This is a genomic window from Geitlerinema calcuttense NRMC-F 0142 (assembly GCF_030285425.1).
Genome location: NZ_JASVEJ010000019.1, coordinates 1 through 57,671, shown reverse-complemented (window position 1 = coordinate 57,671; position 57,671 = coordinate 1). Strand labels below are relative to the sequence as shown.

General features: G+C 51.5%; 36 protein-coding genes and 2 pseudogenes (1 of these 38 running past the window's edge). 17 read left to right on the top strand and 21 right to left on the bottom strand.

The features are described 5' to 3' along the window. The 3 genes from QQ055_RS05115 to QQ055_RS05105 form a co-directional block, all read right to left on the bottom strand. On the bottom strand, positions 1 to 852 hold the 5' portion of the coding sequence (locus QQ055_RS05115; protein WP_284476406.1) for a type I phosphomannose isomerase catalytic subunit. The gene continues 216 nt to the left of window position 1, outside the view; the window shows 852 of its 1,068 coding nt (coding positions 1-852); the start codon lies at positions 850 to 852; its stop codon lies beyond the left edge, outside the window. Between the two features lie 79 nt (positions 853 to 931). Continuing rightward, a complete protein-coding gene (locus QQ055_RS05110) occupies positions 932 to 3,238 on the bottom strand; it encodes a class I SAM-dependent methyltransferase (RefSeq protein ID WP_284476407.1) in 2,307 nt (768 codons plus the stop codon). Further along, a complete protein-coding gene (locus QQ055_RS05105) occupies positions 3,235 to 4,092 on the bottom strand; it encodes an alpha/beta fold hydrolase (RefSeq protein ID WP_284476408.1) in 858 nt (285 codons plus the stop codon). The genes QQ055_RS05110 and QQ055_RS05105 overlap by 4 nt, the downstream gene beginning before the upstream one ends. Before the next feature lie 156 nt (positions 4,093 to 4,248). On the opposite strand from QQ055_RS05105, the gene QQ055_RS10810 reads away from it, so the two are divergent. After that, a complete protein-coding gene (locus QQ055_RS10810) occupies positions 4,249 to 4,524 on the top strand; it encodes a Trm112 family protein (RefSeq protein WP_284476409.1) in 276 nt (91 codons plus the stop codon). Here the strand turns inward: QQ055_RS10810 and QQ055_RS05100 are convergent. The 7 genes from QQ055_RS05100 to QQ055_RS05070 form a co-directional block, all read right to left on the bottom strand. Continuing rightward, positions 4,493 to 5,668: an NF038122 family metalloprotease gene (locus tag QQ055_RS05100; protein WP_284476410.1), complete on the bottom strand. Its 1,176-nt coding sequence runs from the start codon at positions 5,666 to 5,668 to the stop codon at positions 4,493 to 4,495. The two genes, QQ055_RS10810 and QQ055_RS05100, sit on opposite strands and share 32 nt — an antisense overlap. A gap of 31 nt (positions 5,669 to 5,699) precedes the next feature. Further along, positions 5,700 to 8,429, bottom strand: a complete 2,730-nt coding sequence (locus QQ055_RS05095) for an SDR family NAD(P)-dependent oxidoreductase (RefSeq protein WP_286004294.1) — start codon at positions 8,427 to 8,429, stop codon at positions 5,700 to 5,702. Then, entirely contained in the window at positions 8,381 to 13,720 is a 5,340-nt protein-coding gene (locus tag QQ055_RS05090) for a type I polyketide synthase (RefSeq protein ID WP_286004293.1), read from the bottom strand. The genes QQ055_RS05095 and QQ055_RS05090 overlap by 49 nt, the downstream gene beginning before the upstream one ends. 493 nt (positions 13,721 to 14,213) lie before the next feature. Next, on the bottom strand, positions 14,214 to 15,047 hold the full coding sequence (locus QQ055_RS05085) for a TauD/TfdA dioxygenase family protein (RefSeq protein WP_286004292.1): 834 nt from the start codon (positions 15,045 to 15,047) through the stop codon (positions 14,214 to 14,216). Between the two features lie 90 nt (positions 15,048 to 15,137). Beyond that, positions 15,138 to 15,929, bottom strand: coding sequence for an SDR family NAD(P)-dependent oxidoreductase (locus QQ055_RS05080; protein WP_069966327.1), 792 nt, complete (start codon positions 15,927 to 15,929; stop codon positions 15,138 to 15,140). Between the two features lie 13 nt (positions 15,930 to 15,942). Continuing rightward, positions 15,943 to 20,649 (bottom strand): type I polyketide synthase, encoded by a 4,707-nt coding sequence (locus QQ055_RS05075; RefSeq protein WP_284476414.1) that lies wholly within the window; start codon positions 20,647 to 20,649, stop codon positions 15,943 to 15,945. A 54-nt stretch (positions 20,650 to 20,703) separates the two neighbouring features. Further along, complete coding sequence (locus QQ055_RS05070) at positions 20,704 to 23,220, bottom strand: HlyD family secretion protein (RefSeq protein WP_284476415.1); 2,517 nt, start codon at positions 23,218 to 23,220, stop codon at positions 20,704 to 20,706. Positions 23,221 to 23,379: 159 nt separating this feature from the next. On the opposite strand from QQ055_RS05070, the gene QQ055_RS05065 reads away from it, so the two are divergent. From QQ055_RS05065 to QQ055_RS05025, 9 genes are all read left to right on the top strand, one after another. Beyond that, entirely contained in the window at positions 23,380 to 25,092 is a 1,713-nt protein-coding gene (locus QQ055_RS05065) for a hypothetical protein (protein ID WP_284476416.1), read from the top strand. Positions 25,093 to 25,386: 294 nt separating this feature from the next. Continuing rightward, on the top strand, positions 25,387 to 26,778 hold the full coding sequence (locus tag QQ055_RS05060; RefSeq protein ID WP_284476417.1) for a cytochrome P450: 1,392 nt from the start codon (positions 25,387 to 25,389) through the stop codon (positions 26,776 to 26,778). A gap of 33 nt (positions 26,779 to 26,811) precedes the next feature. Next, a complete protein-coding gene (locus QQ055_RS05055; RefSeq protein ID WP_284476418.1) occupies positions 26,812 to 27,732 on the top strand; it encodes a class I SAM-dependent methyltransferase in 921 nt (306 codons plus the stop codon). 6 nt (positions 27,733 to 27,738) lie between these two features. Next, the gene (locus QQ055_RS05050; RefSeq protein ID WP_284476419.1) at positions 27,739 to 28,521 is read left to right on the top strand and encodes an SDR family oxidoreductase; all 783 of its coding nucleotides are present in this window, start codon (positions 27,739 to 27,741) and stop codon (positions 28,519 to 28,521) included. 26 nt (positions 28,522 to 28,547) lie between these two features. Next, positions 28,548 to 29,300: an SDR family oxidoreductase gene (locus QQ055_RS05045; RefSeq protein WP_284476420.1), complete on the top strand. Its 753-nt coding sequence runs from the start codon at positions 28,548 to 28,550 to the stop codon at positions 29,298 to 29,300. Between the two features lie 32 nt (positions 29,301 to 29,332). Continuing rightward, positions 29,333 to 31,684 (top strand): CaiB/BaiF CoA transferase family protein, encoded by a 2,352-nt coding sequence (locus QQ055_RS05040; RefSeq protein WP_284476421.1) that lies wholly within the window; start codon positions 29,333 to 29,335, stop codon positions 31,682 to 31,684. 84 nt (positions 31,685 to 31,768) lie between these two features. Beyond that, the gene (locus QQ055_RS05035; protein WP_284476422.1) at positions 31,769 to 32,548 is read left to right on the top strand and encodes a sterol desaturase family protein; all 780 of its coding nucleotides are present in this window, start codon (positions 31,769 to 31,771) and stop codon (positions 32,546 to 32,548) included. 297 nt (positions 32,549 to 32,845) lie between these two features. Beyond that, complete coding sequence (locus QQ055_RS05030; RefSeq protein WP_284476423.1) at positions 32,846 to 34,360, top strand: hypothetical protein; 1,515 nt, start codon at positions 32,846 to 32,848, stop codon at positions 34,358 to 34,360. A gap of 5 nt (positions 34,361 to 34,365) precedes the next feature. Continuing rightward, positions 34,366 to 35,961 (top strand): carboxylesterase/lipase family protein, encoded by a 1,596-nt coding sequence (locus QQ055_RS05025; RefSeq protein ID WP_284476424.1) that lies wholly within the window; start codon positions 34,366 to 34,368, stop codon positions 35,959 to 35,961. Here QQ055_RS05025 and QQ055_RS05020 read toward each other — a convergent pair. Together QQ055_RS05020 and QQ055_RS05015 are read right to left on the bottom strand one after the other, a co-directional pair. Then, positions 35,938 to 36,765 (bottom strand): sulfatase-like hydrolase/transferase, encoded by an 828-nt coding sequence (locus QQ055_RS05020; protein ID WP_284476425.1) that lies wholly within the window; start codon positions 36,763 to 36,765, stop codon positions 35,938 to 35,940. The two genes, QQ055_RS05025 and QQ055_RS05020, sit on opposite strands and share 24 nt — an antisense overlap. A gap of 225 nt (positions 36,766 to 36,990) precedes the next feature. After that, on the bottom strand, positions 36,991 to 37,992 hold the full coding sequence (locus tag QQ055_RS05015; protein ID WP_283362372.1) for a tetratricopeptide repeat protein: 1,002 nt from the start codon (positions 37,990 to 37,992) through the stop codon (positions 36,991 to 36,993). Positions 37,993 to 38,376: 384 nt separating this feature from the next. Between QQ055_RS05015 and QQ055_RS05010 the strand changes: the two genes are divergently transcribed. The 6 genes and pseudogenes from QQ055_RS05010 to cysC all read left to right on the top strand — a co-directional run. After that, the gene (locus QQ055_RS05010) at positions 38,377 to 39,204 is read left to right on the top strand and encodes a PEP-CTERM sorting domain-containing protein (protein WP_284476426.1); all 828 of its coding nucleotides are present in this window, start codon (positions 38,377 to 38,379) and stop codon (positions 39,202 to 39,204) included. Between the two features lie 73 nt (positions 39,205 to 39,277). Further along, positions 39,278 to 40,876, top strand: a complete 1,599-nt coding sequence (locus tag QQ055_RS05005; RefSeq protein ID WP_284476427.1) for an alkaline phosphatase family protein — start codon at positions 39,278 to 39,280, stop codon at positions 40,874 to 40,876. A gap of 7 nt (positions 40,877 to 40,883) precedes the next feature. After that, positions 40,884 to 41,156, top strand: coding sequence for a hypothetical protein (locus QQ055_RS05000; protein ID WP_283362375.1), 273 nt, complete (start codon positions 40,884 to 40,886; stop codon positions 41,154 to 41,156). Positions 41,157 to 41,189: 33 nt separating this feature from the next. Then, positions 41,190 to 42,308, top strand: coding sequence for an amidohydrolase family protein (locus QQ055_RS04995; RefSeq protein WP_284476428.1), 1,119 nt, complete (start codon positions 41,190 to 41,192; stop codon positions 42,306 to 42,308). Between the two features lie 33 nt (positions 42,309 to 42,341). Next, a complete protein-coding gene (locus QQ055_RS04990; protein WP_284476429.1) occupies positions 42,342 to 42,644 on the top strand; it encodes an acyl carrier protein in 303 nt (100 codons plus the stop codon). A 45-nt stretch (positions 42,645 to 42,689) separates the two neighbouring features. Continuing rightward, a pseudogene (gene cysC / locus QQ055_RS04985) lies at positions 42,690 to 43,259 on the top strand (adenylyl-sulfate kinase); the annotation flags it as partial. On the opposite strand, the gene QQ055_RS04980 reads toward cysC, so the two are convergent. The 5 genes and pseudogenes from QQ055_RS04980 to QQ055_RS04960 form a co-directional block, all read right to left on the bottom strand. Continuing rightward, on the bottom strand, positions 43,256 to 44,644 hold the full coding sequence (locus QQ055_RS04980) for a hypothetical protein (protein ID WP_284476430.1): 1,389 nt from the start codon (positions 44,642 to 44,644) through the stop codon (positions 43,256 to 43,258). The pseudogene cysC and the gene QQ055_RS04980 sit on opposite strands and share 4 nt — an antisense overlap. A gap of 14 nt (positions 44,645 to 44,658) precedes the next feature. Continuing rightward, positions 44,659 to 46,104 carry an Nramp family divalent metal transporter gene (locus QQ055_RS04975; RefSeq protein WP_286004290.1) on the bottom strand — a complete coding sequence of 482 codons (1,446 nt, stop codon included), beginning with the start codon at positions 46,102 to 46,104 and terminating at the stop codon, positions 44,659 to 44,661. A gap of 96 nt (positions 46,105 to 46,200) precedes the next feature. After that, positions 46,201 to 48,405, bottom strand: coding sequence for an amylo-alpha-1,6-glucosidase (locus QQ055_RS04970; RefSeq protein WP_284476433.1), 2,205 nt, complete (start codon positions 48,403 to 48,405; stop codon positions 46,201 to 46,203). A gap of 53 nt (positions 48,406 to 48,458) precedes the next feature. Then, entirely contained in the window at positions 48,459 to 49,421 is a 963-nt protein-coding gene (locus QQ055_RS04965) for a TIGR03885 family FMN-dependent LLM class oxidoreductase (RefSeq protein WP_284476434.1), read from the bottom strand. Positions 49,422 to 49,914: 493 nt separating this feature from the next. After that, positions 49,915 to 50,993 (bottom strand): annotated as a pseudogene (locus QQ055_RS04960) (PIN/TRAM domain-containing protein). A gap of 311 nt (positions 50,994 to 51,304) precedes the next feature. Between QQ055_RS04960 and hemW the strand changes: the two are divergent. Then, positions 51,305 to 52,528, top strand: a complete 1,224-nt coding sequence (gene hemW, locus QQ055_RS04955; RefSeq protein ID WP_284476461.1) for a radical SAM family heme chaperone HemW — start codon at positions 51,305 to 51,307, stop codon at positions 52,526 to 52,528. 2 nt (positions 52,529 to 52,530) lie between these two features. On the opposite strand, the gene QQ055_RS04950 is transcribed toward hemW, so the two are convergent. From QQ055_RS04950 to QQ055_RS04935, 4 genes are all read right to left on the bottom strand, one after another. Continuing rightward, positions 52,531 to 54,441, bottom strand: a complete 1,911-nt coding sequence (locus QQ055_RS04950) for an ABC transporter ATP-binding protein (RefSeq protein ID WP_284476435.1) — start codon at positions 54,439 to 54,441, stop codon at positions 52,531 to 52,533. A 168-nt stretch (positions 54,442 to 54,609) separates the two neighbouring features. After that, a complete protein-coding gene (locus QQ055_RS04945; protein ID WP_284476436.1) occupies positions 54,610 to 55,209 on the bottom strand; it encodes a universal stress protein in 600 nt (199 codons plus the stop codon). 53 nt (positions 55,210 to 55,262) lie between these two features. Next, complete coding sequence (locus tag QQ055_RS04940) at positions 55,263 to 56,102, bottom strand: ABC transporter ATP-binding protein (RefSeq protein ID WP_284476437.1); 840 nt, start codon at positions 56,100 to 56,102, stop codon at positions 55,263 to 55,265. 110 nt (positions 56,103 to 56,212) lie between these two features. After that, complete coding sequence (locus QQ055_RS04935; protein ID WP_284476438.1) at positions 56,213 to 57,655, bottom strand: ABC transporter substrate-binding protein; 1,443 nt, start codon at positions 57,653 to 57,655, stop codon at positions 56,213 to 56,215. Positions 57,656 to 57,671: the final 16 nt, after the last annotated feature.

The window sequence follows — 57,671 nt, the reverse complement described above, 5'->3', positions numbered from 1 at the left end:
CGGATCGCCCACATTAGACAGCGTGGTGCAGCGATGGGGATGTGCCGGATCGAGATAGTTTTCTTTTAACCTCCAGCGTTCTAAGGCAAAGTAAGGCCCCGCACAACCCACGATCCGGCTATTTTTACCCACCTTTAACTCCAGCCCCGCATGAGGACGAGGGCGATCGTGATTTTTCAACTCGTCTAAGGTGGCATTAATATTAGAATGCCATTTTTCCTCATCCAACGGTTCCCCGTATAGATTGGTTGGCGAGACGAATTGACCTAAATCTGAAGTCTGCTGAATCTCGAACACCAGCGCATCGGGCCCAAAGGCGTGGATAATGCCGCCAGGGACATAAATCGTATCCCCTGCTTGGATGGGATAGCGCAGCATCACCGCGTCGTAATCTTGTTGAACAAACGCTTCAAAGAGTTCTTCTCTGCTAAAGTCCGATTTAAGTCCAGCTAAGATCGTGGCATCGGGTGCAGCCCACAAAATATGCCATGCTTCCGTTTTACCATTGGGGGCATTATGCAGGCGTTGGGCGGTTTCATCATCCGCGTGGAGATGTACCGGTAACATGCCGGTAGCATCAATAAACTTTTGAAGTAACGGAAAATGCGGCCCGCGCCACCCCTCACCCACCAGTTCATCTGGATGCATTTCTGTCAATTGTTGCAGCGTTTGACCCGCTAAAGCGCCATTGGTTACGGTACCCATTGCTTCTTTGTACCCGCTAATTTCCCAGGTTTCGGCAATTTTTCCCGTTGGGGGTACATCCTTTTTCCCTAAACGATCGGCGATCGCTCTTTGGGCAAAAGCATATTCTCGAACCGCCGCCGTCAGTTTGATCGGATACCACTTCATCAACTTAACCTGAATGCTTGCTCTCTCCAGAAAACCGAGACATTCACAACTTGGCATCAACCCCTAGAATGACTTTAACTCAAACTGGCTTCTGGGCCGAGACAAACACGTAGTAGCGGATAATGATGGTTCGCGACAGAATAAAACTCATAAAATTATTGAACGTATCGCGATCGATCGCCTGAGTTGTAAACTTACGACAGATAAAATCAGAAAAGCGATCGGTATACCCGCCCAAACATTCCGGCGTTACATCATAGATTTGCACATTGTCAAACCCCGCCCGCTGGTAGAGCGTGTCATATTCTTTTAAATCTCGAACATAATTTTCCCAATTAATAGACCGCAGCCGCTTAACAGCCGCCTTAGAAATCAACCGATCCGACAAAATCAGCCGTCCCCCCGGTTTCAACACCCGAAACGCCTCGTGCAGAAAGCGTTCTCGCGTGTCAAATAACCCCGCCCCATCAACGCAGATCATATTGTCGCAAGAAGCATCGGCAAAATCCATCCGCGTAGCATCCATCACCACAAACTCACAACCGGGCGCATTCTGGCGGCAGGTATCCATCAACTTATCAGAAATATCAATCCCCGTAATCGCCGAGGGCGGATAATACTTCAGCAAGCACCGACTAGTGGCTCCCTTACCGCAAGCCACATCAATAATATTGCCTTGCTTTTCTGGAATCAGGGAAATTAACAACTCCATCATGTTTAAGCAGGCTTCCTTTTGCGTCTGGGTTTGAGCATCCCAGTACCCCCAGCTATAAAAGTCGCTGTAGTCGTAATACTCATCTACCAGCGGTTCGTACATCCGCACGTCATATTTTTCCTTGAGTTCCGTTACCGTTTGACTGGGTTCTTCGGCTTTAACCACCACCGGGGTTTGTTGGGGAGGAACGCCTAACCAAACCTCCGTACCGCTAGAGGGGTTCGGGGCGTAAGTCCACTCGCCAGAGGAAACCCGCAAACAGACTTCTGGGCCAAAGGTGTTGGCGGTGCCTAAAAATAAGCCGTGGGGAGTCGGAACCATCGTCCGAATGCCGTAGTTATAGGGATTATCTAAGCCATTGCGCGAGACAGGCAACCAGCGCACGCCATCTTGAGTCCGCCAGAGGTCGCAGCCGCCCCACTTTTGCACGATGTTGTGAATTCCGAGTTTTTGAATCCGCTTTTTGAAGGTGTTAGACCAATTTTGCTGGCTGAGATAGGGTAAAAAGATACTCCAGTTATAGGTAGAAAGATACAACCAGCCGTCATAAACGACGCTGCGCCAAAAGTGAGCGTTAAACAGCGAGTCAAAACCGGGGCCAATATCGCTGAGGGGATATTTGTAGCCGTGGGGAGTTAAGCGGGCTTCGCCGACAATGAGATCCCAGGTATCGTCTGGATAGATGCGAATCAGTTCGGCTCCGGCGGGCCCAATATGGTACACCTTGTCATACCCGCCATTTTGGATGCCGCTGCCAATATAGAGGGCGTTGTTAAAGACGGTCATGCTGACGGGCATTTCGTTGAGGTTGCCCCGGTAAGCCCCATTTGCTAAAACTTGCGTCCATTGGTAGGGCGGATCGCCTTCGGCTTTGGTTTTCCAGATTTGATAGCCGCTGGTAGCGTTCACCGTACCGACGTAGAGGTGGTCGTTAAATTCCACCATTTCAAAGGCGGTAAGGTTGGTGGGGTCGTTAAAGCTGGGGGGGCTGGCGGCTTGCCAAGGCTGGGTGAGGGGATCGCAGGTGACGTAGACGGTGGCCTCGGCCATGCAGTCATCGGCTTGTCCGTAGCCCTTGGTACGTCCAGTGGGGGCGGTGAACAGGCGTCCTTTGAAGGGGTAGAGGGTGCGGAAGGTGTTGAAGCTGCGATCGCCAGAACCTAAAGACCCCACGCGTTCAAAGTGGAGGCCATCTTCTGAACGCAGAAGTTGCGGGGCCGGCCCTTTGGAGGGGGACCAGGTGCAGACGTAAAGGGTGGGGGCGCTGTCGCTGGTGCCTTGAAAGATGGCTTGACCCCGATAGCCCATATCTTGGGGAACTTCGGTGCCGTCGCTACCCGTCACCCACGGGGCGGTGTAGGCGTTTGTCCAGCCTCCTGCGGGGTTGGTGGGGTCGTAGCACCAAATTTGCGCCCGACGATCGAGTTGATAGACGTTTTCCGGGCATTTTACGGGCCAGACGGCGGTGGAAGGGGGGTTATTGACGGCAATCATTTGCAGATTGCAGCGAGAGGTGCCGACATAGACTTTGCCCTGAAAGTAGGACATGGAGTGGGAGATGCCGTTGTAGCGATCGCCAAAGCCGTTTTTGGAAATTCGGGTAAAATTTTCTCTTCGCAAGCCAGAGGAGGATTCAAGGCGAGTGACTACTGGGCGCTCGTCGATTTTCATAACGGTTGCACTTCCGGATGGGTGAGGATGCGGGCAAAGGTGGCAGCTTGGGTGACGGGGTAAAAGTGGCTGCTATCGGGAATCAGGTGGGTTTGACAGGTGGGTAGAATTTGGGTTAGGGCTTTGCAGGTGGGCAGACAGCGCGATCGCGCTCCATAGACTGCCACAAGGGGGACGCTGAGGTGGCGAATCTTCTCGATGCTTAACCCCGCCGCATTTTGAAGGTCTTGGCGGGCGGTGGTGGTGTTGAGTAAGTTCAACCATTTTTGGGCCGCCCGCGTTCCGCCCCCGCTTCCGCCAAAGGGAATGTACCCGTAACGGCTATCCCGGCGTAAAGATTGCCAGCGTTCTTTAGCAATTTCTTCTAAAAATCGCAGACCAATTTGGGTTTCGTTTTCCCAATCAATATCGGGGGATGCGGCTAAAATGGCGGCTTCTAATTCGCTGAGGTAATCGGTATCTTTGAGGCGTTGTACGGGTTGCAAACAAGAGATGCGACTATCGGCGACGACTAAGCTAGAAACGCGTTCGGGATGCTGCAAGGCATACTGTAGGGCGATGACGCCCCCAAAGCTATGACCGACTAACAAGGCTTGGTGAATCTGGAGGTGATTGAGGAGTTCGTGAAGGTCTAATGCCATGTCTTGCGATGTATAGCCAGCCGCAGGCATCTCGCTATAGCCGTGACCTCGCAAATCGTAAAAGGTGACGCGAAATTTCTGTTCGAGTTGCTGGGCAATTAAGGGATACCAAAATGCTCGACTCGCAGCGAGTCCATGAATCATGACGAGATCCGATCCGTTGCCAGTTTGTTGATAAGAAAGGGTGACGCCGTTCGCAAGCACTTTGGGCATGAATTTTTCTGAATGGAGGAGCTGAATAATTTTGATAATTTTGCCTAAAATTTAATCAATTTATCAAGGGTGAATTAAGTTTTTTTAGAAAATTTAATACTTCGATTCTGGGGTTTGCTTTAGAATAAATAAGTCTAGCATAAACCCAGAAAGATAATGTCAAATTCAGCCCTTTTCATCAAGTTTCTTGTCTGTCCAGAAACTCACAATCAATTGTGCTGGGCAGATTCAAATTTAATTGCAAATTTGAATGCAAAAATTCAACACAATCAAGTGAAGAATAGAGGAGGGGACGCGATTATTCAGCCCTTAGAACAAGGCTTGCTGTGCGAAGCTCAAAATTATCTATATCCAGTTGAATCGGGTATCCCCGTACTTTTGAAAGAACGCGCGATCGCCCTTAACGATATCTCCTTCCTTTCAATCGATTAGCAATACTAAAGCCCAACCCCAAAGCCATCAACCCTAGTGCTAGACTCGGTTCTGGTACGGGTTCGGACTTGAAAGGACTTGCCGCTAAAGCCAGATTAACTGGCGAACGTCTGCTGGGATTATTCGCAACCAAATCCCAACCTATGACATCAAATACTTTCAGATCGTTTGCCGTAATTTGCAATAGTTCCCCATAGTCAATAGTGGGGTCCATCATCCCAATTCCTAAATTATCTTGCCAGTGACTTGCCTGTTCGCCATCGCCTAAATAAGTTCCGGTTGAAAAAGGAGAAAGCAGGGTTCTTCCGGCATCAATCGAAAAATACTTTGGCGTTGGGCTAGCCGTAAAATCGATAACTGGCGCGCCAATTTGCCGACTCCGTGCTGCACTTTCCTCGGAGAAGCGAAACAAATCCATAACAGTTGCCCGATAGAAGTTATCGGGTAAGATCGGTCCAAGGATTCCTGCAACACTATCTAGCAAATCAACACCGCTAACAAACCCCAAGGCATGACCAATTTCATGGGCAGCCACTCCAATAAAATCAAACGCCAACGGATCGATACCATTACTGCGATCGAAATCCCAATTAAACAGATTGCTAAATTGAATCGTTGCATCCACATGATTGACTGGCAAATAAGCCGCTAGCCCCAACGCCTTAGCATTAGCTCCGATTAAATGAACCTGCGTATTATTGTTACTGCCATTAATATCTAGATAAGGAATTTCTGGCGAACCCCCTCTACTATTAGAGGTTTGATTTATCAACAAATTGAAATAGGGTTCCGGCAACAGATTGCTAAAAGCAACCCAATCGTCAATGGAGGTGATATCGCCATACATCAATGCCCGTACCAAATTATAGGAAACCGGATAGCGACGCGCGACCGTTCCGCCTAAAATTCCATCTCCCAAATTCGTAAAACTGATATTAATATTGACCGTCACATCATCAGCCAATACCGCAGACCAGATATCCCCAGCAGCGGCGAAACCATTCACCACACTTGACGGCGTTCCCGGTGCAGCATTGAACGTAAAAGTGAGCGCCTCGGCAGCAGTGCCGCTGAGACTCAACCCCACCGCACACACCAGAGAAGTGAGGCGTTTCCAAATTGAACTTAAAGTCAGATGAGGCATAGATTTGCTCTCCCGTACGTGCGAAATTGCCTTAAACGGAGGAAGCCAAACGATTCAAACGAGGGTTGCAAGTGCCTTCCACATCTTGCAGCGAAAAGCGAATGTAGCCGTTGCTATCGAGAAAGTCCGCATCATAAATCAGGCCGTGGGGTTGATAGTCCTTCACCCGCAGGACAACTTTTAGCCTTTCCGGTAAGGGCGAAGAACCATAGCGCACCACTGCACCCAAGCGCGAGGGAAGCGGGGTCGTATTGTGTTGAACTCTAGCCCAGGCGATCGCCAATTGGGGGGCCGTATCTAGCAAACCCGGATCGAATAGCCAGTGCTGGGGGCTGGATTTCCACACCTGCGGCGAACTCGGCGTTACCCACGCTTCAATCCCTTCCGGCCCCACTCGGTCAATCGATTGAATCAGTTGAAAGCAGGAACCGTGAAACAGATAATCGCGGTAGACGGTCTGCGGATCGAGAGCAGTCGCCGCACTGCACTCAAACGCCGAACTCAAGGGGGCTGGTTGGAGAATCGGATGCAGCAACACAGAGGCTTGATAAAACGGACGTTGGGTGAGTTCGTCAACCAGGGCTACCGCCACTGACAGCGACTCCGCATCCGCATGACTAGAAGCTTTAGCTTGGAAGCGCACCCGCTGACCCACCGGCGAATGCAAGACTAGGCCGCGCAACACCTTGAGGTCGCGGATCTCGCTAACCGTCCATTCCAGCCAGGCCGCTTGTACCAGTTCGGCAAACCATTCAACCGCAGCAGTTGCCGGGAGAACCGGCTTGCCATCAAGTTGATGATCGACCAAATAGCGATCGCTCTCTAAACTGAACGTATGCTCTAGGACAAGACGATGGTTCGCTTGCAGTTGCGGCTTGGCCGGCAGCAAAACAAACGGATGGGGCACCGCAATGGCCTCCCAGTCCGACCAAGGGCCTTCACCCGCCACAATCTCCACCGCTTCGCGACTGCCAAAGCAGACCTCTTCTAAGAAAAATTGACAGCCCGCACTTAGGGAAATGGGGATAATTCCCCGTTCGCGAAACCGCTGTTTCACCGCTTCCGAAGCCATCCCCGTCGTATCCCAAGGCCCCCAGTTAATCGCCACCACCCGCGCGGTCGGCCAGCGATCGCTTAACTGCCAAGCCAAGCGATTCACCACCTCATTGGCGGCGGCATAATCCCCCTGACCGCGATTGCCATAGCGACCAGCTACAGACCCAAAGAAGACCAGGAGTTTCAACGATTCGGGCTGGAGATAGCGGCTGAGAAGAAAAGCGCTATCAGCCTTGGTATTAAACACGCGATCGAAGGAATCGGGATGCTTATCAACAATCAGCTTATCCTCAATAATTCCCGCCCCGTGGATTGCAGCATCAAGACGACCGTACTGGCGATAAATCTCTTGAATCAGTCCCCCAAACGCCTCCTCCTGGGTGACATCTACAGCGCGATAGTCCACTGGGGTGAATTGTCTCAATGCTTGCAGGTTTCGACGAATCGCGCGATCGCGCCAGACCTGTTGAATCTGGGTTTCAATCTGTACGGGGGTTGGAGAATGCCCCGCCTGACGCGCCTGGGTTAGGAGAATTTGGCGAAGTTGCTGAATATCCTCAATTCCCAGGGTAGCCGGTGATTCTGGGGGAGGTTCTGGCGATCGCCCCACCACAATCAGGCGCATACCCGGAACCAGAAACCGCTTGGCCACCTCTGCGGTAATTCCCCTCGCACCTCCAGTCAGCAACACCACCCAGTCTGCCGCTGGCAGCAAAGGATCGCAGACCGCAGAACGGGGGGCTAAAACCGTTTGAAAAATTGTCCGCTGTCCGCCGGGATAACCCACCTCTACCGTCTCCCCGTTGGTGAGGAACTCCTCAACCACAGCTTGGGCAATCTCTTCTACCGATAAGCGCGGATCGAAATCCACCGCCTTGACTTGAACCTCCGGCGATTCCGCCTTCAGGGTTTTCAACAGCCCCACATTTCCCCCCCCAGAGGCTAGACCTGCTTCCCCGCCGACTCGACCAAACGTTCCCCCTAACCGGGAAGCGGCGAGGAGGCGTTGCGGCGAGTGAGTTTGCAACAGGTGAAAGAGGCTTTTAACCTCAATTTGAGTGAATTGCTGCCACTCAGCGAGGGTTTGGGGTTGGGGGGACGCAGATAAGGCCGCCAGATGCACAATTCCGCAAATCGGGCCGTCTAATCCTTGTCGCAGTAGGTCGGGAGAGTCCAGCCAAGAGCGGGGCAAAATGACCGTTTGAGCGCCGTGCTGTTCTAAAAGGGCTGCCACTAAAGGCGCAACCCCTAGCGTATCTTCGGCGATCGCCAAGCGCCCCTCTAAGGAGGTCAGCCGATCGGGGGGCAGGGGTTGCGGTCGCGCTTGCATCCGGTAGCGCGGCAGAGATTCAACCCCTGCGGATGGCTTTCCCAGGCCATTGACCTCAGACTTTCCCAGGCAGGGTTCCTCCCCGGCCATTGCCAGTTCCAGCAGTCGGTCTAGGGTGCGGTTGAGCGATTTGACGCGGGTTAAGCTTTCCATCTCCCCTTGCAGGCGGGAGGCGATCGCATCGGGGAGTTGTTTTTGCAAAGCGCCGAGAATTTCTACCCGTTTAATTGAATCAATCCCCAGTTCGGCTTCAATATCGCGATCTAAGCCCAACATTTCCGTTGGGTAGCCCGTGCGATCGCTCACCAGTTGCACCAGCAGGCGCGTTAGGTTGGCGCGATCGATCGCTGCCTCCGGGGGGGGTGCTGCTGCCACGGGTAACGACTCCACAGGGGGAGGGGTGCCACTGCCACGGGTAACGACTCCACAGGGAGAGAGGTTTCAACTGGGGGCGAGTAATGCCCATTGCCGTTACCGTTACCGTTACTCAGTTGCAACAGCGAAATCGGTTCGCGTTCCTTGGGCAAGCGGGCGGGACTGCCCCCCAGAAACTGCTTCATCACCTGTTCTTGAACGGCGAGAAATTGCCGCATCGTTTCTTGGTACGACAGGTAAGCCGACAGAGCAACATCTCCAGAGACGGGAGGTTGGGCGCGAGTCCGAAACGGATCGCTTTTCGGTCTCATCTCTGGCGAGGAGTGGGGTACAACCATAGATTGAGTTCTCCGAGTAAAGACAGGAGGAGGCGGGGTTTGAGGTTGGGCGGTTCGCGGAGGCAGCTTTCCGGTATAACCAACCGTTTCCGAGGGCTGGCGAATGCTGCCCCCTTCGACTAGCCAGGTACTGGGGGAAAGCGGCGGTTTGCGAGTCAATTCCACCAGGCGCGAGAGTTCGAGAAATTGGACGTTGCGGTCTGCATATAAAGCAGTCAGTTGTAAATTGACTCCCGCCGTCATTAAGGTTCCCAGAGCCATCAGCAAGCCGCGCAATTCTCCGCCCCGCTGTCCGTCTACCGCTACGGCGACGTACTCTTTCTCCGCCAAAATTGAGCGGACGAGGTTGGTGAGGACGCTTTTCGGGCCGAGTTCTACAAAAACCCGCGCCCCGGCTTCGTACATGGCGTTGATTTGCCCAACAAAATTCACGGGTTGAACTAAATGTTCGGTTAAGCGATCGCCAATGGCGGGTGCATCAACGGGGTAGGGTTGGGCGGTGGCGTTGGCGTAAACGGGGACTTGCGGGGGGAGGAGGGTGACTTCGGCGATCGCGGCGGCGAGGGCGGTTTGGGCAGAAGCCACCAGCGCCGAGTGAAACGCCCCTGCCACGGGCAACATCCGCGCCAGAATGCCGGCCGCGTTTAAGCTGTCCACCACTTGCGTCACCCGCTGCTTGTCGCCGGAAATCACGCTTTGACAAGGGGCGTTATGATTGGCGATCGCCACTCCATCCACCCCATCCAGACGGGTGAGCAACTCCTCGCGGGTGGCTTGCACGGCGGCCATTGCCCCTTCGGAGGCTTCGCAGGCGGCAGCCATGACGCGACCCCGCGCCGCCGACAGCCGGATAAAATCCCTAGGCGATAGCACGCCCGCACAATGGAGGGCGGCATACTCGCCGTAGCTGTGACCGCAAATCATCGCGGGGGTTAATCCCAAGCGACGAACCAGGTTCATCAAGCCCATTTCCACTGCCCCGATCGCGGGTTGGGCGGTCTCGGTGTGGGTAAGTTGTTGCTTGTGTTCCTGTTCGGTCTCTGGGGTGTAGGCGCTGGGGGGATAAATGGATTGGCTGAGGGGGTGGGACTGTTGCTCTTGTAATTCAGCATCGGCCAGCTCAATCGCCTGCCGCATTTCCCGGAAGTAAAGGCTGATTTCGCGCAGCATATTGGGATACTGGGAACCTTGGCCGGGAAAGAGGAAGGCGAGGGTGGGGGAATGGGCGATCGCCGGACGGAGTTGGATTTCGTCGGGTAAGGTCGCCCCAGTTTGCCAATGCTCTAGCACTTGGGTTAGGGCTGCCTGCAATTGGGCAAGATCGGCAACCACCAAGCTGAGATTGACTGTCTGGGCATCGGGGGATGTTGAGCGGTCTTCGACGCGCTTGGCACAGGTGTAAGCCAGGTCTTGCAAGCGCGGTTCTGCCCCGGCAGCTAGGGCCGAGAGGAGTTGGCGGATCTCTTGGGCGATCGCGGTTTGCGGGCCTTGAAAGACGAGCAACTCGCACGGCCAAGTCTCGGCACCCAGGGGCGCAGGAGGAATGCTGGCGGGTGCGGCTTCCAGGAGGGCGTGGAAGTTGGTGCCGCCAAAGCCAAAGGCACTGACCCCCGCACGGCGCGGATCTCCACCGGAGTTGAACCAAGGGCGCGGTTGTTTGAGCAGGTAAACGGGGCTAGTCGGGTCAGCGATCGCGCTCAGGGGTTGTTCGACTCCGGCGTGGGGGGGCAAGACTTGGTGATAGAGGGCGAGGGCGGCTTTCACCAGTCCAGCGACCCCAGCGGTACATTTGGTATGGCCGATTAGGCTTTTGACAGAACCGATGGCACAGGTTTTGCTGGCGGCTTGGGCTTGCGTCAGGGCGGTGACAATCGTTTCGAGTTCGGCGCGATCGCCCGCAGCGGTGCCGGTGCCGTGGGCTTCGTACAAGCCCAGGGTGCGGGGCGAAAAGCCTGCTTTTTGGTAAGCCCGGTTTACAGCCCGCTGCTGTCCGGCACTCAAGGGGGCGGTCATGCCCAAGGCTTTGCCATCGCTCGATCCTTCCACGGCTTTGATCGTCGCGTAGATGCGATCGCCATCCCGTTGGGCATCGGCTAACCGTTTGAGGACGACGACTGCCAGACCTTCGCTAATCACGATCCCATCGGCGTTTTTGTCGAAGGGGCGGGCTTGACCTTGGGGGGAGAGGGCTTGGGTTTTGCTGAAACATAAGTAAGCAAAGGGGCTTTGCACGGTATCAATACCGCCCGCGATCGCCAGGTTGCTGCGCCCGCTTTCGAGTTCCTTCACCGCTAAGTTAATTGCGGCTAAAGAAGAGGCACAGGCAGCATCTACGGTAAAGTTAGACCCGCCCAGGTCGAAGCGGTTGGCAACCCGACCGGCCGCCACGTTGAGCAGCAAGCCGGGGAACGATTCTTCCGTCCATTCGGGGAGGCGATCCCAGATTTGCGCGTTCGGGGCATCGACAAAGCGGGGAATCTCTGAACGGATGGCATAGTGTTGGCCGAGTTCGGCAATGCCACCCCCGGCTCCCAAAATGACGGAGGTTTGCTCGCGATCGAAATCCCCGGACTCGTACCCAGCATCCGCTAGGGCGCGGCGGACGGTTTCTAGGGTCAGCAGTTGCAGGGGTTCGATGGATTTGAGCGATTTGGGGGGAATGCCGAATTTCAAGGGGTCGAAGGCGACCGCCTCCAGGAATCCGCCCCATTTGGAATAGACCTTATCGCGGGCAGCGCGATCGCGGTCGTAGTACAGTCGCCAGTCCCAGCGGGAAGCGGGAATTTCGGCGATCGCCTTCACTTGATTGAGCAGATTTTGCCAAAAGGTTTCGGGATATTGAGCTTGGGGCAAAAGCGTCCCGATGCCAATAATGGCAATATCGGCGGGCGCAGATTGGGGTTCTACAGGTTGCAGTCTGAGGGTTTGGGCTTGGGCGACTAAACGTTCTGTACTCTGTTGGGCAACCTCCTGATGTAAGGCACTAATGGTATTGGTGGTGTTTCGCAGGGTTGCCACCTGACCGATCATGTACATCCCTTGGGTTCGCTGTCCTTGAACTTCAACGGATACAATTTCTCGGTCTTGGCGAATTAACCCTTTGGCGGCCACGCGCAAGCGTCCCAGGGTTAAATCTTCCAGGGCGTTTTTGATTTCCTCTGGGGAACGGTTGGCGGCCATCATTTGCTGCCGCGTTTGGTAAAACTCCTGGGCAAAGGGCGTTACCGCACAGCGGCTGGCGTGTCCGGGGCCAGTTTCTAAGTTGATGGTTTGCCGACAGGCGAGGGAAATCTCCTGGAATTCTTTGACGATGGCACCGCAGGCGACGGCTTCTGAGGTAAACAGGTAGGCAGTTCCCATCAAGACGCCGATTTTCATTCCCCGTTGGGCAAGCGGGGCCGCCATTGCACCGACCATTGCGGCGCTGTTGGCGTCGTGAATGCCGCCCGCAAACAGGACGTGAATCTCTGAAGCCTGGGCGGCGGGAACTTCCCGCAATAGGGTCTCGATGGTGCTTTCCCACAGCGTAAAACTGCTCAAGGGCCCGACGTGACCGCCACATTCGCGTCCCTCAAAGACAAAGCGTTTGGCTCCTTGTTCCAAAAAGAGTTTGAGTAGGTTGGGCGTGGGAACGTGAATGTAGGTGGCAATGCCTTGGGCTTCGAGGCGGGCGGCTTGATCCGGTCGCCCTCCGGCAATCAGGGCGAAGGGGGGTTTCACCTCCAGGACGGCGGCGAGTTGTTCTTCCCGCAGGGCTTGGGGGACAAACCCTAAAATCCCAATGCCCCAAGATTGGCGACCGAGGAGGGCTTGAGTTTGTTGCAGCAGGGTGCGGACTTGGGTTCCTGGCATGAGGGCGAGTGCCAGCATGGGCAGTCCGCCGCTTTGGGCAACGGCTTGGGCAAAGGCCGCTGTATCGCTAACGCGGGTCATGGGCCCTTGGACAATGGGGTATTGGGTGTTGTGGGATTGGGCGAGGGAAGAATGGGCCTGGAGGGGACGCAGTTGGGCGGCGGTTTGCAGGTCGGCGGCGCTGGTACGAAGCAGGGCTTGGATGAAGCGTCCGGTGGACGGATAGCGATCGCGATATTCCGCAGCCAGTCCGATGGCTTGTCCCATCGGCCAGACGTGGGTATCGGGGGAACCCCAACCGATGCAGGGCGAGGCCTGTTGCCGCCAGGTTTGGGCTGCCAGGGTCGATCCGGACGCTTCGATGCGATCGCACAGGTGTTGCAAGGCCTCAACAGCCTGAAAGCCGGGACGAGACAGGAAGCGACAAGCGGCTCCCCATCGTTCTCCTAAGACTTTGGTTTCTTGACCGCTGAGGTGTTGCAGGTGGGCTTGCCAAGCGCGGGGTAAGGGCGATTCGGGCATGAGCCATAGTTGGTCGTCGAGGACGACACCCGCCGCCCCGACTGCCCGACAAGCTGCCGCCGCGTGCAAGCCGATACCGCCTTGCACGTAGATGGGCAGGGATAAGCCGCTTTTGAGTAATTTTTGCGTCAAAATGAAGGCGGAGTCTTCCCCGACCCATCCCCCGCTTTCATGACCGCGTGCAATGCAACCTTGGACGGGGAGATCTTGGGTTTTGAGATGGCGAATTTGCTCGATTTGGATAATTTCTAGCAGCAATTGACGCAGGGGGTCGGCGGGTAGTCCGGCTAAGGAGTGACCTTTCCAGCCCGCTAAGATTAGCCAGTGAGGACGACCTTGCAAGGCTTTGAGTAAGGTTGCATGGGAGGTGAGTTGGCTCATGTGCAGCCGCAGTCCGACTAGGGCTTGTTCGGGAATTGCGGCTAGCAATTGAACCCAATTGTGCAACGCACCGTCTAATTGTTCTAGACGGCAAAATTCCGCATCCAGCACGCCGACACCCCCGGCGCGGCTGGTGGCGATCGCAATGCCGGGATGAGTCAGCTCAATTGGGCTGATGGAAAAACAGGTAAAGTTCATGAAGGCTAGCTCCCCTACATCAATTCGGGCAAAAAATGGCCATCTTTAGGGTGGAAACATAGCATTGAAGTCTGAGCTGCCCAAAAGTTCGATATCTCCGTCTTTTCCTAGATCGATCTAGCGAAGGCGGAGAGGGTGTCACCAGTCTCAACAGGGCAAAACAACAAACGAGCGGCTCCGAACAAGGGCGTTTGATTCAACCTTGGCTTTAACCAGGAAATCAATTTTTGTATTTTAAGTTGCACAATGCCCAATCAGCAGGCATCAAAAACGCTCCCCAAACAGACAAGCTCTGGGGGTCTTTTTGGCGCTTTTTATGCGGGCAATCCCTGAACGCCGACTTGGCTTCAGAGAAATAATCTCAGTAAAATCAAGGTTTTGACAATTCAGTTGCCAGAAAGTGGCAACCGCATAATATAAGTTATTTCACGGAGGTGCAAATTGCCAACCCCTTTTCAGAAACTTTATATTACGTGAACTTACTGAAGCCCCTCTAGGCGGGAATAACGGGTTCGCCAGCAGTTTGGGTGCGGCGCATCATTCTGCGTTCGCACAGATCGAACGCCGTTCGACAATGGAGAGTGTGGCGATTATCCCACATCAGCAGATCGCCCGCTTGCCACACATGACGCCAGACAAAACGAGGGAGAGTGACATGGCGCATCAAATACCGCAGTAAAGATTTACTTTGACCGGGAGGCATATCGACAATCGAACGCGAACAAGTCGGACTGACATAAAGCGCCTTACGTCCAGAAACCGGATGAATTCGCACCAAAGGATGCACCACCGGCGGCATCGTTCGCAAAATCCAATTCACGCATTGCAAATGCTCAATTCTCTGCTTTAAAGATTCATCTAACGCCTCATAGGCAGCAACCAAATTAGAAAACAGCGTATCGCCCCCTTTAGACGGAATTTCAATCCCATACAACAAAGAATAGACCTGGGGTTCTGGCATATATTGCAAATCGGTATGCCACATCACTGCCCCTTTCAATTTATTTTTGCCAATATAGGTTAAATCGGGTTCATCTTTCAGGTAATAAACATCAGATTGAGAACCCTCTCCAAAACTCATATGTTCGGCCTTCGCCAGAGGATGTCCCATCGTATCGCCAAACGCTCTTGTAAAGGTTAATTGTTGTTCTTCGTTCAAAGATTGGCCGCGAAAAAAAATCGCCCCGTAATTCGCCAGGGCTTGAACAATTTGTTCTTGAACGTCTGGTGAAAGCGGTTCGAGCAAATTTACCCCCCGAATTTCGGCACCCGCAGCGCGATCCGACGGAATAATTTCTAAAGGAATTACAGAAGAAAAGTGTGTCATATAGATTTGCCAATTAATAGAGAAAAAGCAGATGAGTTTCTCAGCAAATCACCCTGAAAAACTCGATTTTGAACGCTATTTGAATTGTCGTTAAGCAGAAGTTTGTCCGCCACAAATAGAAAACGCTTGTCCGGTGACAGCCGCTGCTTCCTTTTGGCAGAGATACAACACTAATTGGGCCACTTCATTGGCCTGAACAAAACGTCCGATGGGGATGCGCTTCACCAACCCTCGTCGAACTGTGGCGGCAGATTGATGGGCCTCATCTGCAATCTGTTTGAGAATATCGGCGGCGCGGTCTGTTTCAACCCATCCCGGACAGACCGCATTGACCGTAATTTGGCGGGAACTGAGTTCAAGGGCTAGCGATCGCGTTAAGCCCAGCAGACCATGTTTTGAGGCACTGTAGGCACTATAGCCTGCCGCCCCCTGCTTGCCCAGAACCGAGGCAATATTAATCATCCGCCCCCCGTGCGGCATATAGCGCAGGGCCGCCCGCGTTACCCGCATCGGCCCATTGAGGTTGGTATCGACAATCTCCTCCCACAGCGTCTCTACCAAATTCGAGATCGGAGTATAGCCCGTTACGGCGGCATTATTCACCACAATATCAATTTTGGGAGACTCCCTAGAACCCAGTTCAATCGCCGCGCGACCGACCACAGTATCGACTTCATTGCGATTTTGCACATCCATACAATAGGCTTTCGCCGTCCAATTTTCGGCAACCAGTTCCTCAACGCAGCGGTCTAAAGTCTGCCGATGGCGACCGCAAACCGCCACCGCCGCGCCCTCCTGGGCGAGTCGTCGGACAATGGCGCGACCGATACCCGTGCCGCCACCCGTCACAATAGCCACCTGATTTGCAAGTATCCCAGACATCCGTTTGTCTCCATTAAGAGCGAACAGGGGATTGGCAGACTGCTAACAGATGCGTAGCGGTTTGCCACCATTGCACGATAAATTTGTACCCCTCAAACTCAATTTCCATCTGATTTTCGGTCGCAGAATAAGAGACCGCTTGCCAGCGACGCGGCACACCCATCAAACCCGTACCCGCCGCTTTAGCAGCGGCTTCCTTGGCACACCAAAAAGTCAACAGAGCGGTTGTTTGCTGCGCCGTGGAGAGGCTTTGCAGCAACATTTGTTCGGATTCGCTAAACGCTCCTTGCAGCAAACTCCAGTCGCGACGAGCATCCAATCGTTCTAGATCCACACCAATGCTTTCGGCATCAGCGGCTAAAATAGCGATCGCCTCTCCTTGAGTATGGGCAATCGAAAGATCTGGCAAAATCGTATCGAGCAAAGGAATTTCTGCAAAGGGCTTGCCTAAATCCGTGGTGCCAATTTCAATATCGATGGGGGCCAGGACAACGCCCCAATCTTCAGCCGCCCATTGACGAATGACATCTTTAGCGGCAATGCGACCTAGCAACCAGTCTTTGCGCCGCTTTCCCGGCGGGAAGCGATACCAAGTTTCCCGTTCTGTGGGCGTCAGCATTAGGTGAACCAGAACCCGCTGCCAGATAGCCCACGCCTCATCTAGAAAATGTTCGCCAAATGCCGGAATGCGCCGCAGGGTTAAACCCGTTTCGGCTTGCATCCAAGCTTCCGACAGATACGCTGTTTGCGGGTGCAGCCGACACTCAGAAAATGCCGTTGGCATGGTAAAGTAACGGTCTTGCCACTGTTCTAAGCGGGCGATAACCTGACCTGTAGCATCGAGTAACTCAAAATCGGCGGCAATTTGTTGCGGGCTAGTAAAGCGAATGGTCCCGCGACAGTCTACAAGACTTCCCGCAGGCAGGGGGGCAGCATATTGATAAAAGGCGTTGACTTGAAAGGGAAAACAATTAAAGTCCGGGCCGAATTGTTCGGTTAGCCAATATCCAACTAATTGACCGGCCGCATCGAGTAAGCCAGGATCGAGTTGAAACTGAGAACCCCTCACTTCGCTGAAAAACTCATCGACCGGAAGCACTTGTAAATCAGCTTCTATCCCTTCTTCCGACCATTGACGCAGGTGTTTGACCCCTTGCAATAGCGGACCGTGAAACATCCCGGTTTGGTATAAGTCGGCATCGGCGAGGCGGGGCCGTTTGGGGGCGTTTAAGCTAAACGGCTGCGGAGGTGGGGGGGAGAGGGCTTGCGGCGATAGGCGAACCTCCCCTTCAAAGACTAACAGTCCGGTTTCTGGGCCAACGGTTTGCTGTTGAAACAGGCGAACTAAGACGCTTTCGCCTTCTGGGGTAGGTTCTTGGCGTTGGGCGCGGATGCACAGATGCAAGTTTCCCTCATCTAAGGTTAGCCAGCGATAGCCCCGCAGATTGTGCAAGCTAACCACGGTATATTGACTGCCCAATAGATAATGGGCCGCCTCAGCAATGATTTCCATACTGAAGGTGAAGGGAATGACGGGTAAAGCCAAGAGGTCGGGTTGCCATTGGGAAGGCTGACCGCCGAGGGTATGGTGGGCGAGAAAGCAATCTGGGTCTAGGCTAAAGATGCGATCGCACTCTAAATAACTTTCATCTTGGCTGAGAATTTCGCCCAATAAGGGATAGGCACAACAGACAGTCGCAGGATGGGGCGAGAACTGACTGAAAACCTGTTCTTGACTTTTTAAAAAGTCTTGCATCAAGTCAAAATAAGCAGAAACGACCGCTGTTTGACCGCTACAGGCAACGGGTTCGCTAGGAAGTTCTTGGGGAGGGTGCAGCTTATCTTGCAGGTTTTGCACCAAGGTCTGCGATAAGTGCATCGCGGGCATATTCAGGCTAAGGGGGGTTGCTGCTGGGGGGGTCGCGCTAACCTGAGTCTCGGCGTTGCGATACCAGATATCGAGGTTGACGTTGATGCCGCTGGCAAATAACCGACCGAGTAAATGTTGCAATTGTTCTAACCCCGGTCGGCGGCGGTTGTTGCTGGCAACGGCTAAGGCGTCTTTCCCGCGCAGAATATCATTCGTAAACGCCGTGAGGTTGCTACTCGGCCCAACTTCCACGAAAATCCGAAAGCCTCTGCTATACAGGGTTTCAATGGTTTCTCGAAACCGGACGCGGCTGGACCACTGCTGCTGGGCGAGGGCGCGGATGGCGGCGGGTTCGCACGGAAAGATTTCGGCGGTGGCACAACTATACAGGGGAATTTTGCTAGGGCGAATATTCAACGCCTCGTAGAAAGTCCGAAATGCCTCAGCCACGCCAGCAAATAGGGGGGTATGGTAAGCCCGGTCAAAGGGCAGGCGCAAACAAATTCCCCCTTGGGCTTTTAAGGGGGGAGTGATGGCTTCAATTTCGGTTTCGCTGCCAAACAGCACCAATTGATTGTCGCAGTTATCCATTGCCCAATGCAGGCGACCTTCAGCAGCCGCTAGGGTTTGCGCCATTTGGTCGGGGGAAATGGCCCCGACGGCGAGTAAGGCCCCTTTGGGAATGCGATCGCCGGTTTCGAGTTCTTGATACAGTTGGTTGAGATAGCGCATTAACTCGCCTAGCTGCGCCCGACTTTCAATTTGGGCGGTTCCGGAGGCAAACAAGGCCGTATTTTCTCCGGTACTATGACCCACCATCGCCTCGCAGGGAACTTGGCATTGTTCAAGGAGTTCGTACAAGGCCATGCTGGCCGTAAACACGGTTTCCGAACCAATATCCATCGCAAATAATTGTCGGTCTGCAAACAGTTCTTCAGCGGTGGTGAGGCTGGTGGGAGGCGGGAAAATCACCTGACTGGGGCGATAGGGACGTTCTTGCCAAAAGGTTTGGTCGAGAAAATCAAACCATTCGCGGACTTGGGGAAAGGCTAAACAGAGGTCTGCCAGCATGTTGGTGTATTGCGCCCCTTCGCCGGGAAACAGAAAGGCAACTTTGCCCGGTGGTTTGCCTTGGCCGTAATAAATGCCGTTGCGGGTTTGGAAGCGTTGGGGCTGGCTATCGAGTTTGTCTAAGGCTAGCGTAAGTTTGGCGGCCAGGTCTGCGGGGTCGCTGGCAATAATGGCGAGGCGATGGAAACCGCTGGGGGTTTGCGATAGTTGATAGCCCAGGGGGGTGAGGGTTGGGGGGGGAGAAGTTTGTAGATGAGAGAGGGTCGTTTTTAGAAGTTCGATGAATTCGGCGCGTTCGTCACCGGAAAAAATCAGCAGTTCGTTCGGCGGTCGCAGTGCCAGGGGGCTGGCTGTCGGGGAAGATTCGCGATATTCTTCTAAAACAGCATGGGCGTTAATTCCCCCAAAGCCAAAGGCGTTGACTCCGGCGCGGCGCGGGAGGTGGGGGTTGCCATGAACCCAAGGTCGGGCGCGTGTATTGATGTAGAAGGGCGTTTGTTCTAGCCCCAAAGCGGGGTTGACTTGTTCGCATAGGGTGGGGGGTAAGACTTTGTGGTACAGCGCCAGGGCGGTTTTAATCAGTCCGGCGACGCCCGCCGCCGGGATGCAATGCCCAATGCTAGATTTGACGGAACCGAGGGCAATGGGGGGCATTTGTCCCTGGCGCGGCCCAAACAGTTGCGAGAGGGCTTGAATCTCGGTGCGATCGCCTAAAGGAATGCTGGTACCATGTGCTTCAATTAGACCAACGCTGCTAGGGTCTACACCGCTGCTTTGGTAGGCGCGTTCTAAGGCTAAGACTTCTCCTTCTAAACGCGGGGCTAACAAGCCCAAAGCTTTGCCATCGCTGGCACTGCCAACCCCTTTGAGAACAGCATAGATGCGATCGCGATCGCGTTGGGCATCGGCTAGCCGTTTTAAGACTAAAATTCCTAAACCTTCCCCCAACAAGGTGCCATTCGCCGACGCATCAAAAGGTCGAATCTCGGAATGCGATAGCCCCCCCAGTTGGCAGAAAATCATATAAATCTGGGGAGGCGTGGAGGCGTGAATTCCTCCCGCCAATACCATGTCGCAGCGATGCGTTAATAACTCTTGCATTGCCAATTTCACGGCAATTAACGAAGAGGCACAAGCTGCATCAATAATAAAGTTGGGCCCCATTAAGTCTAAACGATTGGCAATCCGTCCCGTTACGTTGTTGGGGACTAAGCCGGGTAGCATTTCCGGACTAAACGGCGGTAGCGACTCTTTTAGCCCCTGACGCACAGAACTCAAGGTTTGCCTATCGAGGTGGGGACAAAGCTGTTGCAAAAGTTCTAGGGTCTGATCCACAATCATCCCATGCTGGAGCAGGGTGGTATAACCCCGATTGATGTAAGTGCCGCGCCCTAAAATGATTCCTGTCTTTTGTCGATTAAAGGGTTTTTGGTCGTAACCGGCATCTTGAAGGGCATCCCGCGCTAACTTTAAGGCTAAGAATTGGTCGGGTTCTCCCCCGTCAACCGCCGTGGGCATAATTCCAAATTCTAAGGGGTTGAATTGGGCTAAATCTCCCAGAAAGCCCCCTTTGCGCGTGTAAATTCGGTTGTTTTCAGTTGAATTGGGGTCAAAGTAAGGATACGCCCAACTATCGGGGGCTTCGGTGACTCCATCTACTTGATGCAGAATGTTATGCCAGTAAGCCTGTAAGTTCGCAGCTTTGGCGAATAATGCAGACATGCCAACAATGGCAATATCTGAAGGCGAACTGGAAGAACTGAGGTGAGAAACGTTCATCGGCGGTTAACCTCAATAAAACACTTGAACGATGGGTCATAAAAGATTGGCAACTTAGGGAAACCACGACCATACTTCAACCAAAACAAAGCGCAGTAAGGCACGAGAAAACGCCATAATGACGGGCATGGTTCTACCTTGAATTTTGGCGTAGCCCGTCATCCCAGATTTCAAAATATTCTCGGAGTTTGGCAGTTCAACCACAACTTTAACCACTTGTCCGTAAGTCGTTGTCACGGCACTGGGTTCAATGGAAATCACTGAACCAGTTAGGGTTTGCTTGGGATAAGCTAAAAGCTTGACAAAAACTTGACCGTTGAGAGAAATTTCATCCACTTGAAACTCAGGGACTGAAACTTCTCCTCGGATGAAATCTCCGGATTCGGCAATGGCAAAGGTATCTCCTTTTTCTAAATAAGTTCCAATCTTTCGATCCAAGTAAGCAGTGGTCAATTGTCCCCTAAACGGCATAAAAAGCTGACTGCTTTGAATCTGCGTGCCTAAATAGCTCAGTTCTTGTTCTAAACGGCTAATATTTGCTCGCGTGACTTCAATTTCTTGGCGGGCAGCTTCAATATCTTTTGGATTTGTGCCGCTTAAAACTAAATTTAAATTTGCCTGCGCTTCATTCAGTCTTTGACGGGCAGTACCAATGGCTTCTTCGGTTGTAATTTGATTGGCAAGGTCGATATCAGCTTGTCGTTGTTCATCTTCCCATTGTTGTTGAGAAACTACCCCCTCTTGCCATAATTCTCTAAATCTTGTTGCCCGCCTTGCACTGGCTTCGGCTTGAACTTTTTGCGTTTCTAATTGCTTGAGGCTGACATTGAGTTGTTTTTGAGCCACTGCTAATTGTTCCTGCGCGACTTCTACAACTTCTGGTCGGGGTTCGGCGATCAATTTAGCTAAGTTTGCCTGTTGTTTAAGTAAGAGGGCTTGCTGACCTTTAATAGCTTCTTGGGTTGTGTTAAAGCTATTTTGAATATCGGCCGCTTCCATGACGGCAATTACGCTTCCCTTTTCTATCCAAGTTCCATCGCCTCCCCGAAATTTGACTTGACGAATATAACCTTCAATTTCGGCTTGAATTTCTTGTTTTTGCGGCGCGATCAGTTGAATTTCTCCGCCGGTGTGGTATTGGTAAGGCAGAAACAGAAGGGCAATACATCCAGCTATCAAAAATAGGATTAAAAATGATTTGAGGGGGCGAATCCATCGAGTTTTTGATCGCGCTAAATATTGGGGTTCTTGCCGAAAGGGAATGTAAGTTGTTTGTGGCGAGGGTGAAGGGGGGCGAAGTTCGCGAACGGAAGGGGGATTGGAGAGGATTTCTTCTGCGGTGAAGTTCTGTTCGCTAGCGGGTTGTGGCTTGACGCCGAACTTAGCAGTCATCCACACGCACCAAAGGCAAAATAAGGGTAAAATGCTGAGGAATAAAATAACGCCACTACCCCTAAAGTTACGTTGCAGCGAAGCCGCCAGCAGGGTAGCAGAATAGCCGAAAAACACAGTCCAAAATAAAACTGCGATCGCCGCATACACGACTAAACCAATTCTGCCTTTTAAGGTGAGCAAGGGGGGCAATCTTCGCCGATTTAGCATCATTCCCCAGATCCGAAATGCCCGCTGAAGCGAAGTGGCAGGAAGATGAAAAAAGTTAATCATCCAGCCATAACCATCGGATGGCCAAAAGGGGTTTCCAACAATTAACAAGCTGGTAAATGCTGCATGGGCGAGAGTAAGGGAACTTGCGGCTAATTGGGTGCCAGTTCCGCGCGTTGCGTGCCAAATTAATATCCCGCTAGCAATCAGAAAGAGGCGATAGATTAAGGGGGTACCAAAGATCCACACTTGTTTGTAGCGTTGCAGTTTCCAAAACTCAGCTTTGTTAATATAAAAGAAGGGCAAAAAGCCAAATCCTAATGTAATTCCAAATTCTTGGACGGTGGCTCCTTGATAATAGCCAACGGTTCCTTGAAGCAATTTTGTGGTAAAATTGAGAATGAGTAGATTTTTGATAAATTGAAGAATAAAGGGCTTAGGCTCTAATAATAAGACGGTATCTTGCCACAGCAACAAGCGATTGCTCCAGAGGGTAAAGAGCGCGATCGCCAGAAGCGGAAATAGCATCCAAACTCCGACTTTTAGGGCATAATTCCAAGGTCTAAAAAGCCGAGAAGAGAGGTTAAATAAGCGGGCAGGATTAAATAAAGACCAATTTAACTCAAACGAGCGATCGGGAGGCGGCGACTGAACTTGAGAGGCTGACAAGTTCGGGCCGTGCTGGTCTAAGGTTTCCACCAGTCCTAAACTCGAAATTTGCCTCACAAATTGTTGAAAATCCTCTGGGGATAGTGCGGTTGAAAATCGGGCTTGAAAGTCCTCGATGATTTGCGTGGGTGGCGTTATCCCATCGACCGCACAACAGAGAAAATACTCCTCTTCGCCGAATTCAAATGTTTCTCCTGAAGCCGGATTTTTGATTAAATAGCGTTTTGTGGTTTTTCCCTTTTCCGAAATTGGGATAATGACCAAATCTTGACGAAAACGAGCTTGTAATTGCGGGTTCATGGCTCTGAAAACTTAATGTTTTGCAAAGAATCAATCGCCGAATGATGAAGGATTGCAAAATTGGGGGGTGGACAACTTCAGCACTACCCAAAAATCGAATTAAAGCTGTTATAACAGACTCTATTAGGCAAGCACTATCTCGGTGAAGGATGCCCTGAAATGAAGATTGTGAAAATTGCCGCGACCGCCCTATTATCAACTCTGATTGCCTTAGCCTGCGGGCCGGTCGAATCGCAACTGCAAACAGAACCCGGAATAGCACAGCAGCAGACTATGGAAAATCCCACCGTTCCCGGCATGTGGGGAACCACCTCAACCAGCGACCCCACTTCTATCCAATGGCCTCCGCATTGGTATGGGGTGCGAGATTTACGCGCCCAATGGTGGAAAATTCTAGCCGACAGTCCCGACACCTGGCAGTTTGAAAACCATGCCAAAGGCGAACCCCCAGGAAACACCTACTTTCTGTGGCGCTACCACAAACCCGTCCCCTCCGGAACCAAAATCTTAATCGAAGGCGACTTTCCCCACGCCCGCATGATGAACTTTCAAGTTTGCGCCCCTTGGAGTCCCGAACTGCCCTCTATCGGCGACGGAACCGGAATTCCCGAAATCGCTCTCCTCGATGAAGATATCGTACCCGATCCAGGCCATACCAATCCCTTTTTACCTGGAGCCGATCGCAATGCCAGCAAACGCCACTACCATATTACCTTTGAACTGCGCGATGGCAATCCCGTTGCTTTGAATGGAGCGGCAGCCATTCCCCCCTATCGCGCCCCCGGCAATCTGCGTTACGGCTGCACCCAAAGCGGCAAAAACGGCGACCGAGGTCCGTTCATCTGGATGCGAATCTTTTTGCCCGACCATTACGAACCCTACGGTCAAGTTGCCACGCCCGTCATCCGGATTCAGTTTCCCGGTCAACAACCCCAACTCGCCCCCATTACCCGCGAGGTGGAACTCAACATGACCCAAGTCCCTCAACGGTATTCTATCCGAGAAAACCCCGCGATAGAAGAGGGGCGATCGCGCAAAGAGCAAGAATCCTTAGACGCCCTCAAACAATGGGCCCGCGCCAGCCTCGCCCAAGCCGGGAAACCCGGAGATTTTGTCCCCAAAGTCGCCCAAGTCTTTACCCATAGCGACGGAACGCTCAAACTGATTAAATCCTTTGGCACGCCCCTATTCATCGGTTGGTTAAGAAACGCTGACGATCCCGACCACTGTCGCACCACCCTGTTGCAAGCCTATCGCCATCTCTATGGCATGAGTCCAAAACTGCCACCCCCCGCCAACGACGAACACACCAGCGGCCATAACGTCCACATCACCTACCTGTATAGCGCCGCCACCCTCAAACCCGGACGCGTCCTTGTCTTTCGGGGCAAAGCCCCCAAAACCCCGCGCACCTTAGCCGGAAACCCAATTATGGAATCCTCCGAACAACTGCGCTATTGGGGCATTACCTTGCAAACCGGATCGCCCATTAAACTCATTCCCGTGATTGATATCATCGATGAAAATATCGTCATTGATGCCCAAGGCAACTACACCATCGCGATTGGAGCCGAGAGCGATCGCCCCGCCAACGCTTATCCTGAAAATGGCATCACCTGGTTCCCTTGGCCCATTGGCGACTCCCTCGCCGTCAATGTCCGCGTCATGTCCACCAGCACCCAAACCTGGCAACATGCCCCGCAACGAATAACTTGGGAAGATAGCGACTATTGCGACCTCAATAAATTTCCCTACGCCGTCAAACACCGCATGGGCGACTACCACTTTGAAGGGCGCTATCTCCTCAAAGAGCAAGTCGAACGCTGGACTCAAGCCGGTTCGCCTCCCTACCAATTACCTGCCCAATGGTAAACCCACCCCTCAGCACTTAACAAATTGTCAAGAACTATCCCCTTGACTAAACTCAAGCTTGCGTTCATCTTAGAAATGAAGTTGGGCCCTTCTATCTCCCAACCCAACTGTTAGCGCCATCCTGAATTGCTGTCCTAGGTCAAACGCTAACTCAGATTCAGAAATTCCCAAAACCGAGCGAACGCATTGAGTCGTACAATCCCCTTTCATCTGACAATGGGCAGTCAGAGATGAACGGTTGCTTGGACTATTAATACACGCACCCTTATCCCCATCATGCCTTGGAGGGCAAGGATGTTAAGCATACCGCAAACGAGCGATTTGCAGTTGCCGAATTTGCCACCCGGCACGTTTGGTACCCCGATAATTGGTGAAATTCGCGAATTTGCCGCCGATCCGATTGCTTATATGTGGGATCGTTACCGTCGTTATGGCCCCATCTTTAAAACTCACCTTGGGGGTCCCCTAGTCTTTGTCATTGGCCCAGAAGCCAATAAATTTGTGCTGCACGACCGCCCCGACTGCTTTAGCTTTAGCCAAGGGGTAGCCCCATACGTGCGAATTATGTTCGGAGACGAACCCTATTCCCTCAAAGATGGCGAACCCTGGCGACGCTTGCGCCAACTCACCTCTCCGGCCTTTAGTCCAGAAACCCTTGCCTTCACTTTAAACACCATCCGGGTAGCGGGCGAACAGCGCTTGCAAGAGTGGGCAGAACAACCCACCGTCACCTGCTTTCCAGCCATTAAAGCCTTGCTGTTTGAAACCATTTGGGTGTGGTTAACCGGGCAAGCAGAGGACGCCGACCGCAAACAATTGTTGCACAACCTGTATGAGGCCTTTGTCGCCGTTCCCGAAGTCCGCTCTGGCAACTTGGGGGCCGCCAGAGACAGTTCGGTCAAGCGTCTGAGACGGGCTAAACTTGAAGCGGGCGTGCAATTGCAACGACAAATTAACGATCTGATTGCCACCCGCCGCAACCATCTTGGTCAAGATGTTTTAAGCCAGTGGATACAGGTGCGAGATAAAACCGGAGAAGGTCTAAGCGATAAAGAAATTGCCGCCCATACCCTCCTGTTTACCGTTGCCGGATCGGATGCAACGGCGGCGACCTTAACTTGGTTTCTGTATGCCCTTAACCGCCACCCAACGGTGAAAGCCAAAGCCCAAGCCGAGATTGATGCCGTCATTGGCAATCAGCCTTTTACTTGGGAACACCACAGCAAACTCCCTTATTTAAGTTCCGTGTTTAAAGAGGTGGAACGCGTCCATTCGCCCGCCTTTGGAGGAACGCGCAAAATTGTGAAATCCTTTGAATTTAACGGCTATACGGTGCCAGCGGGTTGGAGTTTGCGGATGTGTACCTTTGTCAGCCATCACCTACCGGAGGTGTTTGAACATCCAGAACGGTTTGACCCCGAACGGTTTGCCCCCCCGCGCGAGGAAGATAAACGGACGCAGTTTAGCCTGATTGGATTTGGGGGCGGACAGCGAATTTGTGCGGGTAAGCCTTACGCTATGTTGTTTTTAATGGCACTGGCGGTGAATATCCTCCGGGACTACAACTGGACGGTGCTAGAGGGGCAAGATGTATCGCCGATGCTGCACAACCGCGCCACATTTATTCCGAAAAGCAAGCTGAAGGTGATGTTTTTCCCGCGCGTCAAAACCCAGACGGCTGCTTGAATGCTTGCAGGTTTTTAGAGACTGAGGATTGTAATGAGTTATTCCCCCTCCCTGGCGTTCGATGAAATCGATATTGATACCTCCTATGAGCCGTTTTCCCGCGAACCCGAATATATTGAGGCCAATCGTTTATTGATTGAAGAGTTGCCCCTCCAATCAGTGCAAGGCGTTCTTGACTTGGCCTGCGGTACGGGAACGATGACGGAACTGTTGCTGAAGCGCTGTCTGGCGGAGAACCGTGGGGAACTCCCGCAAGTGGTGGGCGTAGATCTCTCTAGGGAGTCGCTATTGTGGGGTCAAGCCGATTTAGCGGAGATGGGTTTTTTTCAACCCTTAACCCCTCATCAAAGCGGTAGCGTTATTTTGGTGGAGGGAACGGCGGATTGTTTGCCGATTGCAACCCACAGCATTGATTTAGCGATGATGGGCAATGCCATTCATATGGTCGCCAATCGGGAAGCACTCTTTAGCGAAATTGCTCGCGTTTTGCGACCGGGGGGCTATTTTGCCTTTAATACCTCCTTTTATGCCGGGACTTACGTTCCGGGGACCGAACCCATTTATCTGCGTTGGGTGCAAGAAGCGATCGCCTATTTGCAACGTCGCAACGCCGAACTTAAAGCCGCCGGACTCCCCGGTATCGCGCGCCAGCGCGGCCAAGCGGCCCCGGCTTTTTCCACCCATTGGCTCTCAACGCTGGAGTATACCCAAGAGATGGCCGCCCACAACCTCAATGTGCAATGGCAAAACGAGCGGACGGTGATGCTGACACAGCGCAGCTTTGAAACGATTGGTTCCTATGCGGGTTTGGGCAAAGTGCTGTTGAGTGGCTATCCCGTGAAGCTGGCGTGCGAAGCCCTATTTTATGCGGCTGCGCCCACCCTAGCGGCTGAGGGTCTGAGGGAAGTCCCGCGCTACTGGCTGGAAATGGTGGCTCAAAAATCATTGGACTAGTCTGCAATGGACAATACCTGGCTCCGAGGTCATGTCAGTATTATTACCGGGGGTAGCGCCGGGATTGGTCGTGCCACTGCCGAGCAATTGGTGCAAGCTGGGGCAACGGTAGCGATCGTGGGTCGCGATCGCGATCGCCTACAACAAACCGCAGATAGCCTGCAAGCCACGGTACGCGGCTGCACGGTGATGACCTGGGCAGCCGATATTGGTCAAGCCGCAGACATGACCCAAATGGCAGACCAAATCCTGGCGCGTTACGGTCGTATTGACAGCCTGATTGCCGCAGCGGGGATTCTCCGACCGTCAGGGGGGGTTGTGCGGACCCTGCAACAGACGAGCGTTCGGGAATGGGATGAGGTGGTCGATACTAATCTTAAAGGCGTTTTTCTGAGCAATCGCGCCGTTTTGCCCGCGATGATTCGCCAGGGTTCGGGACAGATTATCAATATTTCCTCAACATCCGGTCGTCGCGGTTATGCGTTTGATGCGGCTTACTGTGCCTCCAAGTTTGGCACGATTGGTCTGTCGGAAGCCCTGGCTGAGGAAGTTCGCGACGCGGGGGTGCGCGTGCAGGTGCTTTTACCGGGCGCGATCGCTACTCCCATTTGGCAGCAAAACGGCCCGATTCCGCGACCGGAAAACCTCGTCTCGGTCGAAGAGGTGGCTCGCCTGATTCTGTATTTGGTGATGCTGCCACCCGATACCGTCTGTCTGGAAACCACAATCGAACCGCTACGCAGTCAAAGTCGCCCCAGTTGGATGCAAGCGATCCGGGGTAGCGCCTAAAGATTTACGGTGATGGAGTTTAAACCATGAGACAACCCTTGCACGAAAAAGTCGCAATTGTCACGGGAGGAACGGGCGGTATCGGTCAAGCCACCTGTCGCGCCTTGGCCGCAGCAGGGGCAAACGCGGTGATTGTCGATCGCTGTCTCGACCGGATTGAAGCCTTGCAGGCCGAATTGCTGGGTGCAGAAACCCTAGGCTTGGCCTTGGATGTCGCCCAAGAATCCGATATGGAAGCAATGGCGGCTAAGACGCTAGAACGCTTTGGGCAGATTGATTTTTTAATAACCTGTGCGGGCATTTTACGCGCCCCCGGCACCTCCCCGAAACCTCTATTGCAAGTCTCTGAGGCGGAATGGGATTGCGTGCTTGATATTAACCTCAAAGGCGTGTTTCTCAGCAATCGGGCAGTTCTCCCGGCGATGATCCAACGGCGTAGCGGCACAATTATCAATCTGTCTTCAACGTCAGGCCGCCAAGGCAAAGCCCACGATGCTCCCTACTGTGCCTCAAAATTTGGCGTCATTGGTTTATCGGAATCCTTAGCCGAAGAAGTTCGCCTCCACGGGATTAAGGTGCAGGCGATCCTCCCCGATGCGGTGGATACGCCCCTGTGGGAGCAAAATGGCCCGATTAAACCCGAATACGCCTTACCCGCGACCCAAGTTGCCGATTTGATTGTTTATATGCTAACCCTGCCCACCGATACGATGCTGGTGGCCCCGGTGATTGCCCCTTTCCGCACCCGCAAGCGCCGGACTCAGGCAAATGCAGATTAGCGTTTTCCAACCTTACTCTTTGTTCAGTTGCCATGCACAATCAAGCTAATGCTCTCTCGCATCTTCGCGTCTTGGATCTGAGCCAACGCCTAGCTGGGTCTTACTGTACCAAACTGATGGCGGGTTTTGGGGCAGAGACGATTAAAGTGGAACCGCCCGGTGGCGAACCGATGCGCCATTGTCCGCCCTTTGTTGAGGGTCAACCGGGGACGGAACGGAGTTTACCGTTTCTGTGGTTCAATACGGGGAAAAAAAGCGTTGTTCTTGACCTGAGTGCGGCGGAGGGGAAAGCCCAGTTACAGGACTGGGTGCGACAGGTGGATGTGCTGGTCGAAGATGGGCTGCTCCAAGATTTGGACTTGAATTTAGCACAATTGAATCCGCAACTGATTGTTACTTCCATTTCCAACTTCGGGCAGTCTGGCCCTTACCGAGATTATCAGGCTGAAGAGATTACCCTCTACGCGATGAGCGGGTTGATGTATGGGACGGGCGATCCGCATCAAGCCCCTTTGGCAGGAGGCCCCGCGATCGCTCATTTGAGTGCGGGGATGAAAGCCTATATTGCCACGCTGATGGCCGATTATCGTCGGGAAATTACCGGAGAAGGCGATCGCATTGAGGTGTCGATTCAAGAAGCGGCGATGGATAATATTGAAATTGCGATCGCTGAATATCTTCACCTCGGCAAAGTTGCCAAGCGCAGCAACGACGAACACGCCCTCGTCCCTTGGCGCACGTTTCCCTGCAAAGACGGTCATGCAGCAATTATGGGCGGGCCGATCCGTCATTGGCTTAAAGGGGCAGAAATTTTTGAATCACCCGAACTGGTTGGCCCCCAATATGCCCACATGGAGGGGCGCATTCGCTACCGCGAGGAGGTGCGCCAATTGATGGCCCCCTGGTTGTTACAGCACGGGAAACAGGAGATTTTCCACGCCGGACAAGCCCGCAAACTCGCTTGGGGCTATCTGGCAACCCTACAGGAGGTTTTGGAGTCTCCCCAACTCCAGGCCCGCCAGTTCTTTCTCGATACCGAACATCCCGAACTGGGCAAATATCCAATGGTGGGCGCGCCGTTTCGCCCCAGTAAAACCCCGTGGCAGCAAGTTCGCGCCCCTTTGTTGGGAGAAAACACTTTCACTGCGGCCCAACCGCGCCAGCGCCCCCAAACCTCTGCCGCAGTTAGGCCGCAACCCCTGCAAGGGATTCGGATTGTTGATTTTACCCACGACTGGGCGGGTCCCCATGCGACGCGCTTGCTCGCTGACTATGGCGCGCAGACGATTAAAATTGAGTATCCTCCTCGCCTTGATGGAATGCGCGGCGCTTATTTAGACCGTAAAAATCGGCACCCGCGCTGGTGGCAGATGAATCGCAATAAGGCTTCTATTACTTTGGATTTGCACCAACCCGAACAGGTGGAGGCAGCCAAGGAGTTAATCCGCCAATCGGATATTGTGGTAGATAATTCGCGTCCGGGGGTGATGGCAGGTTGGGGGTTAGGCTATGAGGTGCTTAAAGAGTTGCGCCCGGATATTATTTTGGTGTCGATGTCGGCGTTTGGCGCAACGGGGCCGGAGTCGCAATACGCTGGCTATGGCGGCTGTATTGAGGCGCTGAGTGGTTTGCAGGGCTTAACGGCCTATAGTCGTCAAGGCGATGCCATGCGCGTCCGCGAAATGGATGTCACCAATGGGATTATGGGCGCTTGTGCGGCGATGACGGCGCTGATTTATCGCCAGCAGACGGGGGAAGGTCAATGGGTGGATTTGTCTCAGCGCGAAGCTTGTACTTGGTTGATGGGGGAGCATTTACTGGAATTTATCCTCAATGGTACGCAGACGCTCCCTATCGGCAACCGCCACCCGGTCTATAATCAGGGGTGTTACCGGGCGCTGGGCGAAGACCGCTGGCTGGTGCTGACCTTGCGTTCGGATGAGGAGTGGCAGCGGTTTTGTCAGGTTTGCGGACATCCGGAATGGTCGGACGATTCTCGGTTTCAGAGTCGGCGCGATCGCCATCAGCATCACGACGAACTCGATCTGCTGATTGAATCTTGGACGAGTACCCAAACGGCCCAAGCGGCGATGCAACAGTTGCAGGCGGCCCGGTTGGCGGCGGGTATGGTGCAAGATGTTAGCACGCTGGCTCAAGATGAGCATTTACAGCAGCGCCAATGGTTCCAAACGGCGATCGCAGAAGGCGGAACCTATCCGGGGTTTCCTTTCCGCTTTGCCAAGGGGGGCGGAATTTTGCACCGTCGAGGCCCGGATTTGGGGGCAGATAATCAGGCTATTCTTTGCGATTTGCTGGGCAAACCGGCTTCTTTTTTACCCGCTCTTGATGATGAGTATTTAGGAACGGCTTTTGATTTGGAATAAGGATAAAAAGGGAGGGAATGATTGTAAGTTCAACCTCAAAATCTTCTAATTTCCCTGTTGCTGTATTTCCTAGGCAGAAAAATCGTGTTAACTAGATTAATCTACGCTTTTGTTATTTTTTTTGTCATCTTCACTCCGCTAGAACTCCTGTTTCCCTTGCATTCGCAAAAGTTCTTCCGACGGGGCTGGTGGGCGGATTTTCTTCACTTTTTTGTGACGCGAATTTTTGTCAATCTCTGTTTGGCGATCGCTATCTTTTTTCTGCTCCCAGTTTTAGATCAATTAATTAATCCCAATATCCAAAATCTGATTGCCGCTCAACCCTTTGTTTTGCAATTAACAATTGCCGTTTTTGTACAAGAACTTGGCGCTTATTTTGCCCATCGTCTTTTACATACTGTACCTTTTTTATGGAAATTTCACGCCATTCATCACAGTAGTGAAGAAATTGATTGGCTTTCAGCCGCCCGCTTGCATCCTTTAGATCAAACTTTTACTCGAATTTGTGGTTTTATCCCCTTATATATTCTTGGATTTACAAAAGAAATTTTGGGTTTATATATCATTGTCGTCACCTTTAACGCGATCTTCATTCATGCCAATGTTCGCTTCAAATTTGGTCCGTTAAAGTGGATAATCGCCACCCCTGAATTTCATCGCTGGCATCATGTTAACGATCCAACCGTTTATACCAAAAATCTGGCTGGTACCTTTCCCGTCATTGATTTAATCTTCGGGACGCTTTATTTACCTAAAGATAAATTCCCTACTCAATATGGAATTGGCGAACCTATATCCGACCAGTATCTGCCTCAGTTGATTCATCCTTTCTGGAAAAACGAAAATCTTCAGATCGATCGATAATGAATCCTCTTATTTTATCGAATTTATAGCAACTGCCAAGGCAATTAGAACATCGATTGATAAACAGATGTTCTACTGGAACGTCTTCCCCCAAATCCGCTTTTTCTAATCGATATGTCCGCTGCCTGATTGACTGACAAAACTACTGTCAGTTGGGTTAGTGTTAGCACAATCTAACAGCAGCCAAAGCTGGGTTGAGATCCAAAACTCAACCCAACCCAATTATCCTTTTGTCAGTCAACCAAATTCGCTGCTATAAGACGCAAATAATCAATTATTATCTAGGTAAAACCTTCAATGAAACTCGTCAAGAATAGCCTAAAATTCTGCGTATTAACCCTTTCCCTTAGTCTTGCCAGTCTAGTCTTTCAGGGAGTAGCAAAAGCCGCCTCTCCCTATCGTCTTGGCTATACCTTTTTGAACCCAAACCCGGCAGCCAATGACTTTTTTGGAATTTCCGTAGCTGGCGTTGGCAATAACGTCCTAATTGGAGCCTTTCAAGACGACACAAACGCCCTAGATGCTGGGGCGGCTTACCTATTTGATGGCAATCCCACAAGTCCTACCTTTGGACAATTATTAATGACCTTTCAAAGTCCGAATCCCGCAGTTTCTGGAAACTTTGGAGGGTCAGTTGCCAGCGTGGGGAATAACATCCTGATTGGCGAATCCTTCCGCCATGCGACCTTAGCACAGGGACAACCAGGACGCGCCTATTTATTCGATGGCACCCCTCAGAGTTCCACCTTCGGCGATCTCTTAATGACCTTCCAAGCGCCCATCCCCAGACCTTTTGATTTTACAGGCTTTTCCGTGGCGGGTATGGGCAATAACGTCTTGATTGGAGCCTTTGGTAACAACATAGGAGCGCCCCTGGCTGGGGCAGCCTACCTGTTTGATGGCGATCGCGCTAGTCCCACCTTTGGCGAGCTACTAACCACCTTTAACAACCCAAATCCCGGCGCTGGGGATAGGTTTGGCGTCGCTGTTGCCAGCGTCGGCAAAAACGTGCTGATTGGCTCTTTTCGCGATGATGTTGGGGGAGTCGATGCAGGAGCAGCTTACTTGTTTGATGGCGATCGCACCAGTCCCACCTTCGGTCAACTGCTGCTCTCCCTATCTAACCCTCATCCGTCGCCTACCGATGCTTGGGGGCAAAATGACGAATTTGGTCATTCAGTGGCGAGCGTGGGCAACAATTGCTTAGTAGGAGCGTTTCGCGAAGATATTGGAGCCTTAAACGTCGGGCGAGCCTACCTGTATGATTGCAACCCCAGCAGCCCCACCTTTGGCAGTCTGCTGACCCAGTTTCAGAACTTTTACCCCTATGACTATGGTTGGGGCGACTTGGGCGAAAACTTCGGCTTTTCCCTAGCGAGTATCGGTCACTACGCCTTAATTGGCGCTTGGCGAGAGCTAGCAGGCGCAGCATTAGCAGGTGCTGTCTATGTCTACGATGCTAACCCCACCAGTCCCCAATTCGGGCAACTTGTGGGGGCCTTTTTTAATCCCAACCCCACCGCCTTTGGCTCCTTTGGCACCTCCATTGCCGTAATGGGGCAAAACATTGTCATCGGTGCCATTGGCGAACAGGGGGGCAGCGGCGCGGCGTTTTTATTTGCACCAACAGCAAATTTCACGTCCTTAAGACTCGCTTCCCAACCGCCATCATCAGTGCCCGAACCCGCGCCCGCTCTAGCAACATTGCTCCTAGGGAGTGCAGTTTTGGGAAACAAAGCTCGACAGCGCCGGAACCAAACCCCAGAAAAGGGGTCAACATCTGACCAGGGCCACAGTCAAGCTAGAGTGTAGCTAAGATGAAGCGAGCAATGGCGATCGCCACCATCAGTTTCTGGCTGCTTGCGGGTGGGAGTGCAGCCCCAATGAACCCTCCCGTATCCACCCCGTCTGGCCCGATTGTGGGCGAAGTGCAGAACGGCGTCAAGCGCTATCTCGGCATTCCCTACGCCATGCCTCCCGTCGGCGAGAGACGCTGGCGCGAACCCATTCCGGCTCAACCTTGGCAAGAACCCCGCCTCGCCACAACGTTTGGCCCGGCTTGTCCCCAACCCCAGCGCGATTTTGTCCGCCTGACGGGGCGCATGGACGAAGACTGTTTAACCCTGAATATTTGGACGCCCGCCCTCGAAAAAACCGATTCCCTCCCGGTGATGGTGTGGTTGCATGGTGGCGGGTTTCTGGTGGGTTCGAGTTCAGAGGCCCTGTATGACGGAAGTTCGCTAGCGCAAAAGGGCGTAGTGGTGGTGACACTCAATTATCGCCTAGGCGCTTTGGGATTTCTGGCGCATCCAGCCCTCACGGCTGAGTCTCCCCATGCCAGTTCGGGCAATTATGGCTTGATGGATCAGATTTTAGCCCTGAAGTGGGTGCGCGACCATATTCGGGAATTTGGGGGCAATCCGAAAAATGTGACGATTTTCGGTCAGTCGGCGGGTGCAGTCAGCGTGACGACGTTGATGACATCGCCGTTGGCTGAAGGATTATTTCAACGCGCGATCGCCCAAAGTGGTAGCGTCCCCAATCGCCTCAGATGTTTGTCTGCTTCTCGTCCCAATTTACCCAGTTTGGAATCCGTTGGCGAAGCCTTTGCCCAAAGGTTGGGGGGTTCCCCGGAACTGCGCCGCCAACCCTGGCAAAAGGTAGTGAAGGTTTGGGAAACCACCCTAGAAGAGACGCCCTTTGATAGCGATATGGCGGGTTCGGGGACGCTGAACCATCTGAGTATAGATGGCTATCTCATCCCCGAATTGCCGGGAACTGCGTTCGCCCTCGGTCGCCAGCAGCGCGTTCCGTTCCTGACGGGGACGGTTGCCGATGAGGGGGCGGTGTTTGCCTATAATCTGAGAATTAATACCCTGAGCGCCTATACTCGGTTTTTGAATCAAGTCTTTGGCTCAACCTTAGCCCAGCAATATTGGGCGCTGTATCCCGCACGCGATCATCCTTCGGCCCGTCAAGCAATCCGAACTTTAATTAGCGACCTGTTTGTGCTGGATATGAAAACAATGGCGATGCAAATGGCCGCCGTTCAGCCGCAAACCTATGTCTATCAGTTTGACCGGGTAAGTCGGGGCAATGCCAGAAGCGGTTTAGGGAGTTTTCACGGGATTGAGTTGCGCTATGTCTTTGGGACATTGCCGGAAAACCAGGGATTTGAACGCGAGGATGAGTGGCTGTCTCAACGGATGGCAGAGTATTGGACGCAATTTGCCCGCACGGGAAACCCGAACGGGAGTGGCGCATCGTGGCCGCCGTTTAATGCTAAGAGCGATCGCTATCAGCTTTTAAGCAGCCGCATTCAAACCGATCGAAACCTGCGACGACAGTCCGTAGAGCGTTTGGCAGCTTTGCGTCAGGCTTCTACGCCCTCATTGTGCGATCCGGCCCTCTAAAAAAGGGACTTCAAAGCACTTTTCATGCATCACCGGGCCATGTCCAAAAAAGCCATCTTCGCCAAATAGCTCCCCGTGATCTGCGGTGACAATAATATGGGTGTTATCCGGGCATTTGTCAAAGAGCTTGCCCAATAAACCATCGACATATTCCACGCAAGCAATTTGCTGTTTGTGCAAGCGTTGCATTTCCTGGGGGTCGAAAAATTCTGGGTTTGATGCGGGTGCGCCAGCCAGTAAATATTCATCCATGTGCTTAAATACCCCATGCACCCCAGAAATATGCGGTAAATTTTCTCCCGATAGCATATAGGGATAATGGGTTTCTCCCAAATTGAAGAAATAACAGCGCGGCTCGTCCTCCTCAAATTCGACTTCTTCCACCATTGAGGCAAAGTCATTATGATTGGCCATCAATTTGTAGTCGTCAAAATATTGGTTGATGTTGGTAAATTGATTGAGGACGGGCATGGAAACCCTGGCAATCGTTTCATAACCCAATTCTTGGAGAACTTTGGGCAGGGATAGCTGAGGCACAAAGGTTTTAAACGATAAGTCGGGAATCCCCAGACGTTCTACCCATTTGCTAAATTCTTGCTTGTAGACTTCTGAGGCAAACACCCCGCGCGGGTTGGTATGAGGAATCATACCCATTAATAGCGCGTAATGGGATGGTGATGTCCAAGACGCGTAGCTATAGCGGCGCATTCCTAAACCCAGTCGATCCATATTGGGGGTTAAAGCGGCTTGATAGCTATCGTAGCGACAGCTATCCATGACGATGTACACCAGATGATTTGGCATGACAATAAGGGCAAACCTTGCTTGCAGCATGAGGTGTAGAGATGCGAGCAAACCTCTCTACTTGATTGACTGACACTCACTACTGAAAGTCCTATGCTGTTGTAGGTTAGCGTTAGCCTAACCCAACCGCAGCCAGGGTTGGGTTTCGGACCTCAACCTACGCGACTATCTGGATTGTCAGTCAACTCGCATCTCTACAGCAATATCTCGAATGAATCAATCTTGTTAAAACTTAGGCTGCTCTAATACAGCGTTCGCGGAGGAGCGATAGCTTTCTAATAACTCTTCCCAGCGGTCTTGTTCTTCTAAGGCTTGTAAGTCGGCAATATCTTCGTCGGGAATTAGACCATCTGAAGACCCCAGGAGCGTTGCAGCGCGGTATTCCTCGGCAGCTTCTTTGACTAAGCCTTGGCGAGTGTAAACATCTCCAAATAATTTGTGTTTTCGGGGAGCGTAAAGTTTATTTTCGGGGAGTTGGCGCAAAAGGGCGATCGCCTCTTGCAATTCGTTTTCTTCAATTAAGGATTCTGCCAAGCCAAATTTAACGGCAAACTTAATAGCCGGAATTTTGGGATCGAGTTGATCGGCGGTTTCAAAGGCGTTTCTGGCTTTGGTGTAATTCTTTTGTTCGAGATAAATGCTGCCAAGCTGGAGATAGCTAACGGGTACCTCAGAGCTAATATTAATGGCGGCTTTTAATTCTGAGATGGCGGCTTGCAAGTTCCCTTGTTTTTTCAAGGCGCTGGCTAACATTAAGCGAGCCATCATCATCTGCGGGTTGAGGCGCAAGGCTTGACGGAATTGCTGAATGGCCGTGTCATATTTCTGTTGCTTGATATAAACTTGGCCGAGTCCGACTGCTGCTACAGTCGCCATTGTTGATTGCGGATCGAGGTTGAGTGCGGTTTCAAAGCATTCTATGGCTTTTTCATAATTTTCTTGTCGGGTATAAGCACCTCCCGCTCTTAACGGTGCCATTGGCAAGAGCGGATCGAGCTGCATCACCGCTTCAAAGTGAGTTAAGGCTTCGGGATAACGCTGTTGGCGAAATAATAAGTTACCGACGGCGAGGTGAGCCACAACGGATTCTGGATTGACTTGAATGGCTGTTTCAAAGGCGCTCAAGGCTTCATCGAAACGTCCTTCTTTGGCTAGGGTCATGCCTAGCTTCAATTGGTCTTGCTCGCTCGTCCCTAAGCGCTTAATGCTTGGCGTGAAAGTGTTCACAGCAAGTCTCCCTATAGAGTTATGGGTTGAAGATTTAATGACTCATTCGTTGCACAACAATCGGGCTAACCCACGCATCGCTCAAAAAAATGAGTAGCCCTCAGATCGAACGGCTCTTGATACAGTGCAACCTTGTCTCTGCATACTGGCACACAGAATCGGACTCGTCAACTTCACGTAAAATTTATATATAAATTTATTAAAACTGCTAAGTTGCTCAGTAGAAACGCTGGATTTTCAGTATACTGATGAAAACTGCGATGGGGCCGCAGTGCAAGTCAGCCACAACTTGCGGGCGAAATTGGGCAGAAATCGGCAATTTCGGCAAAGAACTCACAACAATTTAATCTAGCTTTACAGCCGAAGGGCTGAGAAGGAGCTGTTATGCAATTCAGACCCATCGCGATCGCGCTTGGAACGGCCTTAACAGTTCTGGGCAGTGCGATCGAGCCGTCTGCGGCTGCAATTCTCGTTCGGGGTGGAGTGACGCAAATTATTGGACCCGGACTGGGAGCCGTTGAGTTTACTCCCGAATCTGGCGATCCGTCTCAGCCGGGGGTAGACCCGGTTCGAGATATTGGCAATAATGATTTTTCAGGCCCCGATGAAAATCAAAATCAAGTGGGTCTAGAACTCGTTAGATTTGATGCCGTTGCGCCCATTGATATTGAATTTGTGGCCTTTAACGTCTGGCAAGGCGGTACAGAATATCTGTTCAAAGAAACCGTTCTGAATAATACAGGATTGAACTGGGGCAAATTTAGCATTCAACTTGGGTTCGGGACGGGACGAAATTTTATTCAATCCAGTTTGCGCGATCGCCTCGACTTTGATGTCGTCAATGCTGTTGGTCAGGTGTTTCCCTTCGGCTTAGAACTCGCAGATCTTCCCCTAGAAAAAACACCTACCCCAACTTCAACCGCCTTTGCTCAACTCGATCGTCAGGCCAATCTTCTGCAATGGCAAAATGGCAAAGTCCGTCAGGGCCAAAGCGTTGATTTTAGTTTCTCCCTTGACCTTCCTAACCTGAGTGCGCTAAACCAGAATGAAATCCCGCAAGCAAATTGGTTGCTCGACGACCAGGGGCAAATTGTCGGCTACAAATTTACCTTGCGGCAATCCCCCCATGCAGTGCCAGAACCCTCTGCTGTCTTGAGTCTGATCGGCATTGGTCTTCTCAGCGTGGGGCGTATTAGGAAGCAGAAACACTAATCTTCTCAATCGGCGAATCGATTTGGAGCATTTGTAGCAACGCTTAACTTAATATTGCGTTAATCCAATCATCATGACCCGAACTTTATTTATCGGCTTAGATGGTGCAACCTTTACGGTGTTAGATGAAATGGTGCGCGACCAACCGGGCGTTGGCGTCACCATGCCCTTTCTCAAGCACTTTATGGAAACGGGAGTGCGATCGCCATTGCGCTCAACCCCCAATCCCCTGACGCCGCCTGCTTGGGTTTCAATTATGACCGGAAGAACGCCGGGAAATCACGGGGTTTTTGACTTTATTCGCGCCGAAGAGCAAGGAGAAGAGGTCTACTTTACCCTCTACGATGCTCGCGACATCCAAACCGAAACCGTTTGGTCAATGGCAAGTCGGCAAAATCGCACCGTGGTGGCGCTCAATTTTCCAATTACAGCTCCCCCGCGTCCGATTGCAGGCTCCTTGGTTCCGGGGTTTGTTCCGTGGAAACATCTGCGTCGCAATGTCACGCCGCCAGAGTTGTTTAATCGTCTCAAAAATATTCCCCAATTTGACCCCAAGGAATTAGCCTGGGATTTTGAGCGAGAAAAGCAAGCCCTAGAGTTCATGAGCGAGGACGAGACTGAAGAGTGGGTGCGCTACCACCTTCCGCGCGAGGAACAGTGGTTTCGGATTGCTCAGACCCTATTGCAAGAAGACCGTCCCGATTTGATGGCCGTGATGTTTGATGGCGTCGATAAGATTCAGCATCAGGCTTGGCGCTTTCTCGATCCGAAGTTGCTGTCAGAGAACCCTTCAGCCTGGGAACGGCGAATGTGTAACTTATGTTTGGAATATTTCCGACAGTTGGACGGTTACATAAGAGCGTTGGTGACATTAGCCGGCCCGGATGTTCAGGTGTTTATGGCCTCGGATCATGGCTTTACCCAGACGATAGAGGTCGTGCGAATTAACACCTTTTTGCATGAAAAAGGCTATTTGACTTGGAAAGCCTCGGAACGCAGCGAGGCCGCTAAACGCCGGGAGGCGAGCAACTTTGCGGATGTGGATTGGGAAAAAACCCTCGCCTACTGTCGCACGCCTTCGAGCAATGGGATTACGATTCGGGTGGCGCATCAACCGGGGGAACCGGGAATTGCTCCCGATGAGTACGATCGGTTTCGCGATCGCCTGATTCAAGATTTAGAAAGTCTGCGAGATGAAGCGACGGGGGAACGCATCATTCAACAGATTCTCAAGCGCGAAGATTGTTTTCCCGGTACTTGCATGAAAGATGCACCGGATTTAACCCTCGTTTTACGAGACTACGGGTTTGTGTCTATTCGCAATCTTCAGCCTGTGGTGGTTCCGCGCGAGGTGCCGGCCGGAACGCATCACCCCGATGGGATCTTTTTGGCCAATGGGCCGGGAATTCAACGCGGTTTGCAGGTCGAACGGCGCAATATCGTAGATGTGGCCGCGACTTGGTTATATAGCTTAGGTTTGCCCATTCCAGAAGATTTAGAAGGACAAGTCCCGGAAAGCTTCTTTACTCCAGAGTACCTGCAAGCTCACCCCATTCGCCGAGGCCCGCCCACCCAAGGCGCGAGCGATCGCCCCGACGCTATCCCGGAAATGTGCGATCGCGATAAGGAACTGATTCTCGCTCAACTCCAAATGCTGGGCTATATGGAGTAACTAGACTGTGGATCGCCGACTTCAGCCGTTAAATATTCACTCCAAAATTCACTTAGAAGCCCATGAAGAACAGCTCGAACGGTTTCGCAGTATTAAGGTGCTTAAACTCAAAATTAAGTGGATGGAAGCTCTGACGCAACAGGCACAGACGCAACTGCAAGAACTCGAGCAAGATCCTTCCCCAGACGTTGGTTTGATGGACGGCGAACTCGATGCGATTCTTCCCCACTCGGATTTGCACCCCCTAGAAGAACCTACACCTGACGATTTGGGATTGTGAATGCTCTAGCAATAACTTTCTGGAGAGAGTCCGATGTCAAAAAAATATAAGGTGATTGATTGTGACGGTCATGTTGCAGAACCTTTTGAACTGTATCGCGAGTATATTGCACCGGAATTTAGAGAACGGGTTCCGCAGCGCCTTGAAGTCAACGGTCAGCGCGTCGTGATTGTGGATGGTCGAGAATATCCTAACTTTGTGAAATATGGAGGAAGACCGTTAGGGATGGATCGGGATGCTCAAATTGCTCGTCCGGTACAGCGTTCGGCGATCGCAACTGGCGGGGTCGATCCGCACGTCCGCGTTCGGGATATGGATCGAGAAGGGATTGATATTGCCGTTCTCTATCCAAGCGGGACGACAAGTATGTGTGCCGTGCAAGAACCCTATCTTGAATCTGCACTTTATCAAGCGTATAATCGCTGGCTGGCCGATTATTGTTCGCCCTATCCCCACCGTTTAAAAGGATTGGTGATGGTTTCCATGCGTCACCCGCAATTGGGCGTTGCGGAAATTTTGCGCGTGGCTCAGGAACCCTGGGTTGTGGGCATTTTGATTTCTCCGCACATGGATGATTTTAACTTGGACGATCCGCGCTTGCACCCCATTTGGCAAACGGCTCAAGAGCTGGATTTACCGATTGGCATTCATGCGGGAAGCGGACGACCTCCCTACGCGATTGGTACAGAAGAAAGCAGCCAAAATTTGTTTTTAATGCACGCGATGGCGCATCCGTTTGAACAGATGAGAGCGATCGCGTCTTTAATTGGGGGTGGGGTTTTTGACCGCTATCCCCAACTGCGAATCACGTTTACTGAGGCAGGGATTGGTTGGGTTCCTTGGTGGCTCGATCGTTTAGAACAACACGCTCAAACATTTCCCAATCATGTTCCTTTGATGAAAAAAAGTCCCAAGGAACACCTCGCTAGCGGTCAATGTTTCTTCTGTTGTTTGCCCGAAGAAGGAACTCTAGAAGCGGTGGTGGCTCAAATTGGTGAAGATTATGTGGTCTATGGTTCCGACTATCCTCACCATGACTGCGGTTTTCCCACAACTGTAACCCAAATTGAACAGCGCCAAAATCTTTCGGATACGGCTAAGTCTAAAATTTTTTGGGATAACCCCCTCAAGTTGTATCCTCGCCTGCAATAGAAAGACTTTTGATTGTTTAAAGGAAAATTAACGATGGAAGACAGGGTTTTAACTTCAAGCCGCACTCGCGAATCGATCGCTGAATCTTTGGTTGCCATTATTGAAGATATGACTAGCGATTGGGATCTGACTTCGACAGCAGAAATTAATGACAATACTCAGTTGATTTCCGATCTAGCGTTTGAGTCGATTGATATCGTGCAGTTAGTGGTTGCGATTGAGGAGAATTTTCACAAGCGAGGGCTTCCCTTTGAAAAAGTTTTGATGAATGAGGGGCGTTATGTAGATGACCTCAAAGTAGGAGAATTATCAGACTTTCTCTACCAAAATTTATGAGTTTTCACCCGCTGAAGTTCTACGCGCTCGCAATACTTAAGGGAAGAAACCATGCATCAACAGGGCGTTACGTTATGGTTTACGGGTTTGAGTGGGGCGGGAAAAACTACCCTTTGCCAAGCCGTCGCAGAGGTATTGCGATCGCAAGGCTATCAATTAGAAGTGCTAGACGGCGATACCGTTCGTCAAAACCTTTGCAAAGATTTGGGGTTTAGTAAAGCCGATCGCGATGAAAATATTCGTCGGATCGGTTGGCTTTCCCAGCTTCTGACTCGGAATGGAGCTATTGTTTTAGTATCAGCAATCTCTCCCTATCGAGAAATTCGCAATGAGGTTCGTCAATCCATCGAGCAGTTTATCGAAATTTATGTCAATGCCCCCTTAGAGGTTTGCGAATCGCGGGATGTTAAAGGTTTATATCAAAAAGCAAGAGCCGGAATCATTAAAGACTTCACCGGAATTGACGACCCCTATGAGCCTCCCTTAAATCCCGATGTTGAATGTCAAACGCATCTCGAAAGTATCTCCCATTGCGTGGTAAAGATCCTCAATAAACTGAACGATTTTCTACCACTGCAATCAACCATTCATAACAACGCCAAAGTAGGCAATTAGCCTCGAACTTGCTTATGCAATTCTTCTGCTCTTTCAATCAGTTGCCGACCTTCCATTTCTGTGAGATTTTTAACATAGTTAAATTTAATGTCCTCCAAAAACTCAATTAAACTCGATTGTACCTCCTGAATATTTTGGCGTTTCAGGAGTTCTCGTTCTAAGGCGTCTCGGAAGTTGCGGCGCAGTCGGGTTGTAATTTGCGCGCCCACTGGATCTTGCAATGCATCGCCGAGGTTGTGATAGAAAATGCGGAATAATGCCTGGGCTAATTTTGGGGTCAGATAGCTAGAGAGGCGTTGCAAACCAGGGAGTCGGCGCAATTGACGATAGCCGGGGAATTGGTTGAGGCTGCTGGTAATGCTGTATTGAACTAAATTTTCGAGATCGGCTTGAACTTGGGGAACGGCTTGGCGCAGGCTATCCCCGACAAGACGGGTGGCAATTGTGGTCAGCTCTGGGCGATCGCGCTGACTCAGTTCGGGATGAAATAGCGTGCGAATAAACTCGCCACGCTCAATCGAAGCTTGCATTTGATCGATAATTTGAATCCCGATCATCTGTGCGGTTTCGGTAGCAAAACTTGCAATTAAATCTCGTTGCAGTTCTGCCCGCACGGGTTCTAGCGTCACCACTTCCGAATGATTGAGGCGCACCGCCACCGGAAGCACGCGCAACCATCGCCAAAAGGGGATTAACAATAGGAAGTCGTACCAACGTCTCAGGGCGATATCTAGCCAACTTAAGTTAGGGTGGCGGCGATGATGTCCCCAAAGACGGGCGGCGATATCGAGTGCAAAGATAATAACAAAAGGGAGATCCAGCAACCAGAAGCGGTTGGTTGGAAGCCCCCATTGATTCACCCCTCGGTAATAGTTAGTTTGCATTAAAGGACGGATTTCAGCCTGCCAAAAGGCGAACTCAGATTGCCATCCCCGTTGTTGCAGGTAGTCTGCACTCCAGAAGGTTTCAAAGGCATCTAGGGCAAAGGTTTCCCCCGTGCGCTGGCGCATTTGCTGTTTAATCGTTTCTAAGCTGCTATTTTGATTAGCTCCCGCAAACGGATTTTCAGCTAAGATCCTTTGGCTGAGGGGGCGCAGTTGTGCAAGCGATTGTTCGACCTGCGGCGCATCCCATCCGCCTGTTGCCAGTTGGGTTTCTAGGGCTTCGACCTGTTGTAAATAATATTGGGTTTCCGGGTGGGGTCGAATCCCTTTGATGGGGTCATAGTAGCGAGTGAGGGCAGGAAATACGCTGAAATAGAAATTGCGCCCATACAAATAACTGAGATCGAAGAAGACTAAAGCCAGATTGAGTAAGGCAAGTAACGCAATGCAGCGTTCTATCCAAGGATAGCGGCGTTCAAAGTACGGTTTGTAATGCACCATGTTCGGGGTTTGGATTAAAATTCAAAGCCAAAGAACTCTATGGCAAAGTAGAGAATCGCGACGATGGTAAAAAATAGACCTGACAGTACCATGAGGGTAGAGGAGAACCATCCGGGTTTGAGTTCTTCTGGGAGTTTGGTCTGGTTTAGGTAAAGGGTGAGAAAGGCGACGACGGGTTGGTGTGCGGCAGCCACAATTCCCCCAACTTCCAGGATATCGACGGGATCGCGGACGAGGAAAAAGACAATGAGGGGGAGGAGCGTAACGGTGATAACCACGTAAATATTTTTGAGACGATCGCGATCGCCCAAAGCTGACTTTAACCACCCCTTCACGCCTGATTCTGTAGACTCATCCTCGCTATTTCTAGACCCCCCTTTGAGGATGAGGGTAGCATCGGCGAACATTCTCGGCCAGCCATCTTGGTTGGCAACAATTGTACCGCCGAGGGCGATCGCAATACTACCCAGTAATAACCAATAACCAAACTCGCCCCAAACCTCCGATAACAGGGTGGTCAGATCCTCAGCCACTCGAATCCCTTCTGGGATAATTCCCTCTGGACGCAGTAACTCGGCCCCCAGAATTAAAAAGGCAATAATCACCAAACCGCCACCCACAACCCCAATAGCGGCAGTCGTACTCATCACGCGCAACCATTTTTTGAGGCGATCGCGGCGTCGTTGTTGCAAGTCTTCATCCTCCCAATCCTGAGAACCGTTGCGGTTGGAGGTTTCATCGTTTTCTAAGTCGCCCTCAACGGGTCCCCCATATTCGCGGGCTGCAACCCAATAGGAAAACCACATAATTCCAGCCGCCCCAGCTAAGATAAAGCCTAACCAAGGCAGGAGAAATTCTAAGTCAAAATCATCGCCAATTCCTGGCACTAATCCCCCGGTAAACTCGCCCCATTCTGGGAAAACCTGAATGGCCGCAACGATAACTGCAACGATCAGAAGTCCAGCCATTACAGAAGCGGCTTGTTCAACTCGCTGATACTGTCCAGAAATGACCAGAATGGCAGACAAGACTATTAAAGCGGTGGCATAGATGGCTTGATTTCCGGGAAAAGCGAGCATTAACGCACTTCCCGCTAAGGCACCAATTCCGGCAATCGTGACTACTGCTGCTACGATTTGGGGAACAAAGATTAACCAAATGGCCCAATTTTTGGGCCCAGGAAGATCGCGGTAGCCGTCGAGGATGGTTTTACCCGTCACGACGGTATAGCGTCCTACTTCGCGAATCATCACCCACATGAATAAGATAACAATGAGTAATGCCCAAAGGTATTCGTAACCGTAGCGCGAACCCACTCTGGGCGTAAACAGCACCGATCCGGAACCGACGGAGGAAATCATCCACATTAAGCCGGGGCCATACCATTTCAGTTGTTTCCAGCCTTGAGGCGGTTTGGGGGTACTAGAACGGATTTCTTTGCGTTCTTGGGTTTGTGTCATGCTTTCATCTCCTGACTTGACGAGAGGGATGGGGGATAGATGGGCAGGTTAATTTAGGCGCAAGGATGATTGCGCCTTAAGGAAGGAGAGGGTTTGTTAGAAAGTAGAGGCTAATGTTGTACTGGCCCAGGGTTGCCAAGCTTTGGCGCGAACTTCAATTTCGCCTTGTTGCACCTCAGCATCCCAACAGGTGCGATTCCCGTAGGGATCGCTTCGCGAATCGCCTTCTCGCCAGAATTGTAGATCGACTACTGCATTCCCAATTTCCACGTTGCACAGTTTTAGCTCGCCTAACCATTCTGGTAAAACAGGATCGACGTATAGGCAATGATTGGGGGCGTCGGCTTGCAAACCGGCGATCGCCTGTATGAGTTGGAAGACTGAACCGGCGGCCCAAGCTTGGGGAATGTTGGCTTCTCGGTAAGGAACGGGAAATGTCCCTAAATGTCGCTGAGTTCCGGCATAGACTTCGGGGATGCGATAGCAGGCAAAATGGTTGGCGGCTTCAAAAATATCATGGGCGATCGCGATCGCTTCTTGAGCAAAGCCATAGCGCTTGAACCCTAACGCAATCAGAGCATTATCATTGGGCCAAATGCTGCCTAAATGGTAAGAATGGGGATTGAAAGCGGGATTTTGGGCAGAAAGGGTACGAATTCCCCAACCACTCCACATATCGGGTTCTAGGAGGCGCTGGACGACTTTTTGCGCGCGTTCTGGACTAACGATGCCACTCCACAGGCAATGACCGGGATTTGAGGCAATGGTGGGGACGGGCTTTTTATCGGGATCGAGGGTAAACGCATAAAAGCCAACGGCTTCGCACCAAAACTTCTCCTCAAATTGCTGGCGCAGTTTTTCAGCTTTGTGTCTTAATTGGGTCGCGCGATCGCGATCGCCCCAAGCCTGGAAGACTTCCGCCATCCGCATCCAGGCATCAAAGGCATAGCCTTGCAACTCGCAGACCGTTTTCGGGGCCTTCACTTGGCTGCCATCAGGATAGACAATTGAATCGCCGGAGTCTTTCCAGCATTGGTTTTCAATCCCATCTTCAGAACGGGCGTTAAATTCTTGAAATCCGTCTCCGTCTAAATCGCCATATTGGTCAATCCAGTTTAAGCAATTCTCGGCAATCTCTCGATAGTCTGCAATTTTGAACTTATCGCCCAACCATTTCCAGGTTTCGTGCAAAACAATCAGGTACAGCGACGTGGTATCGGCAGCACCATAATAGGGCGATCGCGGTATTTTATTCAAATAGGCCAGTTCGCCTTGGCGCAGTTCGTGGAGAATTTTTCCGGGTTCTGCATCGCGCCAATCATCGTAGGCTTTGGCTTGGAGTTCTCCCAACTTCTTCAGGGTTCCCTCAGCAAAGCCAGGATGGACGATCGCATTTTGCAAACTAGCGATTAAACTATCGCGTCCAAATAAGGCCACATATTTAGGAACGCCTGCCGCTGGAATCCATACATCCGGGGCTAGATCGTAATCGTATAACCGCATTGCCCCCATATCTTCAATCGATTGACGATACAGGCGCTTGACATCTTCATTGGGGGATGTCATCGTGGTGGCGCTATCTTGCCAGAGACGTTGGCGCTGTTGCAGTTCGGTATCTACATCGGGCGCGATGGCCTCTAGGTAGCATAAGTCTACAGGTTGGCGTTCGTGTTGATTGTCACTGAGGGTGTAATAACCGCAAGCGTGCCAGCTTTCCCCAGGTTGGAGTTGAATTGCAAAGGTGATATAGCCGTTCGCATACTTTGCGGGGGTGGGACAATTGCGAACTTGATAGACCAAACAGCGATAAAAATCTTGATTTTGATAGCGGGTACGCAGTTCGCTATTGTCTCGATCCCAGTGCGTTTCAATCTGTTCCCGGCGAACCACCTGACCGGACTGCACTTCAAAAAGATCGGCAAAGTCGGAACGCAGTTCAATCTCTAGATTAAAGCTAACAGCCTGCAAACTGTTATTCGTTAAATCCAAATCCTCATGAATTCCCTGTTCAATCGTCCGACTAATGGTCAGCGATAGCGAACCTTTGGGAATTTTGCCATCTCGACTGGATAATTCTGGATTCATTAAACTGATTCGGGTCGCATAATAGCGGGTGGTGGTAGACATTAACCGAATCCAGGAATGGCCGTCGATGTAACACCCATAATGGCTGAGGAACCGGGTATCGTCGGTAAACAATCCTTGGAGGCTATTGGAATCGATTTCTCCATCCAGGTCTGTCACCAGAAAGGTGCTACCGTGATTGATCGTTAGGTACGGGGGACCAACGCTAATTCGCATAATTGGGTTTAGTGCTTCTCAAAGGATAAGGTTGAGGAAAAGTGCCGAACGCCTTAATGGGATAAGGCAGGAAGAATTTTTTGGCTAAAGGTTTCAATAAAGGCTTCCTGTTCTCGGTTAACGTTATGCAGATAGAGTTCGCTGAATCCTAAATCGAGATATTGCTGCAACCATTCAATGTGTTGTTCGGGTTTGGCAGAAATTCGCACGTAGGGGTGCATATCTTCGGGTTTAACAAACTGGGCTGCTGCATCAAACTGTTGAGGATGCCGAAATTCTGATAAGACTGGACTGGCAAAGATATTGGTTCGCCATTGGTCGTAAGCCCCTTGCAAAGCTTGTTCTTCGTCTTGGGCGTAGGAAAGTTGCACCTTGAGGCACAGGGGTTTACCTCTTCCGCCACCCCGATGAAACGCGTCCACGACTTCTTTGAGTTTGTCGTAGGGATGGGAAACGGTAATCAACCCATCGGCCCATCCTCCAACCCATTCGGCAGTTTTGGGGGTAATGGCTGCCCCAATAATGCGGGGCGCTACTGTGGGGCGAGTGTAGAGTTTGGCTTCTTCAATTTGCACAATGCCATGATGGGTAACGGTTTCTCCGGCCCACAGGGCGCGGATAATATCCACGCATTCGAGTAAGCGTTGGTTGCGCTTAGATTTTGCCGGCCACCCTTCGGCGGTAATTTGTTCGTTGAGGGCCTGACCGCTGCCTAATGCTACCCAAAAGCGGTTTGGATACATTTCGGCCAGGGTGGCGGCGGCTTGGGCGATAATGGCGGGATGGTAGCGTTGACCGGGGGCGCAAACCACGCCAAAGCTGAGTTGAGTGGCTTGCAGGGCGGCCCCCAACCATGACCAAGCATAGCCGCTTTCACCTTGGCGATCGCTCCACGGCTGAAAATGATCGGAAGATAAGGCTGCATTAAAACCGGCTTGGTGTGCTGCTTGTACGTATTTTAGGAGTTCGCTAGGTTTAAACTGCTCGTGGGAAGCATGATATCCAAACTGAGCCATAACGATTGCTGAGTGAGGGATGATTGTGTGCGAGAGGGTATCTGTTATCGGTCTGTTGCTTGGGAAAAGTGCTTAAACAGGTACTCCTGGACAACGGATATTCAACCCGACGCTGCAAGTTGCAACATCGGGGGTGAAGGATGAAAAGACCCCATTCAGTTGTGTTGATTCTTGGGTTTAAGAACCGACGGACGGTCAACTTACCGCCCTTTCAGTCAATCAATTCAACTCGGATGTTCGCAAACCCCCATCGGAAGATTGCAGCGAGGGAGGGTTCTATCTGGAGGTAGAGAAGGGTGTAGCGGGCAATCTGTTCTGGAGGCCAAAAAGCAGCGTGTAGAGTACCGCTTTTGTGCAACTTGCGATAAGAGCGATCTCAAGCCTAAATAGAAAACGGGTTGCAGGCTACGCACGAACCAGAAGCAACCCGTTTTGAAGGAAATTCGGCTTCTGGGTTGGCTTTCCTCATGTTGAATTTGGGTGTATCTTGGCTTCAGGCGATCGCGCTGGCGTGGGGTCTGGCAAAAATCATCCGTCCGGCGGAGGTTTGCAAAGCCCCGGTGACGACAACGCGCAGTTCAATCCCAATCTGATTTCCAGCGTCTTCTACCACAACCATTGTCCCATCATCTAAGTAGCCAACGCCTTGCTGCGGTTCGCGACCTTGTTTGATAATTTTCAGGTCGATGTTGTCTCCGGGCAAATACGCCGGACGAATAGCTTGGGCGAGGTCGTTAATATTAAGTACCGGGACTTTTGCAAGCTGGCGACTTTGTTGAGGTTGTAGTCGTTGGTTAAGAGGGTGGCGTTGATTTCTTGGGCGAGATGGACTAATTTGGCATCAACGGTGTGGATCTCATCATAATCGGCGGGATGAATGGCGATCCGATCGGGAAAGCTTTCTTTAATCCGATTGAGGATATCTAAACCTCGGCGTCCGCGTACCCGTTTTTGGTCGTTGGCGGCGTCGGCGACCATTTGCAGTTCTTGCAATACGAATTGAGGAACGAGAATTTGTCCTTCAATAAAGCCTGTCGAGAGTAATTCTTCAAGGCGACCGTCGATAATGCAACTGGTATCGAGAATTTTGGTGGTTGCTGGTTTGAGGGTGCCTTCTGCAAGGAGCATGGTTTCAATGCTATGGGGGTTAATCAGCCGCAAGAAGGCGCGTCCGTGACTATCGGCGAGGGATACCCCGGAAACGGCGAACATAATGCTACCCAGAACGGCCGCAAGGGGTTTGATGAAGGCAAATTCGTGCGGGATCGGCAGCAGGAAGATTGGCGCTAACATGAGGTTAGCCACTAATAAACCGACGATTAAGCCCACTGAACGGGTTAGGAGGACATCTACGGGCATTTGCCGTACTTGGGACTCAATTCGGCGATAGTAGGTTTGGGCAAATAAACCCATTGCACCGCCAATGAGGGCTGAAAATCCCGCAGTGACTGAACGCAAGCCGTCCTGACTGGTTACTTGGTCGAGGGTACTGCTGGGCAATAATTCGACGCCATAGTAACCGATCCCCAACCCTGCTAGGATGAATGAGATAATGATGACAGCATCAATCATGACTCTAAGATATGTATAAGGGATGATGAAAGCGTGCAGGTGGGAAACACTGCGCCGTCGGTAAAATACAAGATTTTACCTAAAGGTTAGCTAAGGTTTATTATATCCTTACATGAGTTGACGCTCTGTATTGAGCGAGACTTCCCGACCGCGAAAAGACTTGCTTTTTTTGAGTTAATGTGATATGGAGACTTAGGATTTAGCTCAGGGACAATCGCCTCTCGTTTCGCCTGCACAATGAGAATATGTCCGTTTTAGCAAGATTGTGCGATCGCGCCCGTGAATTCCCCTCATTTTTTTAAGGTACTCCCCTGTCCAGTCACCCGCAACATTTATCCCCGCCTAGCGCCGCGTATATTCATATTCCCTTTTGTCGCCGCCGCTGCTACTATTGCGATTTCCCGGTTTCGATTGTAGGCGATCGCGTTATGGGCGAACAATCGGGAACCATCGTGGAATATGTCGCCCAACTTTGTCAGGAAATTACTACAAGTTCTGCCTCTAGCACCCGGTTAAACACGGTCTTTTTTGGAGGAGGAACGCCATCTCTATTAGCCGCTAACCAAGTTAAAGAGATTCTAGCAACCCTCAATCGTCAGTTTGGGATTGCCAGCAATGCCGAAATCTCAATGGAAATCGATCCAGGCACCTTCAGCTTAGAGCAACTGCAAGGTTACGCGCAAGCCGGAGTCAACCGGATCAGCTTTGGGGTACAAGCCTTTCAAGATGACTTGCTCAAACGCTGCGGGCGATCGCACAATGTTGCTGATATCTTCGCCTCTGTTGAACTGATTCGCCAGGTCGGAATTCCCAATTTTAGCCTAGACTTAATTTCAGGATTGCCTTACCAAACCCTACAGCAATGGCAATATTCCCTAGAAACCGCTATTTCCCTCGCGCCTCAGCATATTTCTTGCTATGACTTAGTGCTAGAGTCTGTCACCGCCTTTGGGAAACAATATCAACCCGGAGAAACGCCGCTTCCCGATGACGAAACCACCGCCGCCATGTACCGTCTGGCGCAACAGACGCTAACCCAAGCCGGATATCAGCATTACGAAATCTCTAACTATGCCAAACCCGGATATCAATGCCGTCATAACCGCGTCTACTGGCAAAATCAATCTTACTACGGCTTCGGGATGGGAGCCGCCAGTTATACCCACAGACAGCGCTTCACCCGTCCGAGAACTCGCCAAGCCTATTATGATTGGGTTAGCCAAGGCTGCAAAATTGACGAACCTCCCCTGAGCGAAACGGATCGGTTACTCGAAACCCTAATGTTAGGATTGCGACTAGCGGAAGGCGTAGATTTAGCGAATTTAACTCAACAATTCGGCGAGGCTATTTTAAAACCCCTGTGGACTTGTCTTCAACCTTACTATCATCAAGGTTGGGTAGAAGCGACGAGTCAAACTGGAGAGATTTTAACCCATCTGAACTCTATCCCTTTACAAGGTAAAATTCGCTTGCAAGATCCACAGGGATTTTTATTCTCGAATACCATCTTGGCTGATATTTTCAACCAGTTTTGAGTTTACCCATTCACCATGCTTCTAGCAGCTTGGCGTTGGTGGATGCGTTCTAGGCTTCCGGTGGGGATAGCTGCAATTAGGGTGCGGGTGTAGTCTCGTTCGGGTTGGCGATAAATTTGTTCGGATGGGCCCATTTCTTCGACTTTACCGCGATTCATGACCATAATGCGATCGCTCATAAACTTCACCACCCCCAAATCATGGGAAATGAAGATATAGGTCAGTTCAAATTCCGATTGTAATTCCTTAAGTAGATTCAGCACTTGCGCCTGTACCGAGACATCTAATGCTGAGACTGACTCATCGCAGATAATAAACTTAGGATTGAGGGCTAGCGATCGCGCAATACACACCCGCTGGCGTTGTCCCCCGGAAAACTCATGGGGGTAGCGGTTCATCCAATCTGGATTTAAACCCACCCGTTCCAACAGATAGGCGACGCGATCGCGCTGAACTTTGCGCTGCTGCGTGCGACTATGGATTGTCAGGGGTTCCATCACCGCATCGCCAATTGACATCCGAGGGTTCAAGGAACTAAAGGGATCTTGAAAGACAATCTGCATATCCCGACGCAGTTGGCGCTGGCTTCCCCGACTCAAGCGCGTAATATTCTGACCTTCAAACTCAATTGCGCCACTCATCGTCGGCACCAGTTGCAGCAGAGTGCGTGCTAGGGTGGTTTTTCCGCAGCCGGACTCCCCTACTAACCCCAAGGTTTCCCCCGGATAGACTTCAAAGGAAACGCCGTTAACGGCCATAAAATAGCGCTTGGTCTGACCGAAAACGCCTTTCACCGGGAAACCCACCTTGAGATCGCGGACTTGCAAAATGGGCGATCGCCCTTTTAACATCGTTAGGCGTTGGCTCAGTTCATCCTCCGAGATTTCCACCCCTTGCCATTGTTGATGTTCGCCAGCTTCTTTTTCCCGAATCACCACCTCGCCGCGATCGTTGCTACCCACTTCCATAAAATCAGAGACAGTCGGTAGTGTTTGCAAGCGACGATCCGGACGGGGACGACAGGCGAGCAAGCCTTTAGTATAGGGGTGTTGTGGATTGGAGAAAATTTCCAGAACGGGCCCAGATTCGACAATCTTCCCTTGATACATCACCGCCACGCTATCAGCAATTTCGCCAATGACGCCTAAATCGTGGGTAATGAAAATCATCGACATTCCCCGCGCATCCCGCAACTCGCGCAGCAAGTCGAGAATGGTGGCTTGAACGGTGACATCTAGCGCCGTGGTGGGTTCGTCAGCAATTAATAGGGTAGGATTGCACGAAATCGCCATCGCAATCATCACCCGCTGAATTTGGCCGCCGGAGAGTTCGTGGGGATAGCGTTCGAGAATGGCGAGTTTTTGTTGGTTAACCTGGTGTTGGAGTTCGCGTTCGTTGGGTTCGCTATTTTGAGTTTTGGGGAATTCTGCAAGTAATTGGCTGCGAATTTCTTCGTCTGGGGGGAGTAACTTTACTTCTTGTAATAGCGCGATCGCTCTGCGTCTGGCTTCGGCTTGGGAAAGGGTCTGATGCTGACACAGCGCCTCAGTGAGTTGAAACCCAATGGTATAGACGGGGTTAAGAGAACTCATCGGTTCTTGAAAGATCATCGAAATCTTTCCACCGCGCATCTGCTGGAGTTGGGTGGGTGAGAGCGATCGCAAATCCACCGCCTGTCCATCTGGCGTGTCTTTAAACGCAATTTCCCCCCCGGTAATTCTCCCTGGGGGATAGGGAACTAACCCCATAATTGCCAAGGAAGTGACCGATTTTCCCGATCCGGACTCTCCGACAATTCCGAGAGTTTGTCCACGCTGAACCGCAAAAGAGATATCATCAACGGCGCGGATCAGCCTTTCATCAAGCTGAAACTGGACTTGGAGGTTGCGAACGTCTAGAACGGTGTCACTCATGAGCGGTACAGCAAGCGATTTAACCAGATTTTAACAGTCGTTCGAGGATTGAGGCGGATTTGATTAAAATTTGCACCCTCCGAATTGAGGAGGTTTGCTCGATTATTTTAAAAAATTGGGGTGCATCAACCGAGGATGCACCCTCCCAATTAATCCTGGATCGCCATTCTAGACAGAGGCGGGGACTTTAGACGCTTTTTCCTCCGCTAAAGCGTGAGGAATACCTAAAACGGGACAGGGAAAGTTACGTCCTAATTGTTGAATCAGGAGAGATTCTGCTGAGTTACAGCCTAACAGAAGTAAGGTTGCGGCTTCTGATTCCACCACTTCGGTTAATTCGCGAGCAACGTCCCCAAACCGCAGGTGACATTTAATCGTACCTTGCCACTCTTCCGCGAGCGATCGCGCTTGCCATAGGATAGCATCGGCTTGTTCGTATTGGGCGGAAGCGCTTTGCGGGAATTGAGCAGGAACAGTGCGATACGTTCCGGAGGGTTCCACCACATAAATCACTTGAACCACTACTTGCTGCGGCGTCGCGAGGCGGGTTTGATGCGCGATCCATAGCGCCAAGTCTAAAGCGGTTTGACTTTTCGGCGAACCATTGTAGCCGACGGTTAAGTTCACAGATTGGGTTTTCTTGCGAGGCGATGACGCGTGCGAAGATTTGGAGGGGTAAGCACTGCCTGGAAGCAATACCAGTTGCTCTGTTAGATTTTCGCACCCTAAAGTGTTTTGGAGGCGCACCAACATTGATTTGATCTGCATTATTCGCTCTCTCTAGAAATAGTTCAAAACAAACGAATTAGCACCGAAAGCATTTATTCGTCTTGGGTAAAGTAGCGATCGAGAAAGTCTAAAGCATGATTGCGAACATCGTAGTATTCTTGAGTTTCGCGCATTTCAGATAAGTTTCGGGGATGGGAAAAAGGCACCTCAATAATTTCGCCAATTTTTGCTTGAGGACCATTGGTCATTAGAATGATGCGATCGGACATATAAATTGCCTCATCTACATCGTGAGTAATCATCATTACCGCTTGGCGATGCTGCTCCCAAATATCCAAAACCTGGCGCTGGAGTTTGCCACGGGTTAAAGCGTCTAATGCGCCAAAAGGTTCGTCCATCAATAACATTTTAGGACGAGTTGCCAATGCTCTAGCAATTCCGACGCGTTGTTTCATTCCACCCGAAAGTTCGTCAGGATACTTATTTGTTGCCGCTGTTAAATTCACCATCGCCAGATGCTCGCTGACAATCTGCTTTTTTTCTACAGATGAAGCTTTTTTCAAAACTTCATCTACCGCGAGACGGACATTTTCTTGCACCGTTAACCAGGGTAGCAAAGAATATTGCTGAAATACCATCATTCGATCGGCTCCGGGGGTGCGAATTTCTTTACCATCGAGCCGAACCGAGCCAGAGGTGGGGTTTTCCAGTCCTGCCACAATCTTAAGTAATGTTGATTTTCCGCAGCCAGAGTGACCGATAACACTGATAAACTCATCGCGGGCAATTGTTAAATCAATGCCATCTAAGATCGTTAAGGGATCGCCTTCAGAAGTCGGATAGGCTTTGACTAAATTTTCGATTTCTAAAAACGCACTCTCGGAAGTGACAGAAGTTGTCGAACGCGCGGTTTGATGGGTTGAATTTTTCATAATTCCTTCCTTAGATCAATAGCATGAAACCGTTCTGAGGGATGAATTCCCTGATACAAAAAAACAGAATTGAACGCCGTCAAAGACCTAAAATTTGGGGAGAGCGATCGCTAAGACAGATAGAAAGATTGAGGCGCACCCGCACGAATCGGAAATTGTCGAAGATAGCCTTCTAGATCGCTCGGATCGAAAGCCTGAGCATCGATAAACCGTTCGGCAGGCTCAACCTTATAATCGCTTTCGGGGCATTCAATCCCCATTTCTCCAGCAATTTCGCGATATAAATCCGTTTGCCAACCCTGTCTGGCGATCGCCTCCGCATTCGCCGGAAGTCGATCGATCTGCCCCCACCGCGCCGCCTGCGTCATCAACCACAAACTGTGAGACTGCCACAAAAACGTAGAATGGTCGCCCGGAATTTGTGCCAAATCCTCCGGTAAATCGAAGAAAATCGTAGTTTCCGGCGTTGTCACCAGGCGTTGCTTGTTATCAAATCCGCCGTAATTGTAATTCCCCACAATTCCCGGCCCGGTAAACTGTTCAATAGGCGCTTGCGGATTAGCAGGTTTCGCCCCCGTAAACGCCGGATCGGTAATCAGTCGGGCAACCTCCTGGCGATTATTCGGATCGCTGCAATACCGACAAGCCTCAATCATCGCCTTCACCAAACTGCGGTAGGTTTTGGGGTTCTCTTCAATAAACGACTCCATCACCCCTAAAAGTCGGTCGGGATGGCCTCGCCAAATTTCCCGTCCTTGGGCAAACGTAAAGCCAACGCCCTGCTTCCCGCGTCCTAGGGGAAACGTCGCCCGCGTATTCCAAGGTTCCGCCACCATATAGGCTTGCATCGCCCCAATTCGCATATTGCTTACCATTTGCGGCGGCGGCGTAATAATCACGCGAAATTCTTCATCAGGGTTCACCCCGGCCGCCGCCGCTAAATAGCGCACAAAATACTCGTAAATTGCCGAACTCAGCACCACTGACCAAATCCGTTGGTCTGCCGGAATGCTATTAAAATAGCTGCGGAAACTCTTGCCAAACTCCTCTAAGTTGCCTTGATAGTCGGGCCAAGGTCGCAGTCCCGCTTGCCACATCGCTTGATTCATCGTCATTGCGTTCCCGTGGCGGTGAATCGTCATCGCCGCACACAAGGGGGCATGACGCGCCCCTTCTGCCCCAATACGGGCATTGGTGACGGCCCCAGACACAACCGGAGAAGCATCTAAGCGCCCGAACAAAATGCCATCGCGGGAGGTTCCCCAACTGGCCTCGCGGTTCAGGGTAACGTCAAGACCATATTTGCGAAAAAATCCTTTGTTCCAAGCCACCGCAAAGGGGGCGCAGTCATTAACCGGGACAAAACCAACCGTCAGATTAGGTTTTTCTAAGCTACGAGGATCGACGACAGGTTCAATCTCTAAGGCTTCTGCGGAAAGGCCGCGAGAGGCTTGATTTGCCATCGGGTTACAACTAGCAAGGGCAACCGTTGCAGCCGTTGCACTCGCGCCGAGAAGAAACTGGCGGCGCGTCCAGTTTGTGGAATATCTCATAGAGGTGGGGGGATGG

Coding starts and splice junctions, on each gene's coding strand:
- QQ055_RS05110 (WP_284476407.1), bottom strand. CDS start 3,238: ATGAAAATCGACGAGCGCCCAGTAGTCACTCGCCTTGAATCCTCCTCT.
- QQ055_RS05105 (WP_284476408.1), bottom strand. CDS start 4,092: ATGCCCAAAGTGCTTGCGAACGGCGTCACCCTTTCTTATCAACAAACT.
- QQ055_RS10810 (WP_284476409.1), top strand. CDS start 4,249: ATGTCAAATTCAGCCCTTTTCATCAAGTTTCTTGTCTGTCCAGAAACT.
- QQ055_RS05100 (WP_284476410.1), bottom strand. CDS start 5,668: ATGCCTCATCTGACTTTAAGTTCAATTTGGAAACGCCTCACTTCTCTG.
- QQ055_RS05090 (WP_286004293.1), bottom strand. CDS start 13,720: ATGAACTTTACCTGTTTTTCCATCAGCCCAATTGAGCTGACTCATCCC.
- QQ055_RS05085 (WP_286004292.1), bottom strand. CDS start 15,047: ATGACACACTTTTCTTCTGTAATTCCTTTAGAAATTATTCCGTCGGAT.
- QQ055_RS05080 (WP_069966327.1), bottom strand. CDS start 15,929: ATGTCTGGGATACTTGCAAATCAGGTGGCTATTGTGACGGGTGGCGGC.
- QQ055_RS05075 (WP_284476414.1), bottom strand. CDS start 20,649: ATGAACGTTTCTCACCTCAGTTCTTCCAGTTCGCCTTCAGATATTGCC.
- QQ055_RS05070 (WP_284476415.1), bottom strand. CDS start 23,220: ATGAACCCGCAATTACAAGCTCGTTTTCGTCAAGATTTGGTCATTATC.
- QQ055_RS05065 (WP_284476416.1), top strand. CDS start 23,380: ATGAAGATTGTGAAAATTGCCGCGACCGCCCTATTATCAACTCTGATT.
- QQ055_RS05060 (WP_284476417.1), top strand. CDS start 25,387: ATGTTAAGCATACCGCAAACGAGCGATTTGCAGTTGCCGAATTTGCCA.
- QQ055_RS05055 (WP_284476418.1), top strand. CDS start 26,812: ATGAGTTATTCCCCCTCCCTGGCGTTCGATGAAATCGATATTGATACC.
- QQ055_RS05050 (WP_284476419.1), top strand. CDS start 27,739: ATGGACAATACCTGGCTCCGAGGTCATGTCAGTATTATTACCGGGGGT.
- QQ055_RS05045 (WP_284476420.1), top strand. CDS start 28,548: ATGAGACAACCCTTGCACGAAAAAGTCGCAATTGTCACGGGAGGAACG.
- QQ055_RS05040 (WP_284476421.1), top strand. CDS start 29,333: ATGCACAATCAAGCTAATGCTCTCTCGCATCTTCGCGTCTTGGATCTG.
- QQ055_RS05030 (WP_284476423.1), top strand. CDS start 32,846: ATGAAACTCGTCAAGAATAGCCTAAAATTCTGCGTATTAACCCTTTCC.
- QQ055_RS05025 (WP_284476424.1), top strand. CDS start 34,366: ATGAAGCGAGCAATGGCGATCGCCACCATCAGTTTCTGGCTGCTTGCG.
- QQ055_RS05020 (WP_284476425.1), bottom strand. CDS start 36,765: ATGCCAAATCATCTGGTGTACATCGTCATGGATAGCTGTCGCTACGAT.
- QQ055_RS05010 (WP_284476426.1), top strand. CDS start 38,377: ATGCAATTCAGACCCATCGCGATCGCGCTTGGAACGGCCTTAACAGTT.
- QQ055_RS05005 (WP_284476427.1), top strand. CDS start 39,278: ATGACCCGAACTTTATTTATCGGCTTAGATGGTGCAACCTTTACGGTG.
- QQ055_RS04995 (WP_284476428.1), top strand. CDS start 41,190: ATGTCAAAAAAATATAAGGTGATTGATTGTGACGGTCATGTTGCAGAA.
- QQ055_RS04990 (WP_284476429.1), top strand. CDS start 42,342: ATGGAAGACAGGGTTTTAACTTCAAGCCGCACTCGCGAATCGATCGCT.
- QQ055_RS04980 (WP_284476430.1), bottom strand. CDS start 44,644: ATGGTGCATTACAAACCGTACTTTGAACGCCGCTATCCTTGGATAGAA.
- QQ055_RS04975 (WP_286004290.1), bottom strand. CDS start 46,104: ATGACACAAACCCAAGAACGCAAAGAAATCCGTTCTAGTACCCCCAAA.
- QQ055_RS04970 (WP_284476433.1), bottom strand. CDS start 48,405: ATGCGAATTAGCGTTGGTCCCCCGTACCTAACGATCAATCACGGTAGC.
- QQ055_RS04965 (WP_284476434.1), bottom strand. CDS start 49,421: ATGGCTCAGTTTGGATATCATGCTTCCCACGAGCAGTTTAAACCTAGC.
- QQ055_RS04950 (WP_284476435.1), bottom strand. CDS start 54,441: ATGAGTGACACCGTTCTAGACGTTCGCAACCTCCAAGTCCAGTTTCAG.
- QQ055_RS04945 (WP_284476436.1), bottom strand. CDS start 55,209: ATGCAGATCAAATCAATGTTGGTGCGCCTCCAAAACACTTTAGGGTGC.
- QQ055_RS04940 (WP_284476437.1), bottom strand. CDS start 56,102: ATGAAAAATTCAACCCATCAAACCGCGCGTTCGACAACTTCTGTCACT.
- QQ055_RS04935 (WP_284476438.1), bottom strand. CDS start 57,655: ATGAGATATTCCACAAACTGGACGCGCCGCCAGTTTCTTCTCGGCGCG.